Raw genomic sequence first — 57537 nt, 5'->3', positions numbered from 1 at the left:
GATCGGCATCGCGCCGGCACATGTCGAGGATGGTCGGCGCCACCAGCCGGTCGTAGAGCACCACATCGGCTTGCTGCATCAGCCGCAGGGCGCGGAAGGTCAGCAGGTCCGGATCACCGGGACCAGCGCCGACCAGGTAGACCTCGCCGCGAAAGGTGGCCGTCTCGCTGTTCAGCTTGGCTTCCAGCAGTTGCTCGGCAGCCTGGGGCTGGCCGGAAAAGACCTTTTCCGCGACTTCGCCCTGGAACACCTCTTCCCAGAAGATGCGCCGTGCCTGCAGATCGGCGAAGCGTGTCTTCACCCGGGCGCGAAAGCGTTGGGCGAGTTGCGCCAGCTGGCCATAGGTCGCCGGAATCCAGCTCTCCAGCTTGGCGCGCACCAGACGCGCCAGCACCGGGGCGTCACCGCCGCTGGAAATGGCGATCACCAGGGGCGAACGATCGACGATGGCCGGAAAGATCACGGTGCACAGCTTCGGAGCGTCCACCACGTTGACCGGCAGGCCCAGCGCCTGGGCATCGTGAGACACCGTCTCGTTGACCTCGTCATCGTCGGTGGCCGCGATCACCAGGCAATGCCCGGCGAGGTGATCCGCCGCATAGCGCTCGACCCGGCAACTGCCGCCCCGCGCCTCGACGAAGGCGCGTACCTCCGGCTCGATCTCCGGCGCCACCAGGGTGATGCGTGCGCCGGCTTCGGCGAGCAGCACGCTCTTGCGCAAGGCGATATCGCCCCCGCCGATCACCAGTACCGGACGGCCATCGAGCTTGTGGAAGAGCGGCAGGTAATCCATCAGCCGATGACCTCGAGGCCGCCCATGTAGGGCTTAAGCACCTCGGGGACGCGGATGCTGCCGTCAGCCTGCTGATAGTTCTCCAGCACGGCGACCAGCGTACGACCCACGGCCAGGCCGGAGCCGTTGAGGGTGTGCACCAGCTCGGGCTTGCCCTCGGCGTTGCGGTAGCGGGCCTGCATGCGGCGCGCCTGGAAATCACCGCAGTTGGAGCAGGACGAGATCTCGCGATACTTGCCCTGGCTCGGCACCCAGACTTCCAGGTCGTAGGTCTTGGTGGCGCCGAAGCCCATGTCGCCGGTGCACAGCGACAGCACCCGGTAGGGCAGTTCCAGGCGCTGCAGTACGGTCTCGGCGTGGCCGGTCAGCTCTTCCAGGGCCTGGAAGGAGGTGCTCGGCTCGACGATATGGACCATCTCCACCTTGTCGAACTGGTGCTGGCGGATCATGCCGCGGGTGTCGCGCCCCGAGGCCCCGGCTTCGCTGCGGAAGCAGGGGGTATGGGCGGTGAACTTCAGCGGCAGGCGCTTGGCCTCGAGGATCTGGCCGGCGACCAGGTTGGTCAGGGTGACCTCGGCGGTGGGGATCAGGTAGAGATCGCTCTCGCCTTCGCGGCCGATCTTGAACAGGTCTTCCTCGAACTTGGGCAGCTGACCAGTGCCCTGCAGGGTCTCGGCCTGCACCAGGTAGGGGGTGTAGGTCTCTTCGTAGCCGTGCTCGCCGGTGTGCAGGTTGAGCATGAACTGCGCCAGGGCACGGTGCAGGCGGGCAATGGAGCCACGCATCACGGCGAAGCGGGCGCCGGAGAAACGCGCGGCGGTCTCGAAATCCAGCCAACCATGGGTCTCGCCCAGGGCGACGTGATCCTTGATCTCGAAATCGAAGTCACGCGGGGCGCCCCAGCGACGGACCTCGACATTGTCGTCCTCGTCCTTGCCGACCGGTACCGAGGCGTCAGGCAGGTTGGGCAGGCCCAGCAGCAGGGCATCCAGCTCGCCCTGGACCAGGTCCAGCTCACGCTTGGCTTCTTCCAGTTCACTGCCCATGCGATCGACTTCGGCCAGCAGCGGCGCGATGTCTTCACCGCGCGCCTTGGCCTGGCCGATACCCTTGGAGCGGGCATTGCGCTCCGCCTGCAGGGTCTCGGTGCGGGTCTGCACGGCCTTGCGACGGGCTTCCAGCGACTCCACCAGGCTGACGTCGAGGACGTAGCCACGGGTCGCCAGACGTGCGGCCACCTCCTCGGTTTGGGTGCGAACCAGTTTTGAATCAAGCATGTCCGTGTCTCTTGCTTAGGAATGAGGGCAGCGGTGTGAGCGGAGCGTCAGGAACGCCGCCGGCGCTGGCGCGGGCTGGACTGGTCAAGGTCCGCCAGGTGCTGCAGTTTATCGCGGATCTTCAGCTCCAGCCCACGGGGAACCGGCTCATAGTAGCGGCGCGGCTCGAGTTCTTCGGGAAAGTAGTCTTCACCCGCGGCATAGGCTTCGGGCTCATCGTGGGCATAGCGGTATTCGTCGCCATAGCCAAGGTTCTTCATCAGCTTGGTCGGCGCATTGCGCAGGTGCAGCGGCACCTCGCGCGAGCCGTTCTGGCGCACGTCGGCCAGGGCGGCCTTGTAGCCCATATAGACGGCGTTGCTCTTGGGCGCGCAGGCCAGATAGACGATCGCCTGGGCGATGGCCAGCTCGCCCTCCGGACTGCCCAGGCGCTCCTGGACATCCCACGCGTCCAGGCACAGGCTCAGGGCGCGCGGATCGGCGTTGCCGATGTCTTCGCTGGCCATCCGCACCACGCGCCGGGCGATGTATAGCGCGTCGCAGCCGCCGTCGATCATGCGGGCGAACCAGTAGAGGGCGCCATCGGGATTCGAGCCGCGCACCGACTTGTGCAACGCGGAGATCTGGTCGTAGAAGGCTTCGCCGCCCTTGTCGAAGCGGCGGCGCTGATCGCCCAGCAGACTCTGGAACAGTTCGGCGTCCAGGACACCACCGTCCTCGGCCAGGTCCGCGGCGTTCTCCAGCAGATTGAGCAGCCGCCGGCCATCGCCGTCGGCGGCGGCCAGCAGCAGCGCCAGGGCGTCGTCCGGCAGACTCAGCTGTCGCTCACCCAGGCCCTTGGCACTGGTCAGAGCCCGTCGTGCCAGGCCGCCGAGGGCCTCGTCGTCCAGACTCTTGAGCACATAGACACGGGCCCGCGAGAGCAGCGCGTTGTTGAGCTCGAAGGAGGGATTCTCAGTGGTCGCCCCGATGAAGATCAGGGTGCCGTCTTCGACATAGGGCAGGAAGGCATCCTGCTGCGACTTGTTGAAGCGATGCACCTCGTCGACGAAGAGGATGGTGCGGCGGCGATACTGGGCGGCCTGCTGCTTGGCCACCTCCACCGCATGGCGGATCTCCTTGACCCCGGAAAGCACCGCCGAGAGGGTTTCGAAATGGGCATCGGAAACCTGGGCCAGCAGCCGCGCCAGGGTGGTCTTGCCCACGCCGGGGGGGCCCCAGAAAATCATCGAATGCAGCGCGCCCTGCTCCAGCGCCTCACGCAGAGGTTTGCCTCGCGCCAGCAGGTGTTGCTGACCCGCATATTCATCGAGGGTCGCGGGACGCATGCGGGCAGCCAAGGGCTGCCCGACGGGTGCGGTGCTGAAGAGATCCATGGGGTGCGATCACTCCTGGATGACGTCGGCTCCCTTGGGCACCTGGAAGGTGAACTGGGACGCGGCCACCGGCTCGTTGAGCTTGACGTTGAAGAAGAGGATGTTGGTTCTCTGACCGGCACCGTCGATCAACTGCATGTCGTTGATCACGCCGTTGCGGAACGACAGCCGCAGGCTGTCGAACAGGGTGTCCTTGGTCTTGGGCTTGAGCACGAAGTCGACGACGTTGCCGGCATCCTTGCTGGTGACGTCGAAGCTGCTTTCGATCTTGGAAATGTCACCCGACAAGAGCAGCGCCGGCGTCTGCGTCAGGCGCAGATCCAGCTTGCGGATGGTGACCTGCTCCAGGTCCGGATCGTACAGCCAGACCTGCTTGCCGTCGGAGACCAGCAGCTGCTCCTGGGGTGCATCGGAATGCCAGCGGAACAGCCCGGGACGCTTGAGGCTCATGTTGCCAGCGGTTTCCTGCAGACGAGTACCCGAACCATCCAGGGTCAACTGCGAAAAGCGCGCGGTCAGGGTCTGGGCCTTGTCCAGCAGCTGCGACAGGCGACCCACGGACGCCTGATCGGCATGGGCGGAAAAGCTTACGGCAGCCAGGGCGGCCAGGGCGAAGCAACGCAGCTTGTGCATCGAGATCCTCATGGATGTCAGTCTCTCACCGGAGCAGGCGCTGTGACCTCGCGCGAGCCGTTGGTGTTCATGGGCGATACGACACCGGCCATTTCCATGGTTTCGATCATCCGTGCCGCCCGGTTGTAACCGATCTTGAGTTTGCGCTGGACCGCGGAGATCGAGGCCCGACGACTCTCGGTGACGAAGCGCACCGCCTCGTCATAGAGCGGATCGTCCTCGTCGCTGTCGCCACCCTCGCCACTCCCGCCGTCGAAGCCCGCACCACCGCCTTCGTCTGGACTGCTGAGAATGTCTTCGATGTAGTCGGGGGCGCCGCGCTCCTTCCAGGCCTCGACGACGCGATGGACCTCGTCGTCGGACACGAAGGCGCCATGGACGCGGATCGGTAGGCCGGTACCCGGTGGCAGATAGAGCATGTCACCGTGACCGAGCAGCTGTTCGGCGCCACCCTGGTCGAGAATGGTCCGGGAGTCGATCTTGCTCGACACCTGAAAGGCCATCCGCGTCGGAATGTTGGCCTTGATCAGACCGGTGATGACGTCCACAGAGGGCCGCTGGGTGGCCAGGATCAGGTGGATACCGGCGGCCCGCGCCTTCTGCGCGATCCGCGCGATCAATTCTTCGACCTTCTTGCCGACGATCATCATCATGTCGGCGAATTCGTCCACCACCACCACGATGGTTGGCAGCGTCTTCAGCAGCGGTGCCTCGTCGTCCATGCTCTCGCGACGATAGAGCGGATCGGTCAGCGGCGTACCTGCCTCCTCCGCGTCCTTCACCTTGCGGTTGAAGCCGGCCAGATTACGCACGCCCATGGCCGCCATCAGCTTGTAGCGCCGCTCCATCTCCGCCACGCTCCAGCGCAGGGCGTTGGCGGCTTCCTTCATGTCGGTCACCACCGGACAGAGCAGGTGCGGAATGCCCTCGTAGATCGAGAGTTCCAGCATCTTGGGATCGATCATGATCAGGCGAGCGTCTTCCGGGCTCGACTTGAACAGGATCGATAAGAGCATGGCGTTCACGCCCACCGACTTGCCGGAACCGGTGGTACCGGCCACCAGCAGGTGCGGCATCTTGGCCAGGTCGGTGATGACCGGCTTGCCACCGATGTCGTGACCCAGGGCCAGGGTGACGGGTGACTTGGCCGCCGCGTACTCGGGCGACTCGAGGACCTCGGAGAAGCGCACCATCTGGCGATCTTCGTTGGGAATCTCGATACCCACGGTGGTCTTGCCGGGAATGACCTCCACCACCCGGACACTGAACACGGCGAGCGAACGCGCCAGGTCCTTGGCCAGGTTGGAAATGCGGCTGACCTTGACGCCGGCCGCTGGCTGAATCTCGAAGCGGGTGATCACCGGGCCGGGGTGGACGCTCTCCACGATCACCTCGACACCGAACTCCTTGAGCTTGACCTCGAGCAGGCGCGACATGTTCTCGAGGAATTCCGGCGAATAGCTCTGCTGTTTCTTCTCGGCGCGATCCAGGATCGACAGCGGCGGCAGCGTACCTTCCAGATCCGCGTCGACCCGGACCACGGCGGCCGCCGGCGAATAGGGCGCGGGGGCCGGTGCTGGCGCCGCCTTGCGCGGCGGCGGCGTAGGCATGGCGACACTGGCCGGCGCGGGGACAGGCGCGGTAGCCACAGGCGCGGACTCGGACGCTTCGGCGACAAGGCGACTGGGCGCGGGCATCTCGATGCGCGGCGCAGCACGCTCCACCCGTGGTGGCGGCGCGACGTCGAGCAGATCGTCCAGATCTTCGTCGGCGACGGGAATTGGCACCTCGCGCGCCTTGCTCTTGCGCGCGACCGGCGGCGACACCGGCTCGTCGAAGACGTCCAGTTCCGGAGCCTGACGGCGACCGCCGGCCAGGCGGCTGAAGCCACCCTGCACCAGGTCCAGCAGGTCGAGTACGACCTTGCCAGTGAAATCCATCACCTTGAACCAGGACAGATCGGTGAAGACCGTCAATCCCAGCAGGAAGAGTGCGAGGAACAGCAGCGTGCTGCCCTGGACATTGAGGGCGGCTACCGACAGCTGCCCCAGGCTCTCGCCCAGCGCGCCGCCAGCGGACGCCGGCAGCGCCGAGACCGCATGGAAATGGATATAGGCCAGTACCGAACCCGAGATCACCAGCAGGACCAGGCCGGTCAGCCGCCAGGAAAACAGCCAGCCGCTCCACTCCCAGGGCAGGTGCCGCTTGCGGAAGATCTGCCAGGTCTTGACGGCGAGCAGGACGGGGAACACGAAGGCGAAATAGCCGAGCGCCATGAACAGCACGTCGGCCAGCCATGCGCCGGCGCGGCCCGCGGTGTTATGGACCTGATCGATGCGGCTGGTATGGGTCCAGCCCGGATCGGAGGGGTCGTAGCTCAGCAGAGCCATGAGCAGATACAGGCACAAGGCGGCCAGTGCGATGAGCACCACCTCCTTGAGACGATAATGCAGATGCTCACGCCATTGGTTGACGTGGCTGACAGAACTGGATTGCTTCAAGCGCGCTTTTCCCGCACACGGAACGTGTGACCGTGAATCAAAAACAGTGCGCCATTCTAGATCGCCCGGGCCCTGCTTCTACAGTCCCGCGGCGAAACATGGCACGATAGCGGACGGCCGTACCGGAACCGCCTTCAGGCACAACATTGGAGCATTCTTTCGTTGTCCTGACAAAGAGTTATGACGATTTCTTGAGCTTGTTACGCACAAGCCGCACCCCTTTGGCTCCACCCATCAGAAGGCGCCCTCCCCTACCATGGTGAAATGGCTGACCCGCGAAAGCCCTGACTTCCCGCCTCTGCAGCAGGCGCTGCGCGAACCCAACGGCCTCCTGGCCGTCGGCGGCGACCTGAGCGCGGCACGCCTGATCGGCGCCTATCGCCACGGCTGCTTTCCCTGGTACCAGGCTGGCCAGCCCTTGCTCTGGTGGTCGCCAGATCCCCGTACGGTGCTTTTCCCGCCAGACCTGCACGTCTCCCGCAGCCTGGCGAAGACCCTGCGCAAGACGCCGCTGCGCGTCACCTACGATCAGGCCTTCGCCAGGGTGATCCAGGCCTGCGCCGGCCCGCGACGCGATGCCGACGGCACCTGGATCACCGCGGAGATGCGCCACGCCTACCAGGAACTGCACGCCCAGGGCTGGGCTCATTCCGTGGAAGTCTGGGACAGCGACCAGCTGGTCGGCGGTCTCTACGGCATCGCCATGGGCAAGCTGTTCTTTGGCGAGTCCATGTTCAGCCACGCCGACAACGCTTCCAAGATCGGCTTCGTGACTCTGGTACGGGACCTGGCCGCCTGGGGCTTCGTGATGATCGACTGCCAGATGCAAACCGCGCATCTGGAGAGTCTCGGCGCGAGCAGTCTCTCCCGGGAACGCTTTGCCGAATACCTGGCCAAATACCTGGATCAGGCCAGCATGGCCGCCTGGCCTACCTTCTGCGGGTGACTTACACTCAGGCCAGGCTTATGTAGAGATTCGACATGACCGAGCTGGCGAGACTCAAGTTTTACGCAACCCAGCCTCACGCTTGCAGTTACCTGCCCAACGAGCAGGCGACCACGCTGTTTCTCGACCCCTCGCAACCCATGAACGGCCAGATCTACGCCGAGCTGTCCGAACTGGGCTTCCGCCGCAGCGGCGATCACCTCTACCGCCCCCACTGCCAGCTCTGCAAAGCCTGCGTTCCCGCCCGCATCCCCGTCGCTCGCTTTCGCCCCAGCCGCAAGCAGACGCGCGTACTCAAGCGCAATCTCGACATCAAGGTCACGCGCTGCGACCCGGGTTTCACCGAAGAGCGCTATCAACTCTACGCCCGCTATATCAGCGAACGCCACGCCGACGGCGACATGTTTCCGCCGAGTCGCGGCCAGTTCTCCACCTTCCTGGTCAGCCACCTGCCCTACGCCTTCTTCTACGAGATGCGGGTGGAAGACCGCCTGATCGGCATCGCGGTGACCGATGTGCTGCCCAACGGCATGTCGGCGGTCTACACCTTCTACGACCCCAGCGAAGAAAGGCGCAGCCTGGGCGTATTCGGTATCCTCTGGCAGGTCGCCGAAACGCGCCGCCTCGGCCTCGACGCGGTTTATCTCGGCTACTGGATCAAAGGGTGTCGCAAGATGTCCTATAAGACCGAGTATCGTCCCATTGAGCTCTTCGTCAATCAGCGCTGGGTTGCCCTGGCCTGACGAAATAGCGCTTTTTCTGAATTTCTGTCAGAATATGGGCCTTTTTCGCCCGGACTGCTCTGGGCCAATTTTTGTCACCGAGGGCTTTTCTATATATGTCGAAAGAAGACAGCTTCGAAATGGAAGGTACTGTCGTCGACACCCTTCCCAACACCATGTTTCGCGTGGAGTTGGAAAATGGGCACGTCGTCACCGCGCACATCTCCGGGAAGATGCGTAAGAACTACATCCGCATCCTGACGGGCGACAAGGTTCGCGTGGAGCTGACGCCTTACGATCTGAGCAAGGGCCGGATCACTTACCGCGCGCGTTAAGCGAATCCTTTCATGAAAAAGCCCGGCAATGCCGGGCTTTTTCATGAGCGATTGTAAATCGCGACCTGCCCTCAAGCAGGTTCGGCCGTGGTCTCGAACTCGAATTCCAGCTCGTCGTTCACCGCGTCGATGTGGACGATACCGCCATGGTCGGCCAGGTCCCCGAACAGGATCTGCTCGGCCAGCGGCCGCTTGATCTTGTCCTGAATGAGGCGCGCCATGGGACGAGCACCCATCTGCACATCGTAGCCACGCTCTGCCAGCCAGCTGCGGGCCGCATCCGTGACCTCAAGCTGGACACGCTTGTCTTCGAGCTGCGCCTGGAGTTCGGTAAGGAACTTGTCGACGATGCTCTTGATGACTTCCGTGCTCAGGCGGCCGAACTGGATGATGGTATCCAGACGGTTGCGGAACTCGGGCGTGAAGCTCTTCTTGATGACTTCCATGGCATCCGTGGTGTGATCCTGCAGCGTGAAGCCGATGGAGGCACGGGATGCGGTTTCGGCGCCGGCGTTGGTGGTCAGGATCAGGATCACGTTGCGGAAGTCGGCCTTGCGACCGTTGTTGTCCGTCAGGGTGCCATGGTCCATGACCTGCAGCAGCAGGTTGAACACCTCGGGGTGAGCCTTCTCGATCTCATCAAGCAGCAGCACGCAGTGCGGCGTCTTGGTGATGGCTTCGGTCAGCAGACCACCCTGGTCGAAACCAACATAGCCGGGAGGCGCACCGATCAGGCGAGACACGGTATGCCGCTCCATGTACTCGGACATGTCGAAGCGCACCAGTTCGACGCCCATGGCCTTGGCCAGCTGCCGGGCAACCTCGGTCTTGCCTACCCCGGTGGGACCGGCGAAGAGGAAGGAACCAACCGGCTTGTCCGGAGATTTCAGACCTGCACGGGACAGCTTGATCGCGGTGGACAGGGATTCGATGGCCAGGTCCTGACCGAAGACGGTCAGCTTGAGGTCGCGCTCCAGGTTGCGCAGCAGCTCCTTGTCGGAACTGTTGACGGTCTTCGGGGGGATCCGCGCGATCTTGGCGACGATGTCTTCGACCTGCTGCACGTCGATGCGCTCGGCACGACGGTCTTCGGGCTGCAGGCGCTGGTAGGCACCTGCCTCGTCGATCACGTCGATGGCCTTGTCGGGCATGTGCCGGTCGTTGATGTAGCGCGCAGCCAGTTCGGCTGCGGCACGCAGGGCCTCGTCGGTGTACTCGATGTGGTGATGCTGCTCGAAGCGCCCCTTGAGGCCACGCAGGATGCCGTAGGTATCATCCACCGACGGCTCGACGACATCGACCTTCTGGAAGCGCCGCGCCAGTGCCCGGTCCTTTTCGAAGATGCCGCGGAATTCCTGGAAGGTGGTCGAGCCGATGCAGCGGATCTCACCGGAGGACAGCAGCGGCTTGAGCAGGTTGGAGGCGTCCATCACCCCGCCCGAGGCTGCGCCGGCACCGATAATGGTGTGGATCTCGTCGATGAAGAGCACGGCGTGGGGCCGCTTCTTCAGCTCCGCCAGCAGGGCCTTGAATCTCTTTTCGAAATCGCCGCGGTATTTGGTCCCGGCCAGTAGCGCACCGAGATCGAGGGAATAGACCACGCTGTCGGCCAGCAGGTCGGGGACCTGACCGTCGACGATGCGCTTGGCCAGGCCTTCGGCGATGGCGGTCTTGCCGACGCCGGCCTCGCCCACCAGCAGCGGGTTGTTCTTGCGGCGCCGGGCAAGGATCTGGGCTACGCGCTCGACTTCCGATTCACGCCCCACCAGCGGATCGATGCGACCCTGGCGAGCCTGCTCGTTGAGGTTGCTGGCGTAGGCTTCCAGCGGATTATTGGAAGAGCTGGGTTCGGCACCCTCCTCCTCGGCAGCGTCCTGATCCTGCTCGGCTTCGGGTGCGGCCCCTGGCACCTTGGAGATGCCGTGCGCGATGAAATTGACCACATCGATCCGCGCCACGCTCTGCTGCTTGAGCAGGAACACTGCCTGGCTTTCCTGCTCGCTGAAGATGGCGACCAGGACGTTGGCCCCGGTCACTTCGCGCTTGCCCGAGCTCTGCACGTGGAAGACCGCACGCTGGAGGACACGCTGAAAACCCAGCGTCGGCTGGGTTTCGCGCTCGTCGTCCTGCTGTGGGATCAGGGGCGTGGTGGAATCTATGAATTCCAACAGATCGCGCCGCAGGCGATCAATGTTGGCGCCGCAGGCTCTCAACACGGTGGCCGCCGCTTCATTGTCCAGCAGCGCCAGCAGGAGGTGCTCAACGGTCATGAATTCATGACGCTTCGTCCTCGCCTCCTTGAAGGCGAGATTCAGGGTGACTTCGAGCTCACGATTCAACATAGCTTCACCTCATAGCCCAAGCAGCACAGTAGCCCAAGCAGCACAGATCTAACTTTCGATTTCGATTTCACACAGCAGCGGGTGGTTGCACTCCCTGGCATATTGATTGACTTGCATGGCCTTGGTTTCAGCGACATCGCGAGTAAATGTTCCGCAGACTGCCTTTCCCTGAGTATGCACAGTGAGCATCACCTGGGTAGCCGCTTCGCGGTTCATGCTGAAGTAGCGTTCCAGCACCTCGACGACGAACTCCATCGGGGTGTAGTCATCGTTATACATCAGAACTCGATATCTGGCTGGCCGTTTTAGTGCAGGTTTCGCCTCCTGCACCGCCAGGCCGCCGTTGTCGCCGTCCTGATGTTCGTTGTCGTCCGCCGCCAGTCGGATGGGGTCGATTACACGCATTCTGATCGATTCCGAATTACGGGATGAATAGCAGGAAAAAAAGAGCTTGATCCACGTCTCAGCCGCCTATTGCCTTGCCTTGACTAAGGCTGAAAGGGTGTTACAAACATCCTGTACCGACGAGGTACCAAGGGTTCCGTTGTAGTGGCGTCTGTGTGGATTCACTGGAACTGTAGTCGAATGATACTCCAGGCTTGGAGTCCTTTGCAGAGGGAGCCGGTATGCTCAGTGGCAAGGTCAAATGGTTCAACAACGCCAAAGGATATGGCTTCATCGTTGCAGATAACAGTGATGAAGACCTATTCGCTCATTACTCGGCCATTCAGATGGACGGTTACCGCACGTTGAAGGCGGGCCAGGCGGTCAACTTCAATATCGTTCAGGGTCCCAAGGGCCTGCATGCCGTCGAGATTCGCGCGGCCGAAGTGAACGCACCCGCCGCTGCGCCGGCCACCAATACCCTCGATGTGCGGGATACGGTCAGTACGGAAGCCTGATCTCACGCCCCTTCGGGGGCGCCATCTCCCCCTTCGCGCCGCTGTCCTTCGCTGTGCCCGAGATCGCGCTCCGGAAACAGCAGGTTCCTGACCCGATTCTTCAGCGCTCTGGCATCGGGAAAGCCGCCATCCCTCTTCCGCTCCCAGAGCACCTCTCCGCCACAGGCGACCTCGAACACGCCACCGGTTCCCGGTAGCAATGTCACTCCCCCCAGATCGGTACCGAAGGTGCTGAGCAGCTCCTGGGCCAGCCAGCCCGAGCGCAGCAACCATTGGCACTGGGTGCAGTAGTGGATGGTGATGATAGGTCTGGCGTCCGCCACGGTACACCTCGCAAGGCCTGGGCTCCCTATAATACGCAGCTCCCGATTCCGTCCGCCATGTGGTCCGTCCTATGCGCCTGTTGCTGCTGGTAGCCTGCCTTCTCCTGTCCGCCCTGGCCTGGAGTGCCCCGCCGCCGAAGGTCGGCCTGGTGCTGTCTGGCGGCGCGGCCCGGGGACTGGCGCATATCGGCGTGCTGAAGGCGCTGGAGGAACAGGGCATCCAGGTCGACGCCATCGCCGGCACCAGCATGGGCGCGGTGATCGGCGGCCTCTATGCCGCCGGCTACAGCGCCGAGGAACTGGAACGCATCGCACTGGACATGGACTGGGGCCAGGTACTGTCCGACCAGCCGCCACGCAAGGACGTGCCCTACCGGCGCAAGCAGGATGACCGGGACTTCCTGGTCAAGCAGAAGCTCAGCTTTCGGGATGACGGCACCCTGGGCCTGCCCATCGGGGTGATCCAGGGCCAGAACCTGGGGATGATGCTGGAAAAGCTGTTCGTGCATACCAGCGATACCCGGGACTTCAGCCAGTTGGCCATCCCCTTCCGCGCCGTGGCCACGGACATCACCACCGGCGAGAAGGTGGTCTTCGATCATGGTCATCTGCCCCGCGCGATCCGCGCCAGCATGTCGATTCCGGCGGTGTTCGCTCCGGTGGAAATCGACGGCCGGCTGCTGGTGGATGGCGGCATGGTCGACAACATCCCCATCGACGTGGCCCGGGACATGGGCGCGCAGCGGGTGGTGGTGGTGGACATCGGTACCCCGCTGCTCAAGCGCAGGGACCTGACCACGGTACTGGACGTGCTCAACCAGTCCACCACCCTGATGACGCGCAACAATTCCCAGGCGCAGCTGGCGACCCTGGGCAAGCAGGACCTGCTGATCCAGCCGCCACTGGCCAGCTATACCAGCGCCGACTTCAGCGAGGTCAGGGCGCTGATCGATGCCGGCTATCGGGCGACCATGGCGATGGCGAGCGAACTGGCGGTGCTGCGCAAGGACGCGAAAAGCGAGCGCTCCACGGCCGTGGCAGCCGCGCGCGCGCCCAGCAGCCGCACCCCGGTCATCGACGCCATCCGCATCGAGAACGACTCCAAGGTCGAAGACGAGGTCATTCGTCACTACATCCGCCAGCGCCTGGGCGAACCCCTCAATGTCGAGCGCCTGCAGGACGACATGAGCACCCTCTACGGCCTGGATTACTTCGACCAGGTGGAATACCGCATCCGCCGGGACGGCCCTGGCGACAACGTGCTGGTGATCTATGCTCGCGGCAAGCGCAGCGGTACGGACTTCCTGCGGCTGGGCCTGAATCTGTCCGACGACCTGCGGGGCGACAGCGCCTTCAACTTCGGTGCCAGCTATCGCATCAACGGCCTCAACCGCCTGGGCGGCGAATGGCTGACCCGGATGCAGATCGGCGATCACCAGGAGCTCTACAGCGAGTTCTACCAGCCTCTGGATGTGGGCTCACGCTATTTCATCGCGCCCTACGTCGGCGGCGAGGCCCGCAACATCGAGCAACTGGAGCGCAACGACCCCATCGCCGAATACCGGCGCGAGCGCTATGGCTTCGGCCTCAATGTGGGTCGGCAGATCGGCAACAAGGCCGAGCTGCGCCTGGGTATCGGCCATGACTGGGGCAGTACCAAGGTGCATGTCGGACCGCGCGACACCCCGGAGGAATCCTTTACCGAAGGCTTCTACGAGTTACGCTATTCGCTGGACGATCTGGACGACGTGAACTTCCCGCGAGAGGGCCAGGACCTGGCGCTGACGCTCAGGCAGTTCGATCCGAGTCTGGGTTCGGACTCACGCTACCGTCAGTTGGACCTGCACCTGAACAAGGCGCTCAGCTATGGCTACAACACCTTCGTGCTGGGGGGCGGCCTGGGGCGCACCCTGTCGACGGACAGCGACACCAACGTGGTAACCAGCAGCTTCCTGCTGGGGGGTGCTTGGCAGCTCTCGGGCTATCGGCAGGATGCCCTGTCCGGCCAGAACTACGGCCTGGCGCGGCTGATCTACTACCACCAGCTCACGCAGCGCTCGCTGTTCCCGCTGGACACCCCGGTCTATCTGGGCGGCAGCCTGGAACAGGGACGCATCTGGAATCGGGATGACGACTACGACAGCGGCAACATCAGCGCGGCCAGCCTGTTCCTCGGGCTGGACACGCCACTGGGACCGCTCAAGTTCACCTATGGCCTGAGCGACCAGGGCGAACACGCCTTCTACATCAACCTGGGCAACAGCTTCTGATCAGGCGATGCGGGACAGCAGGATCTCGGCCCGCTCGCGCTGGCTGTCGCTGCCTTCGCTGACGATTTCCTGCAACAGCGAGGCGGCGTGCTGAACGTCGCCCTGGTCGAGACAGGCCTCGGCCTCGGCAAACCGCCGGGCAATGGCATCGGCCATGAAGTGCTCGTCGAGACTCAGGTCCAGCTCCATGACGCCCGGCAACTCGCCCAGGCCTTCGGGAAAGTCGTCTTCCAGGGAGACTTCCAGGGCATCGACCTGCTTCCACCCCGAATCGGCATCCAGCTCTTCGGTCAGGGCAATGGCTTCATCGAGACTCAGATCCGCCAGATCCAGATCGTAGTGCTCTTCGGTCACCGGCGCGGGTACCGCCGGCTCGGCGAACTGCAACTCCGCCGACCATTCGCTGGCCGGCGCATCGAAGGCTGGCAGGTCGAGGTCCAGATCGTCCTCCAGCAGGGGCTCCACCGGATCGGCGGACATGCCGGGAAACTGGGCGTGCAGCACCGCCAGGCTCGCCGCCACGCCTCCCAGCGCCAGGAAACGCTGCTCGTGCTCCCTGAACGCCGGAGCCTCGCCCAGGGTGGCCAGCACCCGGAGCAGCAGCAGCCGCAGATCCTGACGCCGATCATCTTCGGCCAGGCCGCTTTCCAGCACTTCCCGCGCCTGGCCATAGCGGCCATAGGCGATGTAGATCTCCGCACGACCGGCATGATCGTCGACCGGCGCCGGGCTGGCGGCGACGGCTGCGGGCTTGGCCCTGGACTTGGCAACCACCGGCTGGGTCGCGGCCAGCACGGGCTCGGGCGAGGGCTCGACCATTTCGACACTTGCGACGTCATCCGCATCGTCGAAGACGACGTCTTCCGCCTTACGCCGGCGCCACCAGAGCACGCCGGCCAGGGCCAGCAGGGCCGCGCCACCCGCCAACAACAGCGAGCGCAGTGACAACAGGCCTTCGTCGGTGCCGCCCGCGGCAGGACTGGAGACAACGGGCGCCGATTGAGCGGCAGGGCTTTCCGGTGCCGGCGTCGCGGGAGCGGGCGTCGGCGTGGCCAGGGCCACCGAACGCGCCTGCTTCAACTGCTGCTGCAGACCTTCACGGTCCTGCTGGAGCTGCTCGATCATCACCTCTTTCTGTGCCAGCAGTGCGTCGTAACGCTCCTGCAGCTGAGTCAGCTGACCTTCCAGGTCGCCAACCTGCCGCCCGAGGTCCTGCGTCACCAGTAGGGGCTTGGTGTCTTCGGCAGAGCTTCCGGCCGGCTGCGGCGCCGCTACTGGAGGCGCCACTGATTCCGGTACCGGTGCCGGTGCGGGCGCAGCGACGGGTGCCGCGGCAGGTGCTGGCGCAGCAGATGCCGGTGCCAGAGCGGGCGCCGTGGCGACCGGTGCAGCGGGTATCGGGCTCGGCGCGGGCGGCTTGGTCCTGGCGACTGCCGGCTGCCGCGGCGCAGGTTCACTGACACCCACGGGCAGGCGCAGGCGCTGACCGGCCTTGAGCCGTCCGGGATCATTGTTGGCGAAGGACGCCGGATTGAGGGCGAACAAATCGGCCATGAGCTGCTCGGCCGATCGATTGGCCATTGGCCCCAGGCGCTTGGCGATGCTCCAGAGGGTATCCCTGGGACGCGTCTGGTAGACGCCCTCCCCGGCGGCCAGGTCCGGCGAGGGCGCCAGCCCCTGGCGCGGTGCCGATACGGCCTGACGGACCACCGGATCGGCGGCCGGGGCGGCGGCGCGAGCGGGCGCCGCCTGGACGCGCGCCGGGGCGGTACTGGCGACGCTGGTGGGGGCGCCACCACTGCGCGGCGGATCCACCAGCAGGGTGAACTCGCGCAACTGCTTGCCGCCCGGCTGTTCCAGCTGAACGATGAAGCCCAGATAGGGCTCGACCAGCGAGCGGCGCGAGGTCACTTCGACATAGCTGCCCGCCGCCGTGCGCAGGTGCGGGGTGAACTTCAGATCGTCGAGGAACTGGGTGCGATCCACTCCGGCCTGGGCAAAGGCCTCGTTCGCCGCCAGATGGATGCGGAAGTCCTCGGCACCGGCATCGCCGATGTTGACCAACTCGATCCTCGCGCGCAGAGGTTCGTTGAGCGAAGACTGCAGGGTGATGCCCCCCAGGCCGAGCGCGAACGCCGCTTGAGGAAGAGGAGTCAGCGCGGCGGCCGACAGAAGAACAAAGGCAAGGGGACGGCGTTTCGCGACCATGGATACCGCTGCGTCAGGTATTCGAGGAAACCGGTGTTTTAGCGCGGTGGCTCACAAAAATCGCCTCCGCTACGCTGGAACGTAGCATCGATACCGACAGACGGCAAACCGATGGCCGCGCGCGCAGAAAAGCGGCCAAGGATGGCTGGGAGCGCCAGCAGCGATGCCAGACGCTCCGGCCAGACCCGACCCCGGGGCTGGGCGGAGGAGCCCGGGCGCCCCTAGCCGCCAGACGGCGGTCAGCCGCGCTCGAGATTGGCCAGGACGCGCTGATGCACCTGCTGGCAGATGGCGATCTCTTCATCGTCGAGGCCGCTGAGCAGTTCCTTGCGCAGGGCTTCGGCGATGGTCTCGATCTTCTCGATCAGCGGACCGGCTTCCTGGGTCAGCATGATGCGCTTGGCGCGACGGTCCTCGGTGACCGCCAGACGCTTGACCAGACCTTGCTTTTCCAGGCCGTCCAGCAACCGTGCCAGGGTCGGCCCCTCGATGCTGATGCTCTGGGCGAGTTCACGTTGGGTGGGCTGCACACCCTTCATCCGGGCCAGGTTCAGCAACACCTGCCAGCGCGCCTGAGACAGCCCCAGGTGACTCAGGCGCCGGTCTAGCTCGGCGCGCCAGGCACGGGAGACATGGAAGATCTGGCGGCCAAACAGGTGTGGATCGGTAGGGGTCATTCAGGCTAAACCTTGTACTTGGATTTTCTCATTATTCTGGTTACAGGCATGGCGGGGCAACCGCCGCGCCTCGCTAGTCCGCCAATTCCGCCTGCAAGGCTGCCCGCACACAGTACAGCGCCCCAGTCGCCACCCGCCCCTCGAAGCGCGCGGCGACATGGGCGACCGGTGGCAACTCGCCCTCGTCTTCGAGGAAGGCATCCTGGATTTCCGCCAGCAGATCCTCCGGCAGGTCGAGGGCCTGTTCTAGGGCGATCTGCTGCCCGGCGATGGCTTCGGCCAATAGTGCATAGACATTCTTTTCCGAGCAATTGAGCTGCCGCGCAGCCTGCTCGGGCGTCATGCCGGCGCGTACCAGGGTCAGCACCTCGTGGCGTACGTCGGCGACCGGAGCCGCCGCGGCGTCGCCGTCATTGAGGACGTCGAGGAAAGCCTGACCATAACGCTCCAGCTTGCGGGCGCCCACGCCGCTGACCCGGCTCATCTCGTCCAGCGAGCGCGGCTGGCTGCGCAGCATCTCCAGCAGGGTGGCGTCGGGGAAGATCACATAGGGCGGCACCGAATGCTCTTCGGCCAGCTTGCGTCTCAGGGTGCGCAGGACCTCCCAGAGTTCGCGCTCGTCGGCGCGCACCAGCTGGCTGGCGGCGCTAGCCGAACCGCTGCCACTGCTGCCCCGGCCACGCTGGGGCTTGGGGTCACGGCGCAATTCGATGCGAACCTCGCCCCGCAGCAGCGGCCGGCAACTTTCGGTCAGGCGCAGGCCGCCATAGCCGTCGACATCCACCTCGGCCAGGCCGCGGGCCACCAGTTGGCGGAACAGGGTGCGCCACTCGTCCTCGCCGCGGGCCTTGCCCAGGCCGAACACGGCGAGCCGCTGGTGGCCGAGGCTGGTGATCTTTTCGGTCTCGCGACCGAGCAGGATGTCGACCAGGTGCCCTACCCCATAGCGCTGACCGCTGCGGTAGATGGCCGACAACGCCTGACGCGCCGGCTCGGTGGCATCCCAGGTCTCGACGGTGTCGATGCAGTTGTCGCAATGGCCACAGGGCTGGGGCAGGTGCTCGTCGAAATAGGCCAGCAGCACCTGGCGCCGGCAACGGGTTTCCTCGCACAGCGCCAGCATGGCTTCGAGCTTGTGCCGCTCGATGCGCTTGTGGCGCTCGTCGCCCTCGGAGTTCTGCATCATCTGCCGCAGCAGCAGCACGTCCTGCAGGCCGTAGGCCATCCAGGCGTCAGCGGGCAGGCCATCGCGGCCGGCCCGGCCGGTTTCCTGGTAGTAGGCTTCCAGGCTCTTGGGCAGATCGAGGTGGGCGACGAAGCGCACGTTGGGCTTGTCGATGCCCATGCCGAAGGCGATGGTGGCGACCATGATCAGCCCTTCCTCGTTGAGGAAACGCTTCTGGTTGGCGGCGCGCACGTCGTTGGGCAGGCCGGCGTGATAGGGCAAGGCGGGGAAGCCCTGGTTGCTGAGCTGCTCGGCCACCTCCTCGACCTTCTTGCGCGACATGCAGTAGACGATGCCGGCATCGCCGCGACGCTCGGCGAGAAAGGCCAGCAGCTGCTTGCGCGGCGCTTCCTTGGGCACGATGCGGTAGAAGATGTTGGGGCGATCGAAGCTGGAGAGGAAACGCTCGGCCTCTTCCAGGTGCAGGCGGCTGGCCATCTCTTCGCGGGTGCGGGAATCCGCGGTGGCAGTGAGCGCCAGGCGCGGCACGTCGGGGAAGTGTTCGGCCAGTTGGCCGAGCTGCATGTATTCCGGACGGAAGTCATGCCCCCACTGGGACACGCAGTGGGCTTCATCGATGGCGAACAGGGCGATCGGCAGGCGCTTGAGGAAGTCCAGCATGCGCGGCTGGACCAGGCGCTCGGGCGCAAGATAGAGCAGCTTGATCTCGCCGCGCTCCAGCTGCGCGGCGACGGATCTCTGCTGTTCGCCGGTCATGGTGGAATTGAGCGCCGTCGCCGACACGCCCAGTTCCAGGAGGGTGGCGACCTGGTCGTCCATCAGCGCGATCAGTGGCGAGACCACCACGGCCACACCGGGCCGCAGGAGCGCCGGCACCTGGTAGCACAGGGATTTGCCGCCGCCCGTGGGCATCAGCACCAGCGCATCGCCACCACTGGCCACACGCTCGATGATCCGGGCCTGGTTGCCACGGAACGCGTCGTAGCCAAAGACGTCTTTAAGGATGCGCAGCGCGGGTTCTGACATGAAGCCTCCTCGAATGGAAAGGCCATTATACGGATGCCGGGGGCGCTGCGGCGGTGCTTTTCCGTCGGCCGGCCCCAGGCCGTCGGGTTCGACGTGACCCGGGCGCTCGTCTACAATTCCGGCCGTTCTGCCCTTTCGAATCCTTTCCGAGGTAAGTAGCCGATGTCCTTCGCCGAACAATTGACCCGTCTGCGCGATTTTCTCGATGCAGACGATCTGCACGAAGAAGCGCTCGACTACGTAGCCGCCCATGGCTACCTGACCGCCCTGTCCATCTGCCCGGAAGAGGTTCCCGAACGCGAGTGGATCGACGCGCTCTTCGCCGAACCGCCGCAGTATCGCGACGCTGCCCAGCAGGAAGAGATCGAGCGCTCCCTGGTGCAGCTCAAGGCGCATATCCTGCGCGTGCTGGGCAGTGACGAAGAGCTGGACCTGCCGTGCGACCTGGAGCTCGGCCCGGAGCCGGACGACTCCGAGCTGCGCGGCTGGTGCATCGGCTTCATGGAAGGGGTCTTCCTGCGCGAAGCCGTGTGGTTCGAAGATGCCGAGGACGAAGTCAGCGAGCTGCTGCTGCCGATCATGGTTGGTTCGGGTCTGTTCGACGAACAGCCGGAGTTCGCCGAGATCGCCCAGGACCGCCGCCTGGTCGCCGACATGATGGTGCAGATTCCGGAATTGCTGACCCAGCTGTTCCTGCTCTGCCATTCCCCCGAAGAAAAGCCGGCGCTGCTGAAGCCGCGTCACTGAGCGATGGACGAGGCCACTCCCAGACCCCGCCAGCGCAAGGGCTGGGTCCGCTACCTGCTGCTGGGCATCGGCTGGTTGAGCGTGGCCCTGGGCATCATCGGCGCCTTTCTGCCGCTGCTGCCCACCACGCCCTTCCTATTGCTGGCCGCGGCCTGCTTCATGCGCAGTTCGGAGCGGTTCTACCTGTGGCTGATCAACCACAGATGGCTGGGGCCCTGGGTCAAACCCTATCTGGAAGGCGACGGCATCCCGCTCAAGGGCAAGGTCTACGCCATCGTCGCCATGTGGATCAGCGTGGGGTTTTCCTGCTGGCTGGTGCCCTATGTCTGGGCCCGGGTGGCGGCCTTCACCAGTTGCGCGGCGGTAACGGTTTACCTGCTCCGGCAAAAGACCCGACGCTAGCCACCGTCAGGCATGAAAAAGGGCGATCAGCGATGATCGCCCTTTTTCATGCCTGACGGTGGCGCTGGGGCGTCAGGCGGCCCTGGCCATGGGGGTCGGGGGCGCCTGATCGGGGACGGTGGGCTCGCCCGGTTCGCTGGGCTGGATGGGTGCGGGATCGGGCTGATCGGGTTCACCGCCCGCGCGGGGCTGGACCAGGGCGGTAAAGCTGGCGAGTTCGCTGTGCTGGTGGATCGGGAAGCGGGACATGGGGTGACTCCTCTGCTGACTCCCTAGGTAGAGTCGTCCAGCCGCGGGGTAATTCCCTCAATCGCCTGGTGCTGCCCCGCCATGATTGCGCGCAAAAGGTTTCCGGTCCCATGGCGGCGATCTGGCCGTCGATCAGCGCCTCGAAAGGTGCCAGCAAGGCGTCGAAGCGGCGCGGAGCCTCCAGTGCATTCAACGCCGCGACCACGGCCTCCACGGTCGACAACGCATCCGCCGCCGGTGCCTTGCGTACCCGGTAACGCGACGGTGCGCCGGGCGGCAGGGTGAGCCTGGGCAGGGCCGCCAACAGCGGATTGGCATGCAGCAGCAGGCGTGCCTTGCGCCAGGTGCCGTCGGGAATCACCAGCAGCCGTCGCGATTCTGTCGCAGCAGTGGGCGGCAACCGATCCACCGGGATCGCCCCGGGCCCGGGGAACAGCAGCCAGGCGTCATGGCCGACGAGCCAGAGCGGCAATTCGGCGAAGGTCTCGCCGATTTCGAGGCGTGCGTTGCTGAGTCCCAGCGCCGCCAGGCGTGCCGTGTTGAGCGGGTGACGGCGCTCACTGGGATGCTGCAGCAGCAGTACCCGGGTGCGGCTGGTCAGCGAGGGGATCAGCGCGCACAGGCACAACGGCAGGGGCCGCTGACAGCGCGCGCAGGCGGGACGGGACATCTGGACTTCCGGAGCGAATCGGGGCGGCGATCATACCGGATCACCGCCGCCCTCCCCGACTCAGCGATTGAAGCGGGCGGTGAGATCGTGCAGATAGTCGGCCATGCCTTCCAGTTCACGACTCAGTTCCGAGCCACGACGAGCCTGGGCGGAGCTGTGATCGGAGAGATCGGCGATGCGGCTGATCTGCCGGTTGATGTCTTCGGACACATGGCTCTGCTCTTCCACCGCGGTGGCCATCTGCTGGCTCATGGCGGTGATGAGGCTGACCGATTCGCTGATGCCTTCCAAAGACTCGCGTACCGCCGCCGAATGGCGTTCGCTCTGGCGCGAGGTCTCTTCGCCGCGACTGGCGGTGGCCACGGCGCGGTCGGCATTGGCCTGCAGATTGGCGATGATCTGGTGGATCTGTTCGGTGGATTCGCGAGTGCGGGAGGCCAGCGAGCGCACCTCGTCGGCCACCACGGCGAATCCGCGACCGGCCTCACCGGCACGGGCGGCCTCGATGGCGGCGTTGAGGGCCAGCAGGTTGGTCTGCTCGGCGATGGCGGTGATGACATCGGCGACGCTGCCGATGCTCTGGGTCGAACTGGCCAGTTCGCCCACGGCCTGGCCGATGTCGCTGACCGCGGCACCGAGTTCGCGCATGGACGTCAGGCTCTCTTCGGCCTTGTCACGCCCGGAGTGCACCAGGCTCTCGGCGTTGGCCGCCGCCTGAGCGGTCTCCTGGACGTTCTGCGAGACCTCGTGGATGGTGGAGGTCATCTGGGTGATGGCCGCGGCGGACTGGTCGGTCTCGTGGCGCTGCTGATCCAGCAATTCGGCCTCGGACTGGGCCAGCTGGGAGGATTCGCGCGCCTTGACGCGCACGCTGTCGCCCACGTCGGCCAGACGGGTCAGGGCCGTCTGCAGGCGCGCGGCTTCGCTGTGCAGCGCCAGATCCAGGCGTGCCGGAGCGCCGCACTGGTCGCTGTAGGTCGGGGCCACCACGGCACTGGAAAACATCTTCGGATGATCGGCGAGGATGCGCTCGATGCTGGCGCGCTGACGATAGAGCTGGTGCGCGCTGATACCCAGCAGCGCCGCGACGATGAGGACCGCCTGACTGGTGTCATCCAGCAGGAAATGGCCGCTCAGGATGACGCCGGTGGCCGCTACCGTCGACCAGCAGGCGGCGATGGCGCTGCCCAGGCGGCGGGTCACGGGCACGGGCGCCTTGCCGGCATTGATGCGGGCATAGAGTTCGCCAGCGCGACGGACTTCGCTGGCGCTGGGCAGCGAACGCACGGATTCGTAGCCGATCACCCGGCCCTGTTCGAGGATCGGGGTGACATAGGCGCTGACCCAGTAGAAATCGCCGTTCTTGCAGCGATTCTTGACGATGCCCATCCACGGCTTGCCCTCCTTGAGGGTCGCCCACATGTGGCCGAACACCGGCGGCGGCATGTCGGGATGACGCACCAGGTTGTGCGGACTGCCGATCAGCTCCTCCCTTGTATAGCCACTGATGGCGATGAAGGCCTCGTTGCAGTAGGTGATGTTCCCCTGCAGGTCAGTGGTGGAGATGAGTCGTTCCTCTTGCTTGAAGGTACGGCCTTGCTGGGTGACCGGCAAATTCGTGCGCATGCGGGTGCCTTATCTAGCGGGTTATCTACTCCGTGCGACATCAACCAGTTCAATGGTGGCCAACTGCCTGCACAGGCGCCAACGGTAACCATTTGGTTATCGTCATACTAACTATCGGCATGTTGCATCTGGGCTTTAAGGATGCGCTGAAAACTCTCGATAAGCGGCTCTCGTCCGCGTCCTCGACGGATGATGAGGGAGAACGGCGCCTGATAGCCGAAGGTCGCCGGCTGCAGGGCCTTGAGCCGGCCCTGATCGACCCAGGCGTGGACATAGTGCTCCGGCAGATAGCCGATATAGGCTCCGGAGAGAATCAGGATCAGTTGCGCCTCCATGCTTTCGACGGTGGCGGCGCTCTCCTTGAAGCCATGCCGAGCCAGTTCCGCCTGACTCCAGTAGCCCCGCCGCACCATGCGCTGGCGAGTGATCACCTCGGCGGGAATGCGCCGCTCCTGGAACAGCGGATGGCGATCGCTGCAGTAGAGCCAATGCTGCTCGCGATACAGCGGCTGATAGACCACCCCGTTCATCCGCGCGGAAAAGGCGCCCACCGCCAGATCCAGCCGCCCTTCCAGTACGCCGAGCTGCAATTCATAGGGGCTGGTCACGGCCAGGTGCAGGTGAACGCCAGGATAGTCGTGGGTATAGCTGCCGATCACATTGGCCAGCGGCAGCGCCGGCTCGCTGGACAGCGAATCCAGCACGCCCAGGTTGAGCGTACCGCTCAGCTCGCCCTTGAGGGTGGTGGCATAGCGTTCGAAGCCTTCGATCTCACCCAGGATGCGCAGGGTTTCCTGATGGAAGAGTTCACCCTTGCTGGTCAGGGCGAAACCACCACGACCGCGATGACAGAGGGTGATGCCGAGCTGACCCTCCAGCTGGCTCATGTAGGTGCTGATGGCCGAGGTCGACAGATTCAATTCCTGCTGCGCCGCGGCGAAGCCCTGGTGGCGTACCACACAGGCGAACAGCTTGAGCAGGCGGATGTCGTGGAGGGCATTGGCCATGGCGGACTCCCGGTGGACACGGCCCGGCAGTCTAGCCATTAGTTCAGAAATCTCTGAAGTGATTTTTTGTCCGCGCCGATTCTTCGGCTGGCGGCGGCTTTGCACAATCGGGTCATCAGCACAACGAGGATGACCCGTGGAAAAGATCCTGCACCAGCCGCTGGGCGGCAACGAGATGCCCCGTTTCGGCGGTATCGCCAGCATGCTGCGACTGCCCCACCTCACCTCCCCTCTTGGCCTGGACGCCGCCTTCATCGGCATACCGCTGGACATCGGTACCTCGCTGCGGTCCGGTACCCGCTTCGGTCCGCGGCAGCTGCGCAGCGAGTCGGTGATGATCAGGCCGTACAACATGGCCACCGGTGCAGCGCCCTTCGACTCCCTGAGTGTCGCCGACCTTGGCGACGTCGCCATCAACACCTTCAACCTGCTCGATACGGTACGCCTGATCGAGGAGCACTACGACCGGGTGCTGGAGCACGAGGCCATCCCCCTCACCCTGGGCGGTGACCACACCCTGACCCTGCCGATCCTGCGCGCCATGAAGAAGAAGTACGGCAAGGTCGGCCTGGTGCACGTGGACGCCCATGCCGACGTCAACGAGCACATGTTCGGCGAGAAGATCGCCCATGGCACCACCTTCCGCCGTGCGGTGGAGGAAGGCCTGCTGGACTGCGACCGGGTGGTGCAGATCGGCTTGCGCGCCCAGGGCTACGCCGCCGACGATTTCGACTGGTGCCGTGAGCAGGGCTTCCGGGTAATCCAGGCCGAGGAATGCTGGCACCGGTCGCTCACGCCCCTGATGGCCGAGGTCCGCGAGCGGGTTGGCGGCGGGCCGGTGTACCTGTCCTACGATATCGACAGCATCGACCCGGCCTGGGCGCCAGGCACCGGTACCCCGGAGATCGGCGGGCTGACCACCATCCAGGCGCTCGAGATCATCCGCGGCTGCCGCGGCCTCGACTTGGTGGGCTGCGACCTGGTGGAAGTCTCGCCGCCCTATGACACCACCGGCAACACCGCCCTGCTCGGTGCCAATCTGCTCTACGAGATGCTCTGCGTACTGCCGGGGGTGGCTTACCGCTGACGTTCCAAGGTGCGGCGACCCGCCATGACGGTCGCCCACCCGTTGCCTTTTTTTCGCTGCCGAACACCGGTGGGCCGCCTGGCCCGCCGACAACAAGAACGCGGGCCTGCCCCGCGGATAACCGTGTCGAGGCGTCATCCATGGACCATCATGACGGCATCACCCGTATCGAAACCTTTGGCGTCGAGCAGATTCCCGATCCCGAACGCCATGCCACGCCCTTCGATCTGTTCCGCCTGATCTTCGGCGGGGCCAATACCTTCGCCACCGCCGTGCTCGGCAGCTTTCCGATCCTGTTCGGCCTGTCGTTCCAGGCCGGGGTGCTGGCCATCGCGACCGGCGTCCTGTGCGGCGCCCTCATCCTGGCGCCCATGGGCCTGTTCGGGGCGCTCAACGGCACCAACAACGCCGTCTCCTCCGGCGCTCACTTCGGCGTCCATGGCCGTATCGTCGGCTCCTTTCTCTCGCTGCTGACCGCCATCGCCTTCTTCTCGCTGTCGGTATGGAGCTCCGGCGACGCCTTGGTGGGCGGCGCCCAGCGCCTGGCCGGACTGCCGGAGAACGCCCTCAGCCTGGGGCTGGCCTACGGGCTGTTCGCCGTGCTGGTACTGACGGTCTGCCTGTATGGCTTTCGCTTCATGCTATGGGTCAACAAGATCGCCGTGGTGAGTGCCAGCCTGCTGTTCCTGCTGGGCATCCCGGCCTTCGTCGGCGGCTTCGATGCCGGTTACGCCGGCACCCTGCGACTGGGCGAGCCCGGCTTCTGGGCGGCCTTCGTCGGCGCAGCGCTGGTGGCCATGAGCAATCCGGTGTCCTTTGGCGCCTTTCTCGGCGACTGGTCGCGCTACATTCCCCGACGCACGCCGCGCCTGCGCATCCTGCTGGCGGTGATCGCGGCCCAGGCCGCCACCCTGCTGCCCTTCCTGTTCGGCCTGGCCACCGCCTCGCTGGTGGCGGTAAAGGCCCCCGACTACATCGCCCAGAACAACTATGTCGGCGGCCTGCTGGCCATCGCCCCCACCTGGTATTTTTTGCCGGTCTGCCTGCTGGCGGTCATCGGCGGTCTTTCCACTGGTACCACGGCGCTCTATGGCACCGGCCTGGATCTCTCCAGCGTGCTGCCGCGGTTGCTGACCCGGGTGCGGGCGACCCTGCTGATCGGCCTGGCGGCCATCGCCTTCATCTTCATCGGGCGCTTCAGCTTCAACCTGGTACAGAGCGTGTCCACCTTCGCCGTGCTGATCGTGACCTGCACCAGCCCCTGGATGGTGATCATGATCCTCGGCCTGCTGGTACGCCGTGGCTTCTATTGCCCGGACGACCTGCAGGTGTTCACCCGCGGTGAGCAGGGGGGTCGCTACTGGTTCCACCATGGCTGGAACTGGCGCGGCATGGGCGCCTGGGTTCCCAGCGCCCTGCTCGGCCTCGCCTTCGTCAATCTTCCCGGCCAGTTCGTGGGCCCCCTGGGTGAGCTGGCGGGCGGCATCGACCTGAGCTTGCCGCTGGCGCTGGGCAGCGCCGCGCTGCTCTATCTGCTGCTGCTCCTGCTGTTCCCGGAACCGGCTGCCGTCTATGGCCCGGCCGGCGCACGGCGGCCCAGACGCCATGGTGCCCGCGCACCGCTGGACGGCATTCGCGCCGCCTGACCCCGAGCCCCTTCGATGGGCCGGTGCGTCCGGCCCTGCCTTCCGCTACAAGAGATCCCGTCAATGATCCTGGATATTTCCGTCGTCCTGGCCTACGCCCTGGCCATGCTCCTGCTCGGTTGGTACGGCATGCGCCGCGCGCGCAATCAGGAAGAATTCCTCGTCGCCGGCCGCAACCTCGGCCCGCTCTGCTACCTGGGCACCATGGCCGCCACCGTGCTGGGTGGCGCCGCCACCGTGGGCACGGTCCGCCTGGGCTACATCCATGGCCTGTCCGGCTTCTGGCTGTGTGCCATGCTGGGCGGCGGCATCCTGGTGCTCAACCTGTTCCTCGCCAAGCCGCTGCTCAAGCTGCGCATCTACACCGTGACCCAGGTGCTGGAACGGCGCTACACGCCGCTGGCCCGCCAGGCCAGCGCCGCGATCATGTTCATCTATGCGCTGATGCTCAGCGTGGTCTCGGTGCTGGCCATGGGCACGGTGATCCAGGTGCTGTTCGACCTGCCCTTCTGGAGCGCCATCCTGCTCGGCGGTGGCGTGGTGGTGATCTACTCCAGCATCGGCGGCATGTGGTCACTGACGCTGACCGATATCGTCCAGTTCGTCATCAAGACCGCGGGCCTGATGTTCGTGCTGCTGCCGATCTGCCTGACCCGAGTCGGCGGCTGGGACGCCCTGGTGGCCAAGCTGCCAGCCAGCGCCTTCGCCCTGACCACCCTCGGCTATGACACCATCCTCACCTACTTCCTGATCTATTTCTTCGGCATCCTCATCGGCCAGGACATCTGGCAGCGGGTCTTCACCGCTCGCAGCGAAGGCGTGGCGCGAGTGGCGGGCAGCCTGGCCGGCGTCTACTGCGTGATCTACGGCCTGGTGGGTGCCCTGATCGGCATGTGCGCCCGGGTGCTGCTGCCGGACCTCGCGGACGCCAACAATGCCTTCGCCGCCATCGTCCGTAGCGCCTTGCCCGACGGTATCCGCGGCCTGGTGATCGCCGCCGCCCTGGCGGCCATGATGTCCACCGCCAGTGCCGGGCTGCTGGCGGCCGCCACCACCCTGACCGAAGACCTGCTGCCGCGCCTGCGCGGCGGCAAGGCCTCGACCCTGGGCATGGCGCGTCTCTTCACCCTGCTCACCGGTCTGGCCGTGCTCGCCGTCGCCCTGCTGGTGAGCGACGTCATCGGTGCCCTGACGCTGGCCTACAACCTGCTGGTGGGCGGCATCCTGGTGCCGCTGCTCGGTGCCATCCTCTGGCCGCGTGCCACCACGGCCGGCGCCCTGGCAAGCATGCTGCTGGGTTCCGGCGCGGCCATCGTCTTCATGCTCAAGGACGGCCTGGAGGCCAATACGCCGATCTATTTCAGCCTGGGCCTGAGCCTGCTCAGCTTCGTGCTGGTGAGCCTGCTCACGGCGCGTACCCAGGTAGTCGCGCGGTCGGCCTAGCCGGCGATCACCGGTTCCAGGGCTTCCAGCCAGCAGACCACCGCCACGGCGCCACCATCGGGAATGCCGCGGACGCGTTCGCCCAGGTAGCTGGCGCGGCCCTGTGCCGGCAGCATCTCGGCGGTGGCCTCGGCCCCCTGGCGAGCGGCGGCGAGGGCTGTGGCAAAGGCCTGCGCGGGGCCGGCGCCCGCCTGGGCACCGGCGAGCAGGGCATCCGCCGCGGGCCGCAAGGCATCGAGCATGGTGCGCTGGCCCGGCTGGGCGCCACCCAGTTCGGCCAGGGCCTGGACGCCGCCGGCGAATGCGTCGGCCCACTGGGCCAGCGTGGGTCGCTCCACACCGTCCAGCAGCTGAGCGGCGCGGACCAGCGCACAGGCATAAAAGGGTCCGGAGCTGCCACCGATGGCGCGGCGCAGCGCCTGACCCATGGCCGCCAAGGCACTGGCGGGGGTGTACCAGGCGCTGGCCGGCAGGGCACGCAACGCCTCGGCGCCACGGGCCAGGCTGGTGCCCAGATCACCGTCACCCGCGCGGCTGTCCAGGTCGGTGAGGCGGGCTTCGTTGGCCAGCAGGCTGGCGATCACGGCGTCCACCGCCCCCTGCAGGGACTCCGCCAGGGGGCCCGGGGTACGGGGGTTCGCCTCGGATATCACCGCGGGGGTGGGCAATAAGGTGGGCGCAGCCGGTACCCGGCCGTCACCCGGCCAGGCACGGGCCAGGGTCGGCGCATCCAGCAGCGTCAGGCGCGCCTCGTCCACCGGCAGCAGCGACAGCGAACAGCCGGGCATGTCCAGCGCACTGAGGAAGGTACCGGTCCAGGCGCGCTCCACCACCAGGCCCCGCTGGCGCAACTGACTCAATGCCGCCCGTGCCACCAGGGCGAGTTCCAGCGGCGGCGTTGCACCGAGGCCATTGACCAGCAGCGCCAGGCGGGTGCCCGCGGGATAGCCGCCGTCTTCGACCAGGGTATCCAGCAGGCGCGCCACGGTGGCATCGGCGCCCAGCCAGGGGCCACGCTCGACGCCCTGCTCGCCGTGGATGCCGAGGCCCCATTCCACCTCATCCTCCGCCAGCTGGAAACCCGGGTGGCCCACGGCCGGTACCGTGCAGGCACCCAGGGCGACACCCATGCTGCGCAGGTCGGCGCTCGCCGCGCGGGCCAGGGCGGCTACCTCGACCAGGGATCGCCCGGCGGCGGCCGCTGCGCCCGCGAGTTTGTGGATCAGCACGGTCCCCGCGATACCCCGGCGCTTTTCCGGCGCTACGGTATGGCGCAAGGCGGCGTCGTCCGCCACCAGCACCGTCTCGACCGGAATGCCTTCGCTGCGCGCCAGTTCGGCGGCCAGCCCGAAGTTGAGGCGATCGCCGGTGTAGTTCTTGACCACCAGCAGGGCACCCGCCGGACCGGCCACCGCGCGGATGGCCGCCAGCACGGCATCGACGCTGGGGGAGGTGAAGACGTCGCCCGCCACCGCGGCGGTCAGCATGCCCTCACCGACGTAGCCGGCATGGGCCGGTTCATGACCACTGCCGCCGCCGGAAATCACCGCCACCGGGCGATCTCCCGTAGCGGCCAGGGGCTGGCGCAGGATGACCTGTTCCTCGGCCAGCAGGGCGAGTCCGGGGTCCAGGCTCACGAGTCCTTCGAGCAGCTCGCGAACCACGGTGGCGGGGCTATTGATCAGCTTCTTCATCGGGCACTCCTGAGGGCTAGGGGTCGCCGCAGTATGGCATGCGACCAGTGGCACGAACGGCGCGTCACCCGGGGCAGTCTGCCGAAGGGCCACCTACCGGAGCCCGTCCATGTCCTCTGCCCCTCACCGTCTGGAAAGCCTGGCCAAGGTCACCGGCGCCGCCCGCTACAGCGCCGACCTCTCCCACAGCGAGGTCGCGGGCACGCCGGCCCATGCCGCCCTGGTGCAGAGCGAACGGGCTCAGGGGCGTATCCAGCGCCTGGCAGTGGCAGCCGCCGAGCAGGCGCCCGGGGTGTTGTTGGTCATGACGCACCTGAACGCCCCGCGCCTGCAACCGATCACCACCCTGCCCGGCGGCGAACTGGGGCGCTTTCTGCCGTTGCAGGACGACCGCCTCCACTACAGCGGGCAGGTCGTCGCGGTGGTGGTGGCCGAGCGAGCGGACCAGGCCGAGTTCGCCGCCCAGCTGATCGAGGTGGAGTACGGCGCGGAGTCGCTGGGCCAGGACTTCGACTTCACCCGACTGCCCGTCGAGTATCCGGAAGTGGTCGGCGCCGGCGAACCGGCGATCACCGAGCGCGGCCAACCCGACGTCGCCTGGGCAGCGGCGCCGGAACGCCTGGAGCTGGAGTACACCACGGAGCCCCAGCACCACAATGCCCTGGAGCCCGGCGCCGCCCTGGCAGCCTGGGACAATCGGGGCCGACTGGTCGTGGATGCCGGCACCCAATTCACCTATGGCGACGCCTACGCCCTGGCGCAGGCCTTCGCGCTTGGCGTCAGCCAGGACTTTCCGGCGGTCATGCGCGCGGGCCGCGCCGAGCCCGACTTCTCCACCCACATCCGTTTTCGTTCGCCACTGGTCGGTGGGGGCTTCGGTGGCAAGAAGGGCAATGCCCATCCGCTGCTTGCGGCCATGGCCGCCAAGCTCTTCGGCCGCCCGGTGAAGCTGGTGCTGAGTCGACGCCAGACCTTCGCCCTGATGCCTTATCGCGGGGCGACCCGCCAGCGACTGCGCCTGGGTGGCCACCGCGATGGCCAGCTCAGCGTGCTGCTGCAGGATGCCCTGATCCAGAACGCCCACACCTCCAACTTCATCGAACCGGTCGGCGAGATGACGCCAAAGCTCTATGCCTGCCCACACCTGCGCACCGGCCACGCCACGGTGCGGCTGCCGCTCAATGCCCCGAGTTGGCTGCGCGCACCGGGGGTGGCAGTCAGCCAGTTCGCCGTGGAGAGTGCCCTGGACGAATGGGCCCACCATCTGCGTCTCGACCCGCTGGAGGTCCGCTTGCGCAACCATGCCGAGGTGGAGCCCCAGAGTGGCAACCCCTGGTCGAGCAAGAGTCTGCGCCAGTGCTATGCGGCCGGTGCGGCGGCCATCGGCTGGGCGGACCGCGATCCCGGCATCGGCGCCATGCGCGATGGCGAGCTGCTGATCGGCTACGGCATGGCGACCGCGGTCTACCACGTTGCCCAGATGGCGGCCTCGGCGCGCATCCGGCTGCAGGCGGACGGCACGGCGGACGTGGAAAGCTCGACCCACGAACTGGGCCAAGGCAGCTGGACGGCCCTGAGCCAACTCGCGGCCGAAGCCCTCGGCTTGCCCCTGGAACTCGTGCGCCTGCATGGCGGCGACACCGACCTGCCCTACAGCTCGCTGACCGCCAGCTCTTCCACCACCCTCAGCCTGGGCGCGGCCATCCAGGCGGCCGCCGACCACCTGCGCCAGCGCCTGGCCGCACTGGTCGATACCCCCTCGCCCGACGCCGGGGACTGGCGACTCGCCAAGGGCGCCCTGGTGAGCCGCACGGCCCCCGGGCAACGTCACGCCCTGGTGGAACTGCTCCGCCGCCATGACCTCGCGGAGGTGAGCGTCGAAGCCAGCACCGCCGGCCAGTTGGCGAATCGTCCCGCCCTCGGTCGCGCCGCCTTCGGCGCCCAGTTCGCCGAGGTCGCGGTGGACCCGCAGCTGGGTACGGTGCGGGTGCGCCGGCTGGTGGGGGCCTTCGCCGGCGGCCGTGTCGTCAATCGCCGGCTGGCGCAGAACCAGCTGGAAGGCGGCATGCTCTGGGGCCTGGGCCAGGCCCTGCTGGAGCAGAGCCGACTGGACCCGAGCCAGGGGCGCTGGATGAACGCCGACCTGGCCGAAGCCCTGGTGGCCACCCAGGCCGATGTGCCCGAGCTGCAGGCCCTGCTGCTGGACGAAGACGACAGCCGCGGGCATCCCCTGGGCATCAAGGGCCTCGGCGAAATCGGCGTGGTCGGCGTCGCCCCGGCCATCGCCAATGCCGTCTTCCATGCCACGGGCATACGGGTACGGCAGCTGCCCATCACCCTGGACCGGCTGCTCGGCTGAGCGAAACGACCTTCCGCCCGACCGGGGCGGCAGGCTATCGTCTGCGCTGGGAAGCTTTTCACGACCGGGATGTCTCACGCTGTTAGCCAGCCGCTCTCCTGCGCGCATTCCCCGCCGAGGTCCGTCATGCCGATCAAGATCGTTCCGCGCTCTGCCTGCCTGGGGTCGGAGATCACCCCCGAAGCCGTCTACCTGTCCCGGCGCCAGCTGCTCGGGGCCAGCGGCGCCCTGCTCGCCGGCGCCGCCCTGCCCGGCTGGGCGCTGGCGGCCGCTTCCAGCTATGGCGACGTCGAAGCCGCCAAGGGCCCGGACTGGTTCGAACGCAAGCTGCCCGCTACCCGCTGGCAGGCGGCCACGGTGAAGGGCGAGGACATCACGCCCTTCAAGGACGCCACCCATTACAACAACTTCTATGAGTTCGGGCCGGACAAGAGCGATCCCGCCGCCCACGCCGCTCAGCTGCCCACCCAGCCCTGGAGCGTGGTGGTCGATGGCGAGGTGGGCAAACCCGGCACCTACGGTCTTGAAGACCTGTTCGGGCCCGATACCCTGGAGGAGCGCATCTACCGCATGAGGTGCGTCGAGGCCTGGTCGATGGTCATCCCCTGGCTGGGCTTTCCGCTAGCCAGTTTGCTCAAGCGGGTCGAACCCACGGGCAAGGCGCGCTACGTGAAGTTCGAGACGCTAAAGGACCCGCAGCACATGCCCGGCATGAATTCCAGCTTCGCCCTGCTGGACTGGCCCTATGTGGAAGGCCTGCGCCTGGATGAAGCCATGCATCCGCTGACGCTGATGACGGTGGGCATGTACGGCCGGGTGCTGCCCAACCAGAACGGCGCGCCGCTGCGGCTGATCGTGCCCTGGAAGTACGGCTTCAAGGGCATCAAGTCCATCGTGCGCATCAGCCTGGTGGAAGAGCAACCCCGCACCACCTGGCAAGGCATGGCACCCAACGAGTACGGCTTCTATGCCAACGTCAATCCGGAAGTGGATCACCCGCGCTGGAGCCAGGCCCGCGAACGCCGGCTACCCAGCGGCCTGTTCAGCCCCAACGTGCGACCAACACTGATGTTCAACGGCTATGGCGAGGAAGTGGCGTCGCTCTACAGCGGCATGGATCTGCGGAGAAACTACTGATGGGATTGCTGCTCTGGCGGGTCGCGGTGTTCGTCGCCGCACTCTGCCCGCCGCTGTGGTGGCTGTACCAGGCCTGGATCTTCGCCCTTGGCCCGGATCCGGGCAAGGCGCTGGTGGACAAGCTAGGGACCGGCGCCCTGGTGCTGCTGTTGCTGACGCTGAGTCTGACCCCGCTGTCGCGCCTCACCCGCTGGAAGCTCTGGCCGGTGATCCGCCGTCAGCTCGGCCTCTGGACCTTCACCTATGCCCTGCTGCACTTCCTGGGCTACCTGGCCTTCGTGCTGGGCTTCGACCTGTCGCAACTGGGCGTGGAGTTGCAGCGCCGCCCCTACATCATCGTCGGTGCCGCGGCGTTGCTGATCCTGCTGGTCCTGGCCGTTACCTCCAATCGCCCGGCCATGCGCCGCCTGGGCAAGCGCTGGAAGGAGCTGCATCGGCTGGCCTACCTGGTGCTGGGCCTGGGCCTGCTGCACTACCTCTGGATCGTGCGCTCGGACCTGGAAGAGTGGGCGATCTACGCCGCCATCGGCGCCGCGCTGCTGGCCTTCCGCCTGGTGGATGGATGGCGCCGTAAAAGGCGCAGTCGGGCAGCGACCGTCCCTGCGCGCTGATTACCACTGCCGAGACGGAGGGGTCGACCCTTCATGCCTCAAGACCATAGGGGTGGTATTAAATACAGCTATTCAGGAGTGCGGGTGGACTGCCACGGCTCACAGGGCGGTCATAAATAGGCCTGGCGCCAGCGGGCCAGGCCGTTGCCCTGGAGGCGGTCGGTCAGCGCTGCGCGGCCTGGCGCAGGCCCTTCAGGGTGTTGAGCGGGGCATCCACCACGAAGCTGTTGGCCAGCCAGGACGGCACGCTGCCACCCGGCTCGCTCTGGGCCTCGTAGGTCACTTCCGAGCCGCCGTTTTTCGGTACCACGCGCCACTGGCCCTGGAAGCTGGCAACCCGTACGTAGCCGTCGGCGGCGGGACGATAGTCCGGCTGGCCTTCGAGGGTGCGGGTGAAGCCGCCATCGGGCGTCTTCTGCTCGGTAATGTGCAGCACCACGTCACGGGCGGTTACCGGCCAGGGCATGTCGATGCGCATGTAGGTCCAGGCCTGGTTGTCCTGGCGCTTGAGCACCTGCAGCGACTGGCAGCGGAAGATCCATTTGCAGGAGCCCACCGGATCGTCCTGCCGCTTGGCGATGGTGGCCGGATCGGCCTTGATCTGGACCACGCCGCGGTAGGCCTTGTACTTGGAGCCGGCGACGGCCCGGGTATAGACCTGGATCCCGTCTTCCTGCTTGGCGAGTTCCCAGTCCTCGGCCTGGGCCAGGCCGGTGGCTGCGAGCAGAGTCAGGGCGAGGATGGAGCGAAGCGGCTTGTGCATGGGACGTCCCTTGTTGTTGTGGTTGTCGGAGAGCGCAATTCAAAACCGGATCAGGCAGCGGTTTCACCTTCGAGGCGCAGCAGGATGGCCATGGCCTCGGCGCTGCTGGTACCGCAGAACGCCAGTTCGGCCTGGAAGCCGCCGCACACCGCCGGGCGCAGCGGCGAGCCGAACAGGTCGCAGCGATTGGTGCTGTCCAAATGAGCGCAGCGCACCCCGGAGGGCTTGCCCTGGGGCATGCGTGGCAGCGGTGAGGAGATCGAGGGCGCGATGCAACAGGCGCCACAACCCGGACGGCACTCCATGGGTGAAACTCGCAGAGAAAGAGGGTTCAAGCTTAAGAGCAAGGCTGGGGCCTCACAAGCGAATCGTGACCAGATGTCGCTATCGAGTCATGAATGTAACGTCCATTCGCACCTCGCCACGCAACCCCGCGGCCTTTCCACCGTCTTATCTGCGACGAGCGAGGCGGCTGCCCGAGGGCGTGACGATGAAGCATTGGCTGGTGCTGGACCTGGAAGCGACCACCGACGAAGGCGGCTGGCCGCTGGAGTTGATGGAGATCATCGAGATCGGCGCGGTGATGGTGGATACCGAGGGCCAGGAGCTCGGTCGCTATCAGAGTTTCGTCCAGCCCCGGCGCCTGCCGCTGCTGACGCCCTTCTGCCGCGACCTCACCCATATCAGCCAGGCCGACGTCGATGGCGCCGAGCCCCTGGAAAGTACCTGGCCGGCGTTCGAGGCCTGGCTGGGCGCCTATGAGACCACCCTCGCCGGCTGGTGCAGCTGGGGCGATTTCGACCGCCGTCTGCTGGAGCGGGCCTGGCGCGAATACGATCTGCACACCCACCTCGCCCGGGTCCCGCATCGCAATCTCAAGCAGGCCTTCGCCAAGGCCCGTGGCCTGGCGCGTCCGCTGGGTCTCACCGCCGCCCTGGAATCGGCCGGACTGGCCTTTACCGGGGTGCTGCACCGCGCCGAGACCGACGCGCGCAACACCGCCAAGCTGATACCGGCCAGCCTGCCGGCGCTCGCGCGCTAGCCTCGTCTGGAGCGGTGACAGTGGGCCTCGGCCTTGGGCATACTCGCCGACGGTTCTAACCGCTCTCGCACAAGGAAATCCAATGTTCAAGGTCAACGAATACTTCGACGGCACCGTCAAATCCATCGCCTTCAGCCTCAAGTCCAAGCCTGCCACCCTGGGCGTCATGGCCCCCGGCGAATACGAATTCGGCACCAGCCAGCTGGAGATCATGCACGTGGTGGCCGGCGCCCTGACCGTGAAGCTGCCGGGCAGCGAGACCTGGGAAACCTTCGCCGCGGGCAGCCAGTTCACCGTGCCGGCCAACGCCAAGTTCCAGCTCAAGGTCGCGGAAGACACCGCCTACCTCTGCGAATACCACTGAGTTCGGCCGCCCGAGCCGGCAGGCGGGAGTCCGTTGTCCCGCCTGAACGCTTCCGCTTCGCCCCGGTCCTAAGCGACACCGCCGCTTTCGGAACCGTCGCCATGTCGCCAGTCGCAGCCCAGGGCCTTCGCCAGCCGAGCCATGCCCGCCCCTTCGAGCACCAGCCCCGGAATCTCCCGACGCATGGGATAGCCCTTGCGCAACGCGTCGAACGCCTGAGCCCGCGCCTGGGCCGGCAAGGCGAGGGTCGCGCGTAGCGCCGCATCGTCGTCGCGCGGGTCATAGACCGCACGACAGACGCGCCTGAAGGCCGTCGCCTCGGGCGTATCCGCGCCAAACACCAGGCGCTCCAACTGCTGCGGCGGCAACAGATCGCCCAGACCCAGCCGCGGCGTTTCCCCGGTCCAGGCGCAGAACGCCTCGTAGATCTGCGCCGTGCCGCGCCACTTGCCTTCCAGGCTGTGCCCGGCGATATGGGGCGTCACCAGCTGACAGAGACGGGCCAATTCAGGATCGATACCGGGCTCGCCTTCCCAGACATCCAGTGCCACCGCCAGCTCGGCGCCACCCGCCAGATGCGCACGCAGCGCAGCGTTGTCGATCACCTCGCCCCGGCAGGCATTGAGCAGCCAGGTTCCCGGACGCAGGCTGGCGAGGCGAGCGCCATCGAACAGGTGCAGGGTGCGCCGCTCGCCATCACGGATCAGCGGGGTGTGCAGACAGAGCACGTCGCAGCGCTCGACCAGCTCGTCGAGGCCGTGGAAGTCGCCCTGCTCAATCGCCTGACGTGGGGGATCGCAGACCAGCACCGTCCAGCCCAGTCCGCGCAGCACCTCGGCCAGGCGGCCCCCGACCTGGCCGGCGCCGACGATGCCATAGGTGCGCCCGGCCAGATCGGCGCCAGCGCCATCGGCCAGCGCCAGCAGGGCGCCGAGCACCCAGTCCACCACGCCGCGGGCATTGCAGCCGGGCGCATTGCTCCAGCGGATGCCCGCCTGCTCCAGATAGCCGAGGTCCAGATGATCGGTACCTATGGTGCAGGTGCCGACGAAGCCGACCCGAGATCCGGCCAGCAGCGCCGCGTCGACGCGGGTGATGGAGCGCACCAGCAGCGCATCGGCGCGACTCACGGCAGCGCGGTCGAAGGCGCGACCGGGAAGGCGTTCGAGAGTGGCGTGGGTGCCGAAGAAGGCGTCCAGCAGCGGTATGTTTTCGTCGGCGAGAATGTGCATGCCTGGGCACTCGCAAGGGCGGGGACCGGCACTTTAGCAGGCCACCGGCAGCAGGCAACGGTCGCCGCGAGGGTTGCCACCCGGGCCATGAGGACTAGACTATCGGCCCCGAAGCTGACCGAACGATCAAGTGACCGCCTCCCTGCCCCGCATCAGACGTGAATTCGGCGCCCTGCTCTCCCTGGCCGCGCCCATCGTCATCGCCCAGCTCTCCCATTCGGCCATGGGCTTCGTCGACGCCGTCATGGCCGGTCGCGTTGGCCCGCTGGACCTCGCCGCCGTCGCCCTGGGCAATTCCGTGTGGATTCCAGTGTTCCTGCTGATGACCGGCATCCTGCTGGCGACCACGCCCAAGGTGGCCGAGCGCCATGGCGGCGGCCGCAGCCAGGAGATCGGCCCGCTGGTCCGCCAGGCGCTCTGGCTGGCCTTGGGCTGCGGCCTCATCGCCAGCCTGCTGCTGCTCAACGCCCGACCGCTGCTGGTGGCCATGCACGTCGACGCCCAGCTGATCGGGCCGACCCTGCTCTATCTCAAGGGCATCGCCATGGGCTTGCCCGCCACGGCCTTCTACTATGTGCTGCGCTGCTTCAGCGACGGTCTCGGGCGTACCCGGCCGGCGATGCTGGTGGGCCTCGCCGGACTGGCCCTGAACGTGCCGCTGAACTGGATCTTCATCCATGGGCACCTGGGCATGCCAGCCCTGGGCGGCGCCGGGTGCGGCTTCGCCTCGGGCACGGTGATGTGGGCGATGCTGCTGGCCATGCTGGCGATCATCCGCACCGAGCGCTATCGCGCCTGCGCCATCTTCGCCCGCTTCGAGCGACCGCACGGACCCACGCTGCGCGCCCTGCTGGCCATCGGCGTGCCCATCGGCATCGCGGTGTTCGCCGAATCCAGCATCTTTTCCGTGGTGGCCCTGCTGATCGGCGAGCTGGGTCCGACCGTGGTCGCCGGGCACCAGGTGGCGCTCAATTTCTCCGGCCTGGTGTTCATGGTGCCCCTGGCCCTGGGCATGGCGGTGACGGTGCGGGTCGGCCAGGCGCTGGGGCGCGGCGAACCGCGCGAGGCGCGCTTTTCCGCCGGGGTCGGCATGGCCGCCGGACTGCTCTGCGCCTGCGTTTCCTGCACCCTGATGCTGACCGCGCGCACGGCTATCGCCGGCCTCTATTCCCAGGACCAGGCGGTGATCCAGCTGGCGGCCTCGCTGCTGGTGTTCGCCGGCATCTTCCAGTTCTCCGATGCCATCCAGGTGACCGCCGCGGGCGCCCTGCGCGGTTATCAGGATACCCGCGCGACCATGGTCATCACCCTGCTGGCCTACTGGGGCGTGGGCCTGCCGGTGGGCTGGGCGCTGGGGCTGAGCGACTGGTTCGGGGCACCAAGGGGTCCGGCCGGCCTCTGGCAGGGTCTGGTACTGGGGCTGACCTGCGCGGCCATCCTGCTCTCGGTGCGGCTGGCCCGCAGTGCCCGGCGACGCATCCACAGCGCCAAGCCCTTGCTACACTGACCCCCTCTCGTCGGACGGCCCTGGGCCGTTCAGGACGGGCGTTTCCCCCTTTCGCGAGCGTGCGGCTTCGATGATCTTTCGCCTGCTACAGCTGTTTTGCCTCTGCTTCCTGTTCATCGGCCCGGTCCAGGCCGCCCTCCCCGGGCTGCCGGGCGCCCAGAAGGATCAGGTCGATCCGCAATTCGGCCAGTCCCTGGACCAGGTCATCAAGACCCTGGAAAGCGAGCAGCAGCGCAATCGTCTGTTGGCGGATCTCAAGAAGCTACAGGCGGCCCAGGCCAAGGCCGAACCCAGCGCCTCCCAGGGCGTGATCGGGCTGATCACCGACACCATGACGGTGGTCGAGCAGCAATTGCAGCGCGACAACCTGCGCGAGCGCTGGCAATTCCAGCTGGAGCAGGCGGGCGCGGAGCTGGCCATGTTGGCACCCGCGCCCGAACAGCGACTCAATCTGCTCTCGGGCTTCGTCATCACCCTGGCCTTCTGGGCCGGTTGCGCCCTGGGCCTGAAGAGCATCAGTCATCGGCTGCGCATCAGGTTCAGGCTCTCCGAGGAACTCCCGCTCAGGCCACGGACCCTGGACCTGGTGCGTTTCGCCCTGCGCAAGCTGGCACCCTGGCTGCTGGCGTTCGTCATCACCCTGCTGGTATCCCTGTGGATGCCGGACTCCCTGGGCAAGACCGTCGCCGTCACCCTGGCCTATGCCGCCGTCATTGGCCCGCTGTTCGCGGCAACGGTGGTGGTGATCTGCTCCCTGCCCAGCGGCGCTCACCGCAGCCGGGCGTTGCTGATCCTGCGTCGCCGCGCCTTTCGCCCGCTATGGATCATCGGCAGCCTGGCGGCCCTGGGTGGCGCCGCCAGCGATCCGCACCTGGCCGAGACCCTGGGGCCACACCTGGCCGCGGTCATCGCCATCGGCGCCAACATCTGCGCGGCGCTGCTCACCGCCCAGTTCGCCCTGAGATTCCGCCGACCCATCGCCCACCTGATCCGCAACCAGCCGCTGGCCAAGCGCCAGGCGCTGCACGGGCTGCAGGGCGTGCGCCATCTGATCGCCCGCCTCTGGCACCTGCCGCTGCTGATCCTGGTGGCGGTCTCGGTGGTGGCCACCTTTGTCTCCGCCGGCGATACCAGCGACGCCCTGCGCCGGGCGCTGCTGTTCGCCGTGACCATGGGCGCCGCCCTGGGGCTCAACGCCCTGGTGCGGGCGCGCCTGCTGCGCCGGCGACCGCACGGCCGGATCCAGGAGGCCTATGCCGAACGGCTGCGGGCCTTCTTCGTGCTGGTGCTGGGTATCGTCATCTGGCTGGTGGGGATCGAGCTGGCGCTGCGCGCCTGGAATCTTTCGCTGCTGAGATTCAGCCAGGGTGACGGCCATGCGGTCGCCAGCAAGTTCTTTGGCCTGGGTGGCACCCTGCTGCTGGCCTGGCTGGTGTGGATCCTGGCCGATACCGCGATCCACCGCGGCCTCAATCTGCATCGCGTCAGCCCGAACAATGCCCGCGCCCAGACCATGTTGCCGCTGATCCGCAACGTGCTGTTCCTGACCATCTTCGTCATCGCCCTGATCGTCGCCCTGGCCAACATGGGCGTGAACGTCACCCCGCTGCTGGCCGGTGCCGGCGTCATCGGCCTGGCGGTGGGCTTCGGCGCCCAGAGCCTGGTGGCCGACCTCATCACCGGGCTGTTCATCATCATCGAGGACTCCCTGGCCATCGGCGACTACGTCGACGTGGGCAACCACCTGGGCACCGTCGAGGGACTGACCATCCGTACCGTGCGGCTGAGGGATATCGATGGCATCGTCCACACCATCCCCTTCAGCGAGATCAAGAGCATCCAGAACTACTCGCGGCAATTCGGCTACGCCATCTTCCGCCTGCCGATTCCCCAGGCGCTGTCGGTGGACAAGGCCATCGAGATGGTCCAGGACGTCGGTCGCTCGTTGCGCCAGGATCCGCTGATGGGCCGGGACATCTGGTCGCCGCTGGAGCTGCAGGGGGTGGAAAGCTTCGATTCCGGCATGGCGATCCTGAGATTCCGCTTCAAGACCGCGCCGATCAAGCAGTGGGAGGTGTCGCGGGCCTTCAACCTCAGGCTCAAGCGCTACCTGGACGATGCCGGCATCGAGCTGGCCTCGCCACGCATGAACGTGCGCTATGAGGTGGGCGGCTCGCCGTTGGACCAGGCGACGCGAGGCGGCGAGGCGCCCAGCGAGGGCTGACCCGGCTTCGCTGGCACGACGGCCGGCCCTCGCGACCGGCGGGAATAGCCTCTAGGGTGGGGATGACCTGTTCCGACGAGGCTTTCCCATGCCCTTGCGTACCCTGCTCTGCTATGGCGACTCCAACACTCACGGCACCCGGCCCCTGACCCAGCCTGGCGTACTCGAACGCTTCGGTTGGGACGAACGCTGGCCTGGCGTCCTGGCCCGCGGGCTGGGCACAGATTGGCGGGTGATCGAGGAAGGCCTGCCTGCCCGCACCACGGTGCACGACGATCCCATCGACGGCCACCACAAGAACGGCCTGAGCTATCTCCGGCCCTGCCTGGAGAGCCAGCTGCCGGTGGACGTCCTGCTGCTGATGCTGGGCACCAACGACCTCAAGGCGCGGCTGTCGGTGACCCCGGCGGACATCGCCAGTGCCCTGCAGGTGCTGCTGGACGAGATCGGGCGTTGCAATGCCGGGCCGGGCGGCGCCACGCCCCAGCTCATCGTCATGGCGCCGGCGCCCATCGAGGAAGTGGGCTTTCTCGGCGAGATCTTCGCCGGCGGTGCGGCCAAGTCCCGCGCGTTGGCCGCACGTTATCGCCAGGTGGCCGAAGCCCAGGGCGCAACCTTCGTCGATGCCGGCGAGATCATCCAGGTGAGTCCGGTGGACGGGGTGCATTTCGAGGCGGACCAGCATCGGCGGCTGGGAGAACATCTGATGGAGGTGGTCAGGAGCCTGGGTGCCACCTGAACGCAAGGTGGACCACGGCATGGCCTTGGCCACGGAGTCGGCGGCCTACCGCGGAAAGCGCTGCGCGGTTTTCCATGCTACGGCGCGCTTGGCATCGGCCTGTTGGGCTTCGACGATGGAGCCGTCTCAACCCAACCTACGAAAGGCAATCCCGCGCGGTGCGGGCCTTGGCTACGCATCATAGGTTGGGTTGAGCGCAAGCGAAGCCCAACAGACCGATCTCAGCATCCAGCGTTGGGCTTCGACGAGGGAGCGGTCTCAATCCAACCTACGGCTGACTCCTTGTGTGGGAGCGGCCCACGGCCGCGATAAGAGGTCGAGCCTTAGCTGGAACTGACGAGATGAGCCCGCTTTATCGCGGCCATGGCGGTCCGCCGATGCGGCGCTCCTACAGGTACTCGACGGGCTGCGGAGCGGTACCTTTGCCTCACTCCACCTTCTTGCGAATCCAGTACAGATAGCGCCCTTCCCCCTCGCTCTTCTCCACCAGTTCATGGCCGAGGAAGACGCAGAACTTGGGGATGTCGCGCTGGGTTGAGGGATCGGTGGCGATGACCTTGAGCAGGGCGCCGGGGGCGATGTCGCGCACCTTGTTGTGCAGCATCATCACCGGCTCCGGGCAGTTCAGCCCGCTGGCGTCGAGGGTGGCATCGGCTTCGAGGGTCATGGGGTCTCCAAGGGGTAAAGCGGTTACGGCGATCTGCATTCAGAGCGTGGTAGAGGCCTAGGGTTTCTTGTCCAGCCGCCGCAGGTGACAAGTCACTTCCTCGCGGTCGTGGTAGAGCTGCTTGCAGCCAATGGTGACGCGCTGGCCGCGGCCTTCGAAGTGGTCGTGCAGGCGTTCGAGGATACCGGCCACTTCGCGATAGCGCTGCTTCATCGGCAGCTTGAGATTGACCACCGCCTCGCGGCAATGACCCTCGCCGATCCAGCGTTCGATCAGCGCCGCGGTGCGGGCGGGCTTCTCGACGATGTCGCAGACCATCCAGTCCACCGGGCGCTTGGGGACGAAGGCGTAGCCGTCGACCTGCAGGTGCTCCACCAGGCCCGTGTCCATCAGCGCCTCGTTCATGGGGCCGTTGTCCACCGCCGTCACCAGCATCTCGCGGGCCACCAGCTGCCAGGTCCAGCCACCCGGGGCGGCGCCCAGATCGACGGCGCGCATCTCGGAGGACAGGCGGGTTTCCCAATCGGGACGCGGGATGAAGTGGTGCCAGGCCTCTTCCAGCTTGAGGGTCGAGCGACTGGGAGCCTCGCGGGGAAACCTCAGCCGCGGGATGCCCATGGGCCAGAGGGCGGCGTTGCCCGGCTCGACCACGCCGACGAAAACCTCGCGTCCGCTGAGAAAGGTCAGCTGCAGCCGCGGCGCCCGGGCATCGTCCACCAGGCGGCCGGCCTTGCGCAGCGCCAGGGTCAGGGGGCGCTCGAATTTCTTGCAGAACGTGGAGAGCGCCTTGCCATCGTTGGTGTCGGGCATCTCCAGGGCCAGACTGCCGCAGACAGGATAGTCAGCCAGCAGCTCCAGCAGCGGGCCGATGCGGTCCTGCTCGGGCAGGCCAAGAAAGGCGCCACGGGACCACTGGCGGGGAAAGATCAGCTCCGCGAAGGTGATGGTCTGCATCAACCGGGCGGCACCCTCGGCGTCGCCACAGACGAATTCGGCATAGGCCGCACCCGGCTTGCCCTTGGAATAACCGGCCACGCCGAGCAGCGCCGCCCGCTCGCCGAGCTCGGCGCAGACCTCGCCTTCGAATCCGGTACGGCACAGCAGCAACAGGGTATTCACGAAGGGGCTTCCTCAAGGGGTCACGCAGGGCGCGCACTATACCCCAGCGCGCCCGCTGGGGAACGCCAGCGGCGCCTATCGGTCCAGTACTACACCTAGAAAAATCAGTCCGCCCAGCGCTGGTACGGGTCTCCTTCACCTTTCGAGGCTCGAACGGCCAGCGGGCAACCGTCGAAGCGTCGATAAGGAGACCCCTGATGCCAGCCCTGGACAGCCTCAAAAGCCTCAAGACCCTGCAGGTCGGTGAGCGCACCTACCACTATTACAGTCTGCCCGACGCGGCGCAGACCCTGGGCAATCTCGACAAGCTGCCCAAATCCCTCAAGGTGCTGCTGGAGAACCTGCTGCGCTGGGAAGACAACCAGACCGTTACCGGCGAGGACCTCCAGGCCCTGGCCGACTGGACCAAGACCCGTTCCGCCAACCGCGAGATCCAGTACCGGCCGGCGCGGGTACTGATGCAGGACTTCACCGGCGTACCGGCAGTGGTCGACCTGGCCGCCATGCGCGAAGCCGTGGCCAAGGCCGGTGGCGATCCGCAGCGGATCAATCCGCTTTCTCCTGTCGACCTGGTGATCGACCACTCCGTGATGGTGGATCGCTACGCCAGCGAAAACGCCTACCACGAGAACGTCGAGATCGAGATGGAGCGTAATGGCGAGCGCTATGCCTTCCTGCGCTGGGGCCAGAACGCCTTCGACAACTTCCGCGTGGTCCCACCGGGCACCGGCATCTGCCACCAGGTCAACCTGGAGTACCTGGGCCGCACCGTCTGGACCAAGGACGAGGACGGCCGCACCTATGCCTTCCCCGATACCCTGGTCGGCACCGACTCCCACACCACCATGATCAATGGCCTGGGCGTGCTGGGCTGGGGCGTGGGCGGCATCGAGGCCGAGGCGGCCATGCTCGGCCAGCCGGTGTCCATGCTGATCCCCGAGGTGGTGGGCTTCAAGCTCACCGGCAAGCTGTGCGAGGGCATCACCGCCACCGACCTGGTGCTGACCGTGACCCAGATGCTGCGCAAGAAGGGCGTGGTGGGCAAGTTCGTCGAATTCTTCGGCGATGGCCTGGCCACCCTGCCCCTCGCCGACCGCGCCACCATCGGCAACATGGCGCCGGAGTACGGCGCCACCTGCGGCTTCTTCCCGGTGGACCAGATCACCCTGGATTACCTGCGCCTGTCCGGTCGTCCCGAGGAGACCGTGCAGCTGGTGGAAGCCTACACCCAGGCCCAGGGCCTGTGGCGCAATCCCGGCGATGAGCCGGTGTTCACCGACGTGCTGGAGCTGGACATGGGCGAAGTCCAATCCAGTCTGGCCGGTCCCAAGCGACCCCAGGATCGCGTATTGCTAGGCGAGGTCGCCAAGACCTTTGGCGACTTCACTGCCCTGGCGCCGAAAAAAGCCGAGGCCCCCAAGGCGGGCAGTGGCGTGGAGGTCCAGCTCGACGGCCAGACCTTCCAGCTAGAGGACGGTGCCGTGGTGATCGCCGCCATCACCTCCTGCACCAACACCTCCAACCCCAGCGTGATGATGGCCGCCGGTCTGCTGGCGAAGAAGGCCGCCGAGAAAGGCCTGATGCGCAAGCCCTGGGTCAAGTCGTCCCTCGCCCCCGGCTCCAAGGTGGTGACCGACTACTACAACGCCGCCGGACTCACCCCCTATCTCAACGACCTCGGTTTCGATCTGGTCGGCTATGGCTGCACCACCTGCATCGGCAACTCCGGTCCGCTGCTCGATCCCATCGAACAGGCGATCCAGGACGCCGACCTCACCGTGGCCTCGGTGCTCTCCGGCAACCGCAACTTCGAAGGCCGGGTGCATCCGCTGGTCAAGACCAACTGGCTGGCCTCGCCGCCGCTGGTGGTGGCCTATGCGCTGGCCGGCAGCGTCAAGGTCGATCTGACCCAGGAGCCGCTGGGCATGGGTAACGACGGCCAGCCGGTCTATCTGAAAGACGTCTGGCCCACCCAGCAGGAAGTGGCGGACGCCGTGCAGAAGCTCGACACCGCCATGTTCCACAAGCAATACGGCGCCGTATTCGACGGCGACGAGAAGTGGCAGGCGATCCAGGTGCCGGACGCCGAGACCTATGTCTGGGATGCCGACTCCACCTACATCCAGAATCCGCCCTTCTTCGAGACCATTGCCGGCGATCCGCCGCGCATCGCCGACATCCACGATGCCCGCATCCTGGCGCTGCTGGGCGACTCGGTCACCACCGACCACATCTCCCCTGCCGGCAACATCAAGAAGGACAGCCCCGCCGGCCGCTACCTGGCCGAGCATGGCGTGGACTATGCCGACTTCAACTCCTACGGCTCGCGCCGCGGCAACCACGAAGTCATGATGAGAGGCACCTTCGCCAACATCCGCATCAGGAACGAGATGCTCGGTGGCGAGGAAGGCGGCAATACCTTCCACGTCCCCACGGGCGAAAAGCTGTCGATCTATGACGCGGCCATGAAGTACGAACTGGAAAACACCCCACTGGTGATCATCGCCGGCAAGGAATACGGCACTGGCTCCTCCCGTGACTGGGCGGCCAAGGGCACCAATCTGCTGGGCGTGAAGGCCGTGGTCGCCGAGAGCTTCGAGCGCATCCACAGGTCCAACCTGGTGGGCATGGGCGTGTTGCCGCTGCAGTTCAAGGACGGCGTGGACCGCAAGTCCCTGGGGCTGACCGGCAAGGAAAAGATCGCCGTGCTGGGCATCGACGGTGTCGAGTTGCGGCCGCGCATGCCGCTGACCCTGGAAGTCACCCGCGAGGATGGCAGCCTGGACAGCGTCGAGGTGCTCTGCCGCATCGACACGCTCAACGAGGTGAGCTACTTCAAGGCTGGCGGCATCCTGCACTACGTGCTGCGGGAGTTCCTGGCGAAGCCTGCGGCCTAACCTGGCGGCAACGGACGCCCGGCAGCCTGGCTGCCGGGCGTTCTGCTGTCAGGAGGTTGCCAACAGCTGACTCGCCTCCTGCCCGAACCCCTCGACCACCCCCTGCAGTGGTCCGAGAAAGCGCGGATGGATCAGCCACAGCTGGATTTCCGGCCTGAAGTCCTTCAGCGGGATCACCACCAGGCGTTCGCGGTGGGCACTCAAGGCCAGCAGCGGTGCCGGGACCAGGCCGAGGCCCTGGCCGTCCGCCACCAGGCCGAGCTGGAGTTCGGTGCCATAGGTTTCCAGATTGATGCGCAGCGCCTGGCCATGCTCGGCCAGGGTGCGTTGCAGACTGGCGCGAAAGCCGCAGCCGTCGGGGTTGAGTACCCAGCCCTGACCCTGGATATCGGCCAGCCGCCGCGCCTTGGCCGGCGCCTGGTCTCGGGCGCCGACCACCTGCAGCGGCATGGCGCCGAGGGCCTGGGCCTCGACGTTGTCGGGAAACACCTTGTTGGCCGGAAACAGTACCAGGGCGCCGTCCAGCTCGCCATGCTCGATACGGCTGACCAGCACGCTGCCCCAGCCGGTCGCCACCTGGGTACGCAGTTCCGGGTAGCGGGTACGGATGGCCTTCACGGCCTCCAGCAACAGCGCATCGCCCAGGGTCTGGGGCACGCCCAGGCGTAGCAGCCCGGACGGCGGGGCATCGCCCGCCACCCGCTCGCGCAGGGCGTCCATCTCGCGCAGGATGGCGCGGCAGTGGCCGTAGACCTCCTGCCCCAGGCGTGTCGGCTTGAGTGGCTTGGTGTGGCGGTCGAGCAACTCGACACCCAGATCCTGTTCCAGGCTCTGCAGGCGGCGGGTGATGGCTGGCTGGGTAAGTCCCAGGGACAGCGCGGCGGCATTGAGGGAACCGCTGCGGAGCACCGCGACAAAGGCTTCGATATCGTCGGTCTTCATGAGGAGGCGTCTGACTTCCCGTTGCTGGACATGCGCCTCAAGCATAACGCAACACCTCCGCTACTGCCGGTGCTCAGTGTTGCGCCGTCTGCGCGAGCGGTGCCAGGCTCGTTCCGAAGCCATCGTAGAACAGGCGACTGGCGTCATAGCCCTTGACCAGGCCTTCGCCGGCGAAGAAGTCGACGGTGCGCTGCGCCTGGGCAATGGCCGCGGGGGTGACCGGTCCGAGACTGGTGCGAGCACGGCCGAACCAAGCCTGGGCGATGGCCGCGTCAGCGCGGGTGCGCTCAGCCCAGGCGCTGGCGTAGCGCGCCGTGTGCTCGGGATCGGCATTGGCCCAGGTCCGGGCCTGCTGCAGCCGCCGGAGGAAATCGGCGATGGCCTGGTGCCTGGCGGCATCGTCCAGCGCACCCTGGCTGGCCACCACGAAACTCTGCGCGGGGATCAGGCCTTCGGCAGTGGTGAGTACCCGGGCGCCGTGGCGCTGGGCCTGGGTGACATAGGGTTCCCAGGTGGCGATGGCGTCCACCGAGCCACCCTCCAGCGCGTGGGAGGCATCCAGGGCATTGAGGTAGCGAACGTTCACCTGCTCGCGCCGCACGCCCGCCCGGTCCAGGGCGGACAGGGCCAGTTGCTGGCTCCAGGAGCCCTTCCAGATGGCCACCGTCTTGCCCTGCAGATCCGCCAGGTTGTGGATGCTGGAGTCGCCACGCACCAGGATGGCCACGCCCTCGAGGCTCTGACGACTGATGCCGACCACCCTGATCGGCGCGCCCAGGGCGCCGAGGAACAGCGGCGGCGCATCGCCCAGCAGGCCCAGGTCGAGGCTGCCGACATTGAGCGCCTCGGCTACCGGCGAACCGGCGGTGAATTGCTTCCAGTCCAGCTGGTACGGCAGGTCGTTGAGGACACCGGCGGCTTCCATCACGGTGCGGGTGTTGTAGCTCTGGTCGCCCACCACCAGGGTGGTAGCCAACGCCTGGGTCGCGGCCAGCAGGCCGAGGGTGAGGCCAACAAGGGTCTTGCGCAGCATGGGAAGTCTCTCGTCAGGTGTAGGCACGGACATCGGGGTACTGGCCCTTGACCGCATAACGACCGACCTCCAGCACCTTGTAGGCCAGGGGGTCGTGGAGGCTGTGGGTGCGTACATCGCGCCAGAAGCGGTCCAGGCCCAGGCGGTTGTGGGTGGCGCGGGCACCCAGGGCGTCGAATACCCGGGTGGTGACGTCCAGGGCGGTACGGGCAGCCAGCACCTTGGCGCTGGCCACGGCGATGGCCGTCTCGCCGCGCAATTCGGCGGTGAAGGCGGCATCCGCCTCGAGCAGGTCATCCACCCGCCGGACCGCCACCTCGGCGAGGGCCACGGCGCCCTGCAGGGCGATCCAGAGTTCGCCCACCTGGCTCAGCACCAGTTGATCCTCGCTGGCGCTGGCGGCGAGGGAATGCACCCAGGGTCGCGCTTCCGCGTGCAGATAGCGCCGCGCCTCGCGCAGCGCGCCCTGGGCGGCGCCCAGGTAGTACTGGGTGAAGGCCGACTGGTTGACCGGGGTACGGATCACCGCGGCGAAGTCACCGGCGTCTTCCAGATCGCAGACCTGGACCTCCTCGGCGCTGGCCCAGACGTCGTCAAGGGTGAAGCTGCCGCTGTCGCTGCGCGCCACGCCGAAGTGGTCCCAGTCGTCGGCATAGGTGAGTCCCACTCGATCCGCCGGCAGGGTGACCATCAACCGCACCCCGCTCTCCCGATCACGGGCGCTGATGGTGAGGCGATCGGCGAAGGCGGCGCCACTGCAGAAGCCCTTGCGCCCGGTCAGGCGATAGCCGCCACCGGCGCTCGGCGTGGCGAGGATGTCGTCATCCCGTGGATTGACCACCCCGGCCAGCCACAGCCGGCCCTCGGCGATTTCCGCCAGCAACCGATCGCGCCGCGGCTGGGGTTCGCGGCGCAGGTTCACGGTATTGAGCAGGTGATAGCCAAAGAGCAGGCCGACCGAGCCGTCGCCGGCGGCGATCTCGCGCAGCACGCGCATGGCCAGCGACCAGGGCTGGCCGGCACCCCCGAGCCGCACGGGTATGACCAGGTTGCTCAGGCCACTGTCCTTGAGTCGTTGCAGCTGGGCGTCGGGACGCAGGCGGTCGCGTTCATCGGCCACCACCCGGGCGGCGAATTCCGCGCCGATCTCGCGGGCCAGCGTCAGCCAGCCAGCAGCCTCTTCGGTCGTGCTCATCTAGTCCTCCAGGGGGCCGAGGCCCAGGTGATCTCTCAGGGTCGTGCCCTGGTACTGGCGTCGGAACAGGCCGCGGCGCTGCAGGTGCGGTACCACGCTCTCGCTGAATTCGACGAAGGAACCCGGCAGGTAGCCGGGGGAAATCACGAAGCCATCGCAACCACCGGCTGCGAACCACTCGGCCAGCTGGTCGGCGATCTGGGCCGCGGTACCCACCAGCTGCGGCACGCGGACACTGGCGGCGTAGCTGCGACCCAATTCGGCCAGGGTGGTACGCGGCCCCAGCGCCAGCAGCTTCTCGGCAGCGGCCGGCGGCAGGTCGCCGACCTCGGCCACCTCGCCCAGGGCGGTGTCCAGGCTGAAGCGGGACAGGTCGATGTTGAGCTGGGAGCAGAGGGTGATCAGCCCCACCTCCGGTTGCGCCAGGGCATTGTGTCTTTCCTGCTTGACGCGTGCCTCGGCTTCGCTGCCGCCGATGAAGGGCATGACCGAGGTGAGGATCTTGCAGCCATCCGGCGACCGCCCCTGCTCCAGCACCTGGCGGCGGACGTCGTCGCGGAAGGCGCGCATGGCGGCGAGATTCGGCTGGATGGTGAAGATGGCTTCCGCCCAGCGCGCGCCGAAGCGCCGGCCGCGGCCGCTGGAACCGGCCTGGATCAGCACCGGGCGCCCCTGGGGACTGCGCGGGATGTTGAGCGGGCCCTCCACGCGGAACCAGTCGCCCTGGTGATCGAGGGCGCGCACCTGCGCGGGATCGGCCAGCACCCCCGCCTCCCGATCCAGGCGCAGGGCCTCGGGTCCCCAGCTGCGCCAGAGCTTGACCGCTACCTCGACGAATTCGTCGGCGCGGTCGTAGCGCAGGTCGTGCTCCAGGTGGCGCTCCTTGCCGAACAGCCGGCCCTCGCTGTCGTTCATCGAGGTGACGATGTTCCAGGCGGCGCGCCCGCGGGACAGGTGATCGAGGGTGGCGAAGGCCCGGGCGACATGGGCGGGCTCGTAGTAGGTGGTGGAGCGGGTGCAACCCAGCCCGAGGTGGCGGGTGTGGGCCACCAGGTAGGACAGCAGCGGCAGTGGATCGAGTCGGGTGGCGTCCTGGGCGCCCAGGCGCAGGGCGGTCTCCCGCGAGCCGCCGAGCTGGTCGCCCACCGCCAGGCGGTCGGCGAAGAACAGGAAGTCGAACAGGCCCTCTTCCAGGGCCTTGGCGGCACGGACGTAGTAGTCCGGGTCGAGGAAATCACCCTGGGTCTCCGGATGGCGCCAGACGGCGTGGCTATGGACGACGGGACCGGCCAGCAGGAAGCCGGCGAGGTGCAGGTGGCGACTCATCGGCTGGCCTCCCGAGGCGCTTGCAGGTAGCGATTGAAACTCTGGTCATAGAGCGGCTTGACGTCATAGGGCTGCGGCAGCACCCCGGCCTTGACCAGGAAGTCGGCGGTCTTCTGGCCGTCGCTCAGGGTCTGGGCGCTGATCGGTTCGACCCAGGTGGCATCGCGCCGGAACCAGCGCTCGGCGATGGCCGGATCGGAGTTGTTGCGCCTGGCCCAGGCCTGGGCATAGACGTCGACGTGGTCGCGGGCCCAGCTGCGGGCGCGTTGCAGGCGGGCGACGAAATCGCCGATGGCGGCGCGGTGCTCGTCCAGGTGCTGGGTGTTGGCCACCACATAGACCGGCGCCGGCATCAGGTCCCTGGCGGTGACCAGCACCCGTCCGCCCTGGCGTTCCACCATGCTGACGTAGGGCTCCCAGGTGGCGGTGGCGTCCAGGGTGCCCTGGCTCAGGGCGACCATGGCCTCGGTGGGCATCAGGTAGCTGTAGCGCGGCGCATCGCTGGGCAGCCCGGCCTGTTCCAGCGCCGAATACACCAGCTGCTGGCTCCAGGAGCCCTTCCAGATGGCCACGCGCTTGCCGGCCAGGTCCGCCACGGTTTTGATGGGTGAATCCTTGCCCACGACGATGGCGGTGCCGTCCGGACGGTTGCGGGTCACCGCCACCACCTTGATCGGTCCCCCGCGGGCGGCCAGGGCGATCACCGGGGTGTCGCCGACGATGCCCAGGTCGATGGAGCCGACGTTGAGCGCCTCCACCACCGGCCCCCCGGCGTTGAATCTCTTCCACTGGATCTGGTACGGCAGGTCCTTGAGTTCACCCGCCTGCTCCAGCAGGGTACTGCTGTAGTAGAACTGGTCACCGATGGTGAGGGTGACCGCCTGGGCCAGGCCGGCGGAGGTGCCGGCCAGCAGGCCGGCGGCGAAAAGCAATCCCTTGATCACGAAGGCGTCTCCTCGAAGGTATCGGGAGCGCTCCGTGGGTACGGTCGCGCGGTGGGTGGGTCAGCAGGCTTCAGCCGGTGCGACGGGCGCCGGCCAGGCGCGCGGCGACCTTCTCACGCGTCAGGGGGATCAGCTCACGGCCATATTCCACGGCGTCGTTGAGCGGATCGAAACCGCGGATCAGGAAGCTGTCGACGCCCAGGTCGTAGTAGTCCAGCAAGGCATCGGCCACCTGCTCGGCGGTGCCCACCAGCGCGGTGGAGTTGTGCCCGCCGCCGACCAGGGCGGCGATGCCGGTCCAGAGCCGGCGATCCACGCGGTCGCCCAGGGCCACGGTATCGCGCAGGCGCTGGGCCCCGACCGCTTCCGGCTTGGCCGGATGCACGGCGCCTTCAGCGGCCAGGCGCGCCTTGGCCTGTTGGCGGATGGCCTCGGCCTTGACCCAGGCGGCGTCCTCGGTGTCGCCGAGGATCACCCGGAAGGAGACGTTGAACCTGGGGGTGCGGCCATGGCGCGCCGCCTCGGCGCGGACCGCGGCGATAGTCTCGCGGGTCTGGGCCAGGGACTCGCCCCAGAGCGCGAAGACATCGGCGTGCTTGCCGGCCACCCGCAATGCGGCCGGTGAGGAGCCGCCGAAATAGACCGGCAGGCTCGGCTGCTGCAGCGGCTTGATGGCGGAGAAGCCATTCGCCACCCGGTAGTGCTCGCCCTCGTGGTCGAAGGGCTGGGTGCTGGTCCACTCCTGGCGCACCACGTCGAGGAATTCCTCGGTACGGGCATAGCGCTGGTCGTGGTCGAGCCAGTCGCCGTCCTTGCGCTGCTCGCCGTCGCTGCCGCCGCTGATGATGTGCACCGCCAGGCGGCCGTCGAGCAGATGGTCGAGGGTCGCCAGCTTGCGCGCCGCCAGGGTCGGGGCGACGAAGCCGGGACGGTGGGCCAGCAGGAACTTGAGCGTCTGCGTCGCCTGCCCGGCCAGGGCAGTGACCAGGAAGCCATCGGGTTGATCGGACCAATAGCCCACCAGGATGCGATCGAAGCCGGCCTGCTCGTGGGCCTGGGCGAAGCGGGTGACATAACCCTTGTCGAAGATGGGACCGGAGGGGGCGATGATCTCCGAGGTGAGGCGATGGCCGATCATGCCGAGGAATTGAACGCTCATGGTGGTGAATCCCGTGCCGAAGTAGAGAGGGGACGCCTTCCGGGAAGACGTTGGCTGGGGTTCACCTTAGGCAGCCAGGGCATAAGAAGGAAATTCCTTATACGCATATCCTAATTCGAGTTTTATTTAATGTATGCATTTATCGCGGACGAATCAGCGCTCCTTATCGTGACCGCGGTAGTGCGGTAGCGTGGAAAACGGCGCAGCCTTTTCCGCTGGAGGCGTTCGCTGCAAAGGGCGCCCTCAGCCCAGCCCTCTCCCCGGGGGAGAGGGGGCCGTCCGCGCGAAGGTCTGGATCCTCGGTTACCCGGCCAAAGTCCGTGCCTTGTCGGGCTTCGACGGTGGAGCCGGCGCAACCCAACCTACAGGGATGTTCCGTAGGCTGGGTTGAGCGTGGCGAAGTCCAACCCGCCGGGGAAGACCCTACCGCTGCATGCCCCACTTCTTCACCGTCAGCCGTTCCAGGGTGGCGAACACCAGGCCTTCCACCAGCAGGCCGATGATGATCACCGCGGCAAGGCCAGCGAAGACGCGGTCGGTGTAGAGCTCGTTGCGATTCTGGAAGATGTACCAGCCCAGGCCGCCCTTGCCGCTGGAAGCACCGAACACCAGCTCGGCGGCGATCAGGGTGCGCCAGGCGAAGGCCCAGCCAATCTTCAGGCCCGAGACGATGGCCGGCAGCGCCGCCGGGATGAGGATCAGCCCGACGTACCTCAGCCCCTTGAGGCCGTAGTTGCGCCCCGCCATGCGCAGGGTGTCGGAAACGCCGAGAAAGCCCGAGTAGGTGTTGAGCGCCATGGGCCAGAGCACCGAATGCACCAGCACGAACACCAGGCTGTTCTCGCCCAGGCCGAACCAGAGCAGCGCCAGGGGCAACAGGGCGATGGCCGGCAGCGGGTTGAACATCGAGGTCAGGGTGCCGAGCAGGTCGCGACCGAACTGGGTGGAAACGGCCAGGGCGCTCAACGCCAGGGCCAGGACCACGCCCAGCAGATAGCCCTTGAGCAGGGTGCCGAGGGAAATGGCGACCTTGGCCAGCAACTCGCCGGTCACCAGGCCATCCCAGAAGGCCGCGGCGGTCTGCAGGAAGCTGGGCAGCAGCAGGTCGTTGCCCTGCCAGCGGGCGGCCACTTCCCAGGCCAGCATCAGGATCGCCAGGATCACCAGCTTGCGCAGCCAGGCCTGGCTCCACAGGCGCGTCGCCAGGGGCAGCTCGACCGCCAGCGGCAAGTCGTCGAGGGGCGCAAGGTCCCGTTGGTATTCGGCCCGCACCGGGGGCTGTCGAGTCATGGGTCTACCTCGAAACTAGTAGGAAATGCGGCCCTGGACGATGGCCTGCTGCAGGCGCAGGCGCTCGTCGGCGACCTCGGGTGGGAGCGTCTGAACGTCGTCGGGGAACAGCAGGTTGTGGATGCGCAGCGCGGTACTCTGGAATTCGGCGCCGCCGAAGTCCTCAAGGCCGAACTGGTGGCAGTTGAGTTCCGCACGGACCCGGCCCGGATGGGGCGACAGCAGCAGGATGCGGTTGCCCACCACCAGCGCCTCTTCGATAGAATGGGTGACGAACAGCAGGGTGAAGCGCACCTCGTCCCAGAGCGCCAGGAGTTCTTCCTGCATCTTGCGGCGGGTCAGGGCGTCGAGGGCGGCGAAGGGTTCGTCCATCAGCAGGATCTTGGGCTGCATGGCCAGGGCCCGGGCGATGGCCACCCGCTGCTTCATGCCGCCGGAAAGATGATGCGGATAGGCATCGACGAAGCGCGTCAGGCCGACCTTGTCCAGGTAGTGCAGCGCCCGCTCGCGCGCCTCGCCACGACTGGCCTGGCGACTGGCGAGCAGCGGGAACATGGTGTTCTCCAGCACCGTCTTCCACGGCGGCAGCTGGTCGAATTCCTGGAACACCACGATGCGATCCGGTCCCGGCCCCTTGATCGGCTGGCCATCCAGGCGAATTTCGCCGTGCAGCGGCGGCAGAAAACCCGCCACCGACTTGAGCAGACTCGACTTGCCGCAGCCGGACGGCCCGAGCAGCACGAAACGGTCGGCGCCATGCACCTCGAAGGATACCTGGTGGGTGGCCCGCACCCGGCGCTCGCGGGTGCGGTATTCGAGGTCGAGATCCTGCACCTGCAGCAGCGGCTGGGTCTGCGCCAGGGTCAGGTGCGGACGCGAAGCGAGAGGAGCGTTCATGGTCGTCTCCTCCCTCAGAAAGGCGCATCGCCCTGGATGGTCGTGCGATACAGCTTGCGCCGCAGGTGATTGGGGCAGCCGGCCGCCAGGTGCAGCAGCGAGCGGTTGTCCCAGAACACCAGGTCGTGGGTTTGCCACTGGTGGCGATAGAGGTGCTCGGGCTTGACGCTGTGGGCATGCAGCTCGGCCAGCAGTTCGCGACTCTCGTCTTCCGGCAGGCCGACGATATGGGTGGTGAAGCCCTCGCTGACGAACAGCGCCTTGCGGCCGTTTTCCGGATGGGTGCGCACCACCGGATGCACCACCGCCTTGACCTCGGCCAGTTGCGCGGCGGTCAGGGTCGGCCGCCAGTTGCCTTCGAACTTGGGCTTGGCATAGGTGGCGGTATAGGAATGCTCGGCCTGGAGCCCCTCGACCTGGCGCTTGAGCGCCGCTGGCAGGGTGTCGTAGGCCAGGTGCATGTTGGCGAAGAGGGTATCGCCGCCCTCCTCCGGCAACTCCTGGGCGTGCAGCATGGAACCCAGGCTCGGCAATTCCTTGTAGGAGAGGTCCGAGTGCCAGAACTTGCCGGCATCGCCGAGGCCGATCGGCTGGCCGTCTTCGACGATGTTGGAGACGATGAGGATCTCCGGGTGGCCGGCCAGGTGGAATTGCTTGAGCACATGGATCTGCAACTCGCCGAAGCGGCGGCTGAAGGCGATCTGCTCTTCAGGCGTGATGCGCTGGTCGCGGAACACCACCACATGATGGTCCAGGTGGGCGCGATGAACGCGGGCGAAGTCTTCGGCATTGAGCGGCCGGGCCAGATCGATGCCGAGGATCTCGGCCCCCAGGTTGCCGAAGGGACGGATCTCGAAGGTCTGGCCGGCGGCCGGCCGTGGGGAGGCGAGAGTCATTGGAGGGTTCTCCTTGGTGGTCCGGCTCAGCTGCCGGGACGCTCGTGGGCTTCGGGGAAGAAATAGTCCTGCCAGGCGGCAGCCTGGTGTTTCAGCACGCCCAGTTCGTGCAGCTTCTGGGCGTAGACGAAGGTCCGCTGGGGCTCGACGGTGAAGTCGATCTCCGGGTCCTCGACGATGCGCTGCACCAGGGCCAGCGGCAGCCTGGAGTGCTCGACGCGGACATAGGCTTCCGCGGCCGCGGCCTTGTTGGCGCGGATGAAGGCGGCGGCTTCCACCAGGGCGTCATAGAAGGCGCGGTAGGTCCTGGGATTCTCGTCGTGGAATTTCTCGGTGGTGTAGAGCACGTTGAAGGTGCCCGGTCCGCCGAGGACGTCGTAGCTGCTGAGGATGCGATGGACCCGGGGATTCTCCAGCGCCTGGTACTGGAACGGCGGGCTGGAGAAATGGGTGGTGATCTCCGAACCGCCCGCCATCAGGGCGGCGCTGGCATCGGGGTGCGGCAGGCTTACGCTGATGGCGTCGAATTTCTTGAACTGGGCATCGCCGAAGACCTTGGCCGTCTCGATCTGCAGGGTGCGTGACTGGAAACCCACGCCCGCCGCCGGCACGGCGATGCGGTCCTGATCGGTCAGGTCCTTGATCGACCTGACCTCGGCGCGATTGCTCAACAGGTAGTTGGGCATGGCGCCCAGGGCGGCGATGGCCTTGACGTTCTGCCGTCCGCGGGTGCGATCCCAGACGGTCAGCATCGGCGGTACCCCGGCGGACACCACGTCCAGCGAGCCGGCCAGCAGCGCCTCGTTCATGGCGGTGGCGCCGGAGATGCTGTTCCAGTCCACCTGGATGTCCAGGCCAGCGGCCTGGCCGTGCTTCTCGATCAGTTGCCTATCGCGTACCACGTCAAGGATCAGATAACCGATACCGAATTGCTGGGCGATGCTGATCTTGCCTTCGGCGGCAGCGCTGCCCGCAAAGCCCAGGGCGCTCGCCACGGCGGCGATAACCGCCAACCCCTTCCCTACCCTGCTCATCATCCCGCTCCGTGCCGACTGGCCATCCGAAAGCGTTATAGGCTAATGAGCTGTTATAACTTTTGGTAAAGA

Annotated in this window: 49 protein-coding genes and 2 pseudogenes (1 of these 51 cut by a window edge); 19 read left to right on the top strand and 32 right to left on the bottom strand. The window is 66.6% G+C overall.

Annotated elements, in window-relative coordinates:
- The 5 genes in view from cysG to QE393_RS07080 are tightly spaced (at most 47 nt apart) and all read right to left on the bottom strand, a layout consistent with a single transcriptional unit that may run on beyond the window.
- Positions 1–793, bottom strand: partial view of a siroheme synthase CysG gene (gene cysG, locus QE393_RS07100; RefSeq protein WP_273807109.1) — the 5' portion only. It extends 602 nt beyond the left edge of the window; 793 of the gene's 1395 nt are visible here — the first part of the coding sequence; it begins with the start codon at positions 791–793; its stop codon lies beyond the left edge, outside the window.
- Positions 793–2070: a serine--tRNA ligase gene (gene serS / locus QE393_RS07095; RefSeq protein ID WP_310042708.1), complete on the bottom strand. Its 1278-nt coding sequence runs from the start codon at positions 2068–2070 to the stop codon at positions 793–795. The genes cysG and serS overlap by 1 nt, the downstream gene beginning before the upstream one ends.
- Before the next feature lie 47 nt (positions 2071–2117).
- Positions 2118–3446: a replication-associated recombination protein A gene (locus QE393_RS07090; RefSeq protein ID WP_273807108.1), complete on the bottom strand. Its 1329-nt coding sequence runs from the start codon at positions 3444–3446 to the stop codon at positions 2118–2120.
- A 9-nt stretch (positions 3447–3455) separates the two neighbouring features.
- A complete protein-coding gene (gene lolA, locus QE393_RS07085) occupies positions 3456–4079 on the bottom strand; it encodes an outer membrane lipoprotein chaperone LolA (protein WP_007162303.1) in 624 nt (207 codons plus the stop codon).
- A 17-nt stretch (positions 4080–4096) separates the two neighbouring features.
- Positions 4097–6580, bottom strand: coding sequence for a DNA translocase FtsK 4TM domain-containing protein (locus tag QE393_RS07080; protein WP_310042707.1), 2484 nt, complete (start codon positions 6578–6580; stop codon positions 4097–4099).
- Positions 6581–6836: 256 nt separating this feature from the next.
- On the opposite strand from QE393_RS07080, the gene aat reads away from it, so the two are divergent.
- From aat to infA, 3 genes are all read left to right on the top strand, one after another.
- Entirely contained in the window at positions 6837–7526 is a 690-nt protein-coding gene (gene aat / locus QE393_RS07075) for a leucyl/phenylalanyl-tRNA--protein transferase (RefSeq protein ID WP_310042706.1), read from the top strand.
- Positions 7527–7561: 35 nt separating this feature from the next.
- Positions 7562–8269, top strand: a complete 708-nt coding sequence (locus QE393_RS07070) for an arginyltransferase (protein WP_273807105.1) — start codon at positions 7562–7564, stop codon at positions 8267–8269.
- Positions 8270–8364: 95 nt separating this feature from the next.
- Positions 8365–8583 carry a translation initiation factor IF-1 gene (gene infA, locus QE393_RS07065; protein ID WP_002553999.1) on the top strand — a complete coding sequence of 73 codons (219 nt, stop codon included), beginning with the start codon at positions 8365–8367 and terminating at the stop codon, positions 8581–8583.
- 71 nt (positions 8584–8654) lie between these two features.
- Here infA and clpA read toward each other — a convergent pair whose 3' ends face one another.
- Together clpA and clpS are read right to left on the bottom strand one after the other, a co-directional pair.
- The gene (gene clpA, locus QE393_RS07060) at positions 8655–10925 is read right to left on the bottom strand and encodes an ATP-dependent Clp protease ATP-binding subunit ClpA (protein ID WP_133859226.1); all 2271 of its coding nucleotides are present in this window, start codon (positions 10923–10925) and stop codon (positions 8655–8657) included.
- 48 nt (positions 10926–10973) lie between these two features.
- Complete coding sequence (clpS, locus tag QE393_RS07055; protein WP_007162298.1) at positions 10974–11330, bottom strand: ATP-dependent Clp protease adapter ClpS; 357 nt, start codon at positions 11328–11330, stop codon at positions 10974–10976.
- A 221-nt stretch (positions 11331–11551) separates the two neighbouring features.
- Between clpS and cspD the strand changes: the two genes are divergently transcribed.
- Entirely contained in the window at positions 11552–11827 is a 276-nt protein-coding gene (gene cspD / locus QE393_RS07050; protein WP_310042704.1) for a cold shock domain-containing protein CspD, read from the top strand.
- A gap of 2 nt (positions 11828–11829) precedes the next feature.
- Here the strand turns inward: cspD and QE393_RS07045 are convergent, their stop codons facing one another.
- Positions 11830–12150 (bottom strand): SelT/SelW/SelH family protein, encoded by a 321-nt coding sequence (locus QE393_RS07045; protein WP_133859228.1) that lies wholly within the window; start codon positions 12148–12150, stop codon positions 11830–11832.
- A gap of 71 nt (positions 12151–12221) precedes the next feature.
- On the opposite strand from QE393_RS07045, the gene QE393_RS07040 reads away from it, so the two are divergent.
- Complete coding sequence (locus QE393_RS07040; protein WP_310042703.1) at positions 12222–14420, top strand: patatin-like phospholipase family protein; 2199 nt, start codon at positions 12222–12224, stop codon at positions 14418–14420.
- Here the strand turns inward: QE393_RS07040 and QE393_RS07035 are convergent, their stop codons facing one another.
- The 3 genes from QE393_RS07035 to recQ all read right to left on the bottom strand — a co-directional run bounded on the left by QE393_RS07035 (position 14421) and on the right by recQ (position 19517).
- Complete coding sequence (locus QE393_RS07035) at positions 14421–16484, bottom strand: FimV/HubP family polar landmark protein (RefSeq protein WP_310042702.1); 2064 nt, start codon at positions 16482–16484, stop codon at positions 14421–14423.
- Positions 16485–16867: 383 nt separating this feature from the next.
- Positions 16868–17305 carry a MarR family transcriptional regulator gene (locus tag QE393_RS07030; protein ID WP_007162293.1) on the bottom strand — a complete coding sequence of 146 codons (438 nt, stop codon included), beginning with the start codon at positions 17303–17305 and terminating at the stop codon, positions 16868–16870.
- Positions 17306–17378: 73 nt separating this feature from the next.
- Positions 17379–19517, bottom strand: coding sequence for a DNA helicase RecQ (recQ, locus tag QE393_RS07025; RefSeq protein WP_273807044.1), 2139 nt, complete (start codon positions 19515–19517; stop codon positions 17379–17381).
- Between the two features lie 162 nt (positions 19518–19679).
- Between recQ and QE393_RS07020 the strand changes: the two genes are divergently transcribed.
- Complete coding sequence (locus QE393_RS07020; protein ID WP_158895048.1) at positions 19680–20264, top strand: YecA family protein; 585 nt, start codon at positions 19680–19682, stop codon at positions 20262–20264.
- A 3-nt stretch (positions 20265–20267) separates the two neighbouring features.
- On the top strand, positions 20268–20666 hold the full coding sequence (locus tag QE393_RS07015) for a YbaN family protein (protein ID WP_133859233.1): 399 nt from the start codon (positions 20268–20270) through the stop codon (positions 20664–20666).
- Positions 20667–20738: 72 nt separating this feature from the next.
- Here the strand turns inward: QE393_RS07015 and QE393_RS22485 are convergent, their stop codons facing one another.
- From QE393_RS22485 to QE393_RS07000, 5 genes and pseudogenes are all read right to left on the bottom strand, one after another.
- The gene (locus QE393_RS22485; RefSeq protein WP_273807042.1) at positions 20739–20915 is read right to left on the bottom strand and encodes a hypothetical protein; all 177 of its coding nucleotides are present in this window, start codon (positions 20913–20915) and stop codon (positions 20739–20741) included.
- A 57-nt stretch (positions 20916–20972) separates the two neighbouring features.
- Positions 20973–21585, bottom strand: a pseudogene (locus QE393_RS07010) (tRNA-uridine aminocarboxypropyltransferase).
- Between the two features lie 60 nt (positions 21586–21645).
- On the bottom strand, positions 21646–22788 hold the full coding sequence (locus tag QE393_RS07005; protein WP_405046282.1) for a methyl-accepting chemotaxis protein: 1143 nt from the start codon (positions 22786–22788) through the stop codon (positions 21646–21648).
- A gap of 93 nt (positions 22789–22881) precedes the next feature.
- Positions 22882–23211 (bottom strand): annotated as a pseudogene (locus QE393_RS22480) (PAS domain-containing protein); the annotation flags it as partial.
- A gap of 107 nt (positions 23212–23318) precedes the next feature.
- Complete coding sequence (locus tag QE393_RS07000; RefSeq protein WP_310042701.1) at positions 23319–24218, bottom strand: LysR family transcriptional regulator; 900 nt, start codon at positions 24216–24218, stop codon at positions 23319–23321.
- Positions 24219–24354: 136 nt separating this feature from the next.
- Here QE393_RS07000 and speB point away from each other — a divergent pair, with 136 nt between their 5' ends.
- From speB to QE393_RS06985, 3 genes are all read left to right on the top strand, one after another.
- The gene (gene speB / locus QE393_RS06995; RefSeq protein WP_273807038.1) at positions 24355–25305 is read left to right on the top strand and encodes an agmatinase; all 951 of its coding nucleotides are present in this window, start codon (positions 24355–24357) and stop codon (positions 25303–25305) included.
- A 140-nt stretch (positions 25306–25445) separates the two neighbouring features.
- Entirely contained in the window at positions 25446–26951 is a 1506-nt protein-coding gene (locus QE393_RS06990) for a cytosine permease (RefSeq protein ID WP_273807036.1), read from the top strand.
- A 63-nt stretch (positions 26952–27014) separates the two neighbouring features.
- Positions 27015–28394: a sodium:solute symporter gene (locus QE393_RS06985; protein ID WP_273807035.1), complete on the top strand. Its 1380-nt coding sequence runs from the start codon at positions 27015–27017 to the stop codon at positions 28392–28394.
- Here the strand turns inward: QE393_RS06985 and QE393_RS06980 are convergent.
- Positions 28391–30088, bottom strand: coding sequence for a dihydroxyacetone kinase family protein (locus QE393_RS06980; protein ID WP_310042699.1), 1698 nt, complete (start codon positions 30086–30088; stop codon positions 28391–28393). The two genes, QE393_RS06985 and QE393_RS06980, sit on opposite strands and share 4 nt — an antisense overlap.
- Positions 30089–30197: 109 nt before the next feature.
- Here QE393_RS06980 and QE393_RS06975 point away from each other — a divergent pair, with 109 nt between their 5' ends.
- The 3 genes from QE393_RS06975 to msrQ all read left to right on the top strand — a co-directional run bounded on the left by QE393_RS06975 (position 30198) and on the right by msrQ (position 34195).
- Positions 30198–32447 carry a xanthine dehydrogenase family protein molybdopterin-binding subunit gene (locus QE393_RS06975; RefSeq protein WP_273807033.1) on the top strand — a complete coding sequence of 750 codons (2250 nt, stop codon included), beginning with the start codon at positions 30198–30200 and terminating at the stop codon, positions 32445–32447.
- Between the two features lie 126 nt (positions 32448–32573).
- Complete coding sequence (gene msrP / locus QE393_RS06970; RefSeq protein ID WP_273807032.1) at positions 32574–33584, top strand: protein-methionine-sulfoxide reductase catalytic subunit MsrP; 1011 nt, start codon at positions 32574–32576, stop codon at positions 33582–33584.
- Positions 33584–34195, top strand: coding sequence for a protein-methionine-sulfoxide reductase heme-binding subunit MsrQ (gene msrQ, locus QE393_RS06965; protein ID WP_273807031.1), 612 nt, complete (start codon positions 33584–33586; stop codon positions 34193–34195). The genes msrP and msrQ overlap by 1 nt, the downstream gene beginning before the upstream one ends.
- Positions 34196–34358: 163 nt before the next feature.
- On the opposite strand, the gene QE393_RS06960 is transcribed toward msrQ, so the two are convergent.
- Both QE393_RS06960 and QE393_RS06955 read right to left on the bottom strand, forming a co-directional pair.
- Entirely contained in the window at positions 34359–34958 is a 600-nt protein-coding gene (locus QE393_RS06960) for an START domain-containing protein (protein ID WP_273807030.1), read from the bottom strand.
- Positions 34959–35008: 50 nt separating this feature from the next.
- On the bottom strand, positions 35009–35263 hold the full coding sequence (locus QE393_RS06955) for a YkgJ family cysteine cluster protein (protein WP_027597778.1): 255 nt from the start codon (positions 35261–35263) through the stop codon (positions 35009–35011).
- Between the two features lie 185 nt (positions 35264–35448).
- Here QE393_RS06955 and QE393_RS06950 point away from each other — a divergent pair, with 185 nt between their 5' ends.
- Both QE393_RS06950 and QE393_RS06945 read left to right on the top strand, forming a co-directional pair.
- Positions 35449–36000 carry an exonuclease domain-containing protein gene (locus tag QE393_RS06950; protein ID WP_273807029.1) on the top strand — a complete coding sequence of 184 codons (552 nt, stop codon included), beginning with the start codon at positions 35449–35451 and terminating at the stop codon, positions 35998–36000.
- 82 nt (positions 36001–36082) lie between these two features.
- On the top strand, positions 36083–36364 hold the full coding sequence (locus tag QE393_RS06945; RefSeq protein WP_273807028.1) for a pyrimidine/purine nucleoside phosphorylase: 282 nt from the start codon (positions 36083–36085) through the stop codon (positions 36362–36364).
- A gap of 68 nt (positions 36365–36432) precedes the next feature.
- Here the strand turns inward: QE393_RS06945 and pdxB are convergent, their stop codons facing one another.
- Positions 36433–37596: a 4-phosphoerythronate dehydrogenase PdxB gene (gene pdxB / locus QE393_RS06940; RefSeq protein ID WP_310042697.1), complete on the bottom strand. Its 1164-nt coding sequence runs from the start codon at positions 37594–37596 to the stop codon at positions 36433–36435.
- Between the two features lie 130 nt (positions 37597–37726).
- On the opposite strand from pdxB, the gene QE393_RS06935 reads away from it, so the two are divergent.
- The 3 genes from QE393_RS06935 (at position 37727) to QE393_RS06925 (ending at position 42066) form a co-directional block, all read left to right on the top strand.
- The gene (locus QE393_RS06935) at positions 37727–39103 is read left to right on the top strand and encodes an MATE family efflux transporter (protein WP_273807026.1); all 1377 of its coding nucleotides are present in this window, start codon (positions 37727–37729) and stop codon (positions 39101–39103) included.
- 70 nt (positions 39104–39173) lie between these two features.
- Entirely contained in the window at positions 39174–41327 is a 2154-nt protein-coding gene (locus tag QE393_RS06930) for a mechanosensitive ion channel family protein (RefSeq protein WP_273807025.1), read from the top strand.
- An 88-nt stretch (positions 41328–41415) separates the two neighbouring features.
- Positions 41416–42066: an SGNH/GDSL hydrolase family protein gene (locus tag QE393_RS06925; RefSeq protein WP_273807024.1), complete on the top strand. Its 651-nt coding sequence runs from the start codon at positions 41416–41418 to the stop codon at positions 42064–42066.
- Between the two features lie 427 nt (positions 42067–42493).
- On the opposite strand, the gene tusA is transcribed toward QE393_RS06925, so the two are convergent.
- A complete protein-coding gene (gene tusA / locus QE393_RS06920; protein ID WP_027597771.1) occupies positions 42494–42733 on the bottom strand; it encodes a sulfurtransferase TusA in 240 nt (79 codons plus the stop codon).
- Between the two features lie 57 nt (positions 42734–42790).
- Positions 42791–43852, bottom strand: coding sequence for a 23S rRNA (cytidine(2498)-2'-O)-methyltransferase RlmM (rlmM, locus tag QE393_RS06915; protein WP_310042691.1), 1062 nt, complete (start codon positions 43850–43852; stop codon positions 42791–42793).
- Between the two features lie 197 nt (positions 43853–44049).
- On the opposite strand from rlmM, the gene acnA reads away from it, so the two are divergent.
- Complete coding sequence (gene acnA, locus QE393_RS06910; RefSeq protein WP_273807022.1) at positions 44050–46749, top strand: aconitate hydratase AcnA; 2700 nt, start codon at positions 44050–44052, stop codon at positions 46747–46749.
- Positions 46750–46797: 48 nt separating this feature from the next.
- On the opposite strand, the gene QE393_RS06905 is transcribed toward acnA, so the two are convergent.
- From QE393_RS06905 to QE393_RS06860, 10 genes are all read right to left on the bottom strand, one after another.
- Positions 46798–47691, bottom strand: coding sequence for a LysR family transcriptional regulator (locus QE393_RS06905; RefSeq protein ID WP_310042690.1), 894 nt, complete (start codon positions 47689–47691; stop codon positions 46798–46800).
- 73 nt (positions 47692–47764) lie between these two features.
- Entirely contained in the window at positions 47765–48724 is a 960-nt protein-coding gene (locus QE393_RS06900) for an ABC transporter substrate-binding protein (RefSeq protein WP_273807020.1), read from the bottom strand.
- Between the two features lie 13 nt (positions 48725–48737).
- A complete protein-coding gene (locus QE393_RS06895) occupies positions 48738–49919 on the bottom strand; it encodes an acyl-CoA dehydrogenase family protein (RefSeq protein ID WP_310042688.1) in 1182 nt (393 codons plus the stop codon).
- On the bottom strand, positions 49920–51245 hold the full coding sequence (locus tag QE393_RS06890; RefSeq protein ID WP_310042687.1) for an LLM class flavin-dependent oxidoreductase: 1326 nt from the start codon (positions 51243–51245) through the stop codon (positions 49920–49922). It lies immediately after the preceding gene.
- Entirely contained in the window at positions 51242–52189 is a 948-nt protein-coding gene (locus tag QE393_RS06885; RefSeq protein WP_273807017.1) for an ABC transporter substrate-binding protein, read from the bottom strand. Before QE393_RS06885 ends, QE393_RS06890 begins: the two co-directional genes overlap by 4 nt.
- Before the next feature lie 70 nt (positions 52190–52259).
- Positions 52260–53348 carry an LLM class flavin-dependent oxidoreductase gene (locus QE393_RS06880; protein ID WP_273807016.1) on the bottom strand — a complete coding sequence of 363 codons (1089 nt, stop codon included), beginning with the start codon at positions 53346–53348 and terminating at the stop codon, positions 52260–52262.
- Between the two features lie 423 nt (positions 53349–53771).
- Positions 53772–54638 (bottom strand): ABC transporter permease, encoded by an 867-nt coding sequence (locus QE393_RS06875; RefSeq protein WP_273807015.1) that lies wholly within the window; start codon positions 54636–54638, stop codon positions 53772–53774.
- A gap of 15 nt (positions 54639–54653) precedes the next feature.
- Positions 54654–55535 carry an ABC transporter ATP-binding protein gene (locus QE393_RS06870; protein ID WP_273807014.1) on the bottom strand — a complete coding sequence of 294 codons (882 nt, stop codon included), beginning with the start codon at positions 55533–55535 and terminating at the stop codon, positions 54654–54656.
- Between the two features lie 14 nt (positions 55536–55549).
- A complete protein-coding gene (locus QE393_RS06865) occupies positions 55550–56431 on the bottom strand; it encodes a TauD/TfdA family dioxygenase (RefSeq protein ID WP_273807013.1) in 882 nt (293 codons plus the stop codon).
- A gap of 26 nt (positions 56432–56457) precedes the next feature.
- Complete coding sequence (locus tag QE393_RS06860) at positions 56458–57465, bottom strand: ABC transporter substrate-binding protein (protein ID WP_273807012.1); 1008 nt, start codon at positions 57463–57465, stop codon at positions 56458–56460.
- Between the last annotated feature and the right edge of the window lie 72 nt (positions 57466–57537).

It is taken from the genome of Pseudomonas sp. SORGH_AS_0211 (assembly GCF_031453455.1).
Taxonomy (GTDB): Bacteria; Pseudomonadota; Gammaproteobacteria; order Pseudomonadales; family Pseudomonadaceae; genus Chryseomonas; species Chryseomonas aestiva.
The sequence above is the reverse complement of the archived record's forward strand: the minus strand, read 5'-3'. Positions and strand labels throughout refer to the sequence as shown.

Excerpts from the sequence above, each read along its gene's own strand:
- serS (WP_310042708.1), bottom strand. The coding sequence starts at position 2,070 with ATGCTTGATTCAAAACTGGTTCGCACCCAAACCGAGGAGGTGGCCGCA.
- QE393_RS07090 (WP_273807108.1), bottom strand. The coding sequence starts at position 3,446 with ATGGATCTCTTCAGCACCGCACCCGTCGGGCAGCCCTTGGCTGCCCGC.
- lolA (WP_007162303.1), bottom strand. The coding sequence starts at position 4,079 with ATGCACAAGCTGCGTTGCTTCGCCCTGGCCGCCCTGGCTGCCGTAAGC.
- aat (WP_310042706.1), top strand. The coding sequence starts at position 6,837 with ATGGTGAAATGGCTGACCCGCGAAAGCCCTGACTTCCCGCCTCTGCAG.
- QE393_RS07070 (WP_273807105.1), top strand. The coding sequence starts at position 7,562 with ATGACCGAGCTGGCGAGACTCAAGTTTTACGCAACCCAGCCTCACGCT.
- infA (WP_002553999.1), top strand. The coding sequence starts at position 8,365 with ATGTCGAAAGAAGACAGCTTCGAAATGGAAGGTACTGTCGTCGACACC.
- clpA (WP_133859226.1), bottom strand. The coding sequence starts at position 10,925 with ATGTTGAATCGTGAGCTCGAAGTCACCCTGAATCTCGCCTTCAAGGAG.
- clpS (WP_007162298.1), bottom strand. The coding sequence starts at position 11,330 with ATGCGTGTAATCGACCCCATCCGACTGGCGGCGGACGACAACGAACAT.
- cspD (WP_310042704.1), top strand. The coding sequence starts at position 11,552 with ATGCTCAGTGGCAAGGTCAAATGGTTCAACAACGCCAAAGGATATGGC.
- QE393_RS07040 (WP_310042703.1), top strand. The coding sequence starts at position 12,222 with ATGCGCCTGTTGCTGCTGGTAGCCTGCCTTCTCCTGTCCGCCCTGGCC.
- QE393_RS07030 (WP_007162293.1), bottom strand. The coding sequence starts at position 17,305 with ATGACCCCTACCGATCCACACCTGTTTGGCCGCCAGATCTTCCATGTC.
- recQ (WP_273807044.1), bottom strand. The coding sequence starts at position 19,517 with ATGTCAGAACCCGCGCTGCGCATCCTTAAAGACGTCTTTGGCTACGAC.
- QE393_RS07020 (WP_158895048.1), top strand. The coding sequence starts at position 19,680 with ATGTCCTTCGCCGAACAATTGACCCGTCTGCGCGATTTTCTCGATGCA.
- QE393_RS07015 (WP_133859233.1), top strand. The coding sequence starts at position 20,268 with ATGGACGAGGCCACTCCCAGACCCCGCCAGCGCAAGGGCTGGGTCCGC.
- QE393_RS22485 (WP_273807042.1), bottom strand. The coding sequence starts at position 20,915 with ATGTCCCGCTTCCCGATCCACCAGCACAGCGAACTCGCCAGCTTTACC.
- QE393_RS07000 (WP_310042701.1), bottom strand. The coding sequence starts at position 24,218 with ATGGCCAATGCCCTCCACGACATCCGCCTGCTCAAGCTGTTCGCCTGT.
- QE393_RS06990 (WP_273807036.1), top strand. The coding sequence starts at position 25,446 with ATGGACCATCATGACGGCATCACCCGTATCGAAACCTTTGGCGTCGAG.
- QE393_RS06985 (WP_273807035.1), top strand. The coding sequence starts at position 27,015 with ATGATCCTGGATATTTCCGTCGTCCTGGCCTACGCCCTGGCCATGCTC.
- QE393_RS06980 (WP_310042699.1), bottom strand. The coding sequence starts at position 30,088 with ATGAAGAAGCTGATCAATAGCCCCGCCACCGTGGTTCGCGAGCTGCTC.
- QE393_RS06975 (WP_273807033.1), top strand. The coding sequence starts at position 30,198 with ATGTCCTCTGCCCCTCACCGTCTGGAAAGCCTGGCCAAGGTCACCGGC.
- msrP (WP_273807032.1), top strand. The coding sequence starts at position 32,574 with ATGCCGATCAAGATCGTTCCGCGCTCTGCCTGCCTGGGGTCGGAGATC.
- msrQ (WP_273807031.1), top strand. The coding sequence starts at position 33,584 with ATGGGATTGCTGCTCTGGCGGGTCGCGGTGTTCGTCGCCGCACTCTGC.
- QE393_RS06960 (WP_273807030.1), bottom strand. The coding sequence starts at position 34,958 with ATGCACAAGCCGCTTCGCTCCATCCTCGCCCTGACTCTGCTCGCAGCC.
- QE393_RS06955 (WP_027597778.1), bottom strand. The coding sequence starts at position 35,263 with ATGGAGTGCCGTCCGGGTTGTGGCGCCTGTTGCATCGCGCCCTCGATC.
- QE393_RS06950 (WP_273807029.1), top strand. The coding sequence starts at position 35,449 with ATGAAGCATTGGCTGGTGCTGGACCTGGAAGCGACCACCGACGAAGGC.
- QE393_RS06945 (WP_273807028.1), top strand. The coding sequence starts at position 36,083 with ATGTTCAAGGTCAACGAATACTTCGACGGCACCGTCAAATCCATCGCC.
- pdxB (WP_310042697.1), bottom strand. The coding sequence starts at position 37,596 with ATGCACATTCTCGCCGACGAAAACATACCGCTGCTGGACGCCTTCTTC.
- QE393_RS06930 (WP_273807025.1), top strand. The coding sequence starts at position 39,174 with ATGATCTTTCGCCTGCTACAGCTGTTTTGCCTCTGCTTCCTGTTCATC.
- QE393_RS06925 (WP_273807024.1), top strand. The coding sequence starts at position 41,416 with ATGCCCTTGCGTACCCTGCTCTGCTATGGCGACTCCAACACTCACGGC.
- tusA (WP_027597771.1), bottom strand. The coding sequence starts at position 42,733 with ATGACCCTCGAAGCCGATGCCACCCTCGACGCCAGCGGGCTGAACTGC.
- acnA (WP_273807022.1), top strand. The coding sequence starts at position 44,050 with ATGCCAGCCCTGGACAGCCTCAAAAGCCTCAAGACCCTGCAGGTCGGT.
- QE393_RS06905 (WP_310042690.1), bottom strand. The coding sequence starts at position 47,691 with ATGAAGACCGACGATATCGAAGCCTTTGTCGCGGTGCTCCGCAGCGGT.
- QE393_RS06900 (WP_273807020.1), bottom strand. The coding sequence starts at position 48,724 with ATGCTGCGCAAGACCCTTGTTGGCCTCACCCTCGGCCTGCTGGCCGCG.
- QE393_RS06895 (WP_310042688.1), bottom strand. The coding sequence starts at position 49,919 with ATGAGCACGACCGAAGAGGCTGCTGGCTGGCTGACGCTGGCCCGCGAG.
- QE393_RS06890 (WP_310042687.1), bottom strand. The coding sequence starts at position 51,245 with ATGAGTCGCCACCTGCACCTCGCCGGCTTCCTGCTGGCCGGTCCCGTC.
- QE393_RS06880 (WP_273807016.1), bottom strand. The coding sequence starts at position 53,348 with ATGAGCGTTCAATTCCTCGGCATGATCGGCCATCGCCTCACCTCGGAG.
- QE393_RS06875 (WP_273807015.1), bottom strand. The coding sequence starts at position 54,638 with ATGACTCGACAGCCCCCGGTGCGGGCCGAATACCAACGGGACCTTGCG.
- QE393_RS06870 (WP_273807014.1), bottom strand. The coding sequence starts at position 55,535 with ATGAACGCTCCTCTCGCTTCGCGTCCGCACCTGACCCTGGCGCAGACC.
- QE393_RS06865 (WP_273807013.1), bottom strand. The coding sequence starts at position 56,431 with ATGACTCTCGCCTCCCCACGGCCGGCCGCCGGCCAGACCTTCGAGATC.
- QE393_RS06860 (WP_273807012.1), bottom strand. The coding sequence starts at position 57,465 with ATGAGCAGGGTAGGGAAGGGGTTGGCGGTTATCGCCGCCGTGGCGAGC.